At 50.9% G+C, this 56,218-nt stretch carries 59 protein-coding genes (2 of these 59 running past the window's edge); 40 read left to right on the top strand and 19 right to left on the bottom strand.

Going from position 1 to position 56,218, the window contains the following annotated elements:
• From HMPREF1487_RS25500 to HMPREF1487_RS27590, 5 genes are all read left to right on the top strand, one after another.
• A protein-coding gene (locus HMPREF1487_RS25500; RefSeq protein WP_023389354.1) for a TnsA endonuclease N-terminal domain-containing protein crosses the window boundary here: on the top strand, positions 1-460 show its 3' portion. Its footprint begins 386 nt before the window's first position; the window shows 460 of its 846 coding nt (coding positions 387-846); its start codon lies beyond the left edge, outside the window; the stop codon is at positions 458-460.
• Positions 457-2,622: a Mu transposase C-terminal domain-containing protein gene (locus HMPREF1487_RS25495; protein WP_010799685.1), complete on the top strand. Its 2,166-nt coding sequence runs from the start codon at positions 457-459 to the stop codon at positions 2,620-2,622. The genes HMPREF1487_RS25500 and HMPREF1487_RS25495 overlap by 4 nt, the downstream gene beginning before the upstream one ends.
• Positions 2,619-4,082, top strand: coding sequence for an ATP-binding protein (locus HMPREF1487_RS25490; protein ID WP_010799684.1), 1,464 nt, complete (start codon positions 2,619-2,621; stop codon positions 4,080-4,082). The genes HMPREF1487_RS25495 and HMPREF1487_RS25490 overlap by 4 nt, the downstream gene beginning before the upstream one ends.
• Before the next feature lie 15 nt (positions 4,083-4,097).
• Positions 4,098-5,774 (top strand): TnsD family Tn7-like transposition protein, encoded by a 1,677-nt coding sequence (locus tag HMPREF1487_RS25485; protein WP_010799683.1) that lies wholly within the window; start codon positions 4,098-4,100, stop codon positions 5,772-5,774.
• A 105-nt stretch (positions 5,775-5,879) separates the two neighbouring features.
• Positions 5,880-6,011 carry a YHYH domain-containing protein gene (locus tag HMPREF1487_RS27590; RefSeq protein WP_010799682.1) on the top strand — a complete coding sequence of 44 codons (132 nt, stop codon included), beginning with the start codon at positions 5,880-5,882 and terminating at the stop codon, positions 6,009-6,011.
• 72 nt (positions 6,012-6,083) lie between these two features.
• Here the strand turns inward: HMPREF1487_RS27590 and HMPREF1487_RS25480 are convergent, their stop codons facing one another.
• From HMPREF1487_RS25480 to HMPREF1487_RS25470, 3 genes are read right to left on the bottom strand one after another with little or no spacing between them, the layout of a single operon-like run.
• On the bottom strand, positions 6,084-6,815 hold the full coding sequence (locus HMPREF1487_RS25480) for a TraX family protein (protein WP_010799681.1): 732 nt from the start codon (positions 6,813-6,815) through the stop codon (positions 6,084-6,086).
• Positions 6,812-7,252, bottom strand: a complete 441-nt coding sequence (locus HMPREF1487_RS25475; RefSeq protein WP_019437030.1) for a YqaA family protein — start codon at positions 7,250-7,252, stop codon at positions 6,812-6,814. The genes HMPREF1487_RS25480 and HMPREF1487_RS25475 overlap by 4 nt, the downstream gene beginning before the upstream one ends.
• A 4-nt stretch (positions 7,253-7,256) precedes the next feature.
• Positions 7,257-7,574 (bottom strand): metal-sensing transcriptional repressor, encoded by a 318-nt coding sequence (locus HMPREF1487_RS25470; protein ID WP_010799679.1) that lies wholly within the window; start codon positions 7,572-7,574, stop codon positions 7,257-7,259.
• 106 nt (positions 7,575-7,680) lie between these two features.
• On the opposite strand from HMPREF1487_RS25470, the gene HMPREF1487_RS25465 reads away from it, so the two are divergent.
• From HMPREF1487_RS25465 to HMPREF1487_RS25450, 4 genes are all read left to right on the top strand, one after another.
• Positions 7,681-8,040 carry a hypothetical protein gene (locus HMPREF1487_RS25465; RefSeq protein WP_037031355.1) on the top strand — a complete coding sequence of 120 codons (360 nt, stop codon included), beginning with the start codon at positions 7,681-7,683 and terminating at the stop codon, positions 8,038-8,040.
• 46 nt (positions 8,041-8,086) lie between these two features.
• On the top strand, positions 8,087-8,824 hold the full coding sequence (locus HMPREF1487_RS25460; RefSeq protein WP_010799678.1) for a HupE/UreJ family protein: 738 nt from the start codon (positions 8,087-8,089) through the stop codon (positions 8,822-8,824).
• A gap of 10 nt (positions 8,825-8,834) precedes the next feature.
• Positions 8,835-9,512 carry a hypothetical protein gene (locus HMPREF1487_RS25455; protein ID WP_010799677.1) on the top strand — a complete coding sequence of 226 codons (678 nt, stop codon included), beginning with the start codon at positions 8,835-8,837 and terminating at the stop codon, positions 9,510-9,512.
• Between the two features lie 292 nt (positions 9,513-9,804).
• Positions 9,805-11,247, top strand: a complete 1,443-nt coding sequence (locus HMPREF1487_RS25450) for a sensor histidine kinase (RefSeq protein WP_010799675.1) — start codon at positions 9,805-9,807, stop codon at positions 11,245-11,247.
• Positions 11,248-11,249: 2 nt separating this feature from the next.
• Here HMPREF1487_RS25450 and HMPREF1487_RS25445 read toward each other — a convergent pair whose 3' ends face one another.
• Both HMPREF1487_RS25445 and HMPREF1487_RS25440 read right to left on the bottom strand, forming a co-directional pair.
• Entirely contained in the window at positions 11,250-12,221 is a 972-nt protein-coding gene (locus tag HMPREF1487_RS25445) for a zinc ABC transporter substrate-binding protein (RefSeq protein ID WP_010799674.1), read from the bottom strand.
• Positions 12,222-12,264: 43 nt separating this feature from the next.
• The gene (locus HMPREF1487_RS25440; RefSeq protein WP_010799673.1) at positions 12,265-13,569 is read right to left on the bottom strand and encodes an MFS transporter; all 1,305 of its coding nucleotides are present in this window, start codon (positions 13,567-13,569) and stop codon (positions 12,265-12,267) included.
• Positions 13,570-13,759: 190 nt separating this feature from the next.
• Here HMPREF1487_RS25440 and HMPREF1487_RS25435 point away from each other — a divergent pair, with 190 nt between their 5' ends.
• From HMPREF1487_RS25435 to HMPREF1487_RS25400, 8 genes are all read left to right on the top strand, one after another.
• Complete coding sequence (locus HMPREF1487_RS25435) at positions 13,760-14,701, top strand: chromate resistance protein ChrB domain-containing protein (protein ID WP_010799672.1); 942 nt, start codon at positions 13,760-13,762, stop codon at positions 14,699-14,701.
• The gene (gene chrA, locus HMPREF1487_RS25430) at positions 14,694-16,064 is read left to right on the top strand and encodes a chromate efflux transporter (protein WP_010799671.1); all 1,371 of its coding nucleotides are present in this window, start codon (positions 14,694-14,696) and stop codon (positions 16,062-16,064) included. The genes HMPREF1487_RS25435 and chrA overlap by 8 nt, the downstream gene beginning before the upstream one ends.
• Before the next feature lie 68 nt (positions 16,065-16,132).
• On the top strand, positions 16,133-16,585 hold the full coding sequence (locus tag HMPREF1487_RS25425) for a chromate resistance protein ChrB domain-containing protein (protein ID WP_010799670.1): 453 nt from the start codon (positions 16,133-16,135) through the stop codon (positions 16,583-16,585).
• 193 nt (positions 16,586-16,778) lie between these two features.
• Positions 16,779-17,114, top strand: a complete 336-nt coding sequence (locus HMPREF1487_RS25420; RefSeq protein WP_010799669.1) for a GrlR family regulatory protein — start codon at positions 16,779-16,781, stop codon at positions 17,112-17,114.
• A 115-nt stretch (positions 17,115-17,229) separates the two neighbouring features.
• Positions 17,230-17,361, top strand: a complete 132-nt coding sequence (locus tag HMPREF1487_RS28625) for a hypothetical protein (RefSeq protein ID WP_371106409.1) — start codon at positions 17,230-17,232, stop codon at positions 17,359-17,361.
• 312 nt (positions 17,362-17,673) lie between these two features.
• Positions 17,674-18,489: a helix-turn-helix domain-containing protein gene (locus HMPREF1487_RS25415; RefSeq protein WP_010799668.1), complete on the top strand. Its 816-nt coding sequence runs from the start codon at positions 17,674-17,676 to the stop codon at positions 18,487-18,489.
• 306 nt (positions 18,490-18,795) lie between these two features.
• Positions 18,796-20,487: a TnsD family Tn7-like transposition protein gene (locus HMPREF1487_RS27105; RefSeq protein ID WP_084213941.1), complete on the top strand. Its 1,692-nt coding sequence runs from the start codon at positions 18,796-18,798 to the stop codon at positions 20,485-20,487.
• An 89-nt stretch (positions 20,488-20,576) separates the two neighbouring features.
• Positions 20,577-20,978 (top strand): antitoxin Xre-like helix-turn-helix domain-containing protein, encoded by a 402-nt coding sequence (locus tag HMPREF1487_RS25400; RefSeq protein ID WP_010799666.1) that lies wholly within the window; start codon positions 20,577-20,579, stop codon positions 20,976-20,978.
• A gap of 30 nt (positions 20,979-21,008) precedes the next feature.
• On the opposite strand, the gene HMPREF1487_RS25395 is transcribed toward HMPREF1487_RS25400, so the two are convergent.
• Both HMPREF1487_RS25395 and HMPREF1487_RS25390 read right to left on the bottom strand, forming a co-directional pair.
• Entirely contained in the window at positions 21,009-21,437 is a 429-nt protein-coding gene (locus HMPREF1487_RS25395) for a hypothetical protein (protein WP_010799665.1), read from the bottom strand.
• On the bottom strand, positions 21,434-23,287 hold the full coding sequence (locus HMPREF1487_RS25390) for a DEAD/DEAH box helicase (RefSeq protein WP_010799664.1): 1,854 nt from the start codon (positions 23,285-23,287) through the stop codon (positions 21,434-21,436). Before HMPREF1487_RS25390 ends, HMPREF1487_RS25395 begins: the two co-directional genes overlap by 4 nt.
• Before the next feature lie 587 nt (positions 23,288-23,874).
• Between HMPREF1487_RS25390 and HMPREF1487_RS25385 the strand changes: the two genes are divergently transcribed.
• The 4 genes from HMPREF1487_RS25385 (at position 23,875) to HMPREF1487_RS25370 (ending at position 25,937) form a co-directional block, all read left to right on the top strand.
• Positions 23,875-24,072, top strand: coding sequence for a hypothetical protein (locus HMPREF1487_RS25385; protein WP_010799663.1), 198 nt, complete (start codon positions 23,875-23,877; stop codon positions 24,070-24,072).
• Positions 24,073-24,156: 84 nt separating this feature from the next.
• Entirely contained in the window at positions 24,157-24,585 is a 429-nt protein-coding gene (locus tag HMPREF1487_RS25380; RefSeq protein ID WP_010799662.1) for a hypothetical protein, read from the top strand.
• 499 nt (positions 24,586-25,084) lie between these two features.
• The gene (locus HMPREF1487_RS25375) at positions 25,085-25,486 is read left to right on the top strand and encodes a hypothetical protein (protein WP_010799660.1); all 402 of its coding nucleotides are present in this window, start codon (positions 25,085-25,087) and stop codon (positions 25,484-25,486) included.
• Between the two features lie 244 nt (positions 25,487-25,730).
• Positions 25,731-25,937, top strand: a complete 207-nt coding sequence (locus tag HMPREF1487_RS25370) for a hypothetical protein (RefSeq protein WP_010799658.1) — start codon at positions 25,731-25,733, stop codon at positions 25,935-25,937.
• A 413-nt stretch (positions 25,938-26,350) separates the two neighbouring features.
• Here the strand turns inward: HMPREF1487_RS25370 and HMPREF1487_RS27585 are convergent, their stop codons facing one another.
• Positions 26,351-26,668, bottom strand: coding sequence for a hypothetical protein (locus tag HMPREF1487_RS27585; protein WP_146766015.1), 318 nt, complete (start codon positions 26,666-26,668; stop codon positions 26,351-26,353).
• Positions 26,669-26,690: 22 nt separating this feature from the next.
• On the opposite strand from HMPREF1487_RS27585, the gene HMPREF1487_RS25355 reads away from it, so the two are divergent.
• The 9 genes from HMPREF1487_RS25355 (at position 26,691) to HMPREF1487_RS27575 (ending at position 32,581) form a co-directional block, all read left to right on the top strand.
• On the top strand, positions 26,691-27,419 hold the full coding sequence (locus HMPREF1487_RS25355) for a hypothetical protein (RefSeq protein ID WP_010799655.1): 729 nt from the start codon (positions 26,691-26,693) through the stop codon (positions 27,417-27,419).
• A 26-nt stretch (positions 27,420-27,445) separates the two neighbouring features.
• Positions 27,446-27,616 (top strand): hypothetical protein, encoded by a 171-nt coding sequence (locus HMPREF1487_RS27580; protein WP_010799654.1) that lies wholly within the window; start codon positions 27,446-27,448, stop codon positions 27,614-27,616.
• 356 nt (positions 27,617-27,972) lie between these two features.
• Positions 27,973-28,149 carry a hypothetical protein gene (locus HMPREF1487_RS25345; protein ID WP_010799652.1) on the top strand — a complete coding sequence of 59 codons (177 nt, stop codon included), beginning with the start codon at positions 27,973-27,975 and terminating at the stop codon, positions 28,147-28,149.
• Positions 28,150-28,280: 131 nt separating this feature from the next.
• Positions 28,281-29,096, top strand: coding sequence for a restriction endonuclease (locus HMPREF1487_RS25340; protein WP_010799651.1), 816 nt, complete (start codon positions 28,281-28,283; stop codon positions 29,094-29,096).
• A 46-nt stretch (positions 29,097-29,142) separates the two neighbouring features.
• Positions 29,143-29,694 (top strand): hypothetical protein, encoded by a 552-nt coding sequence (locus HMPREF1487_RS26545; protein ID WP_010799650.1) that lies wholly within the window; start codon positions 29,143-29,145, stop codon positions 29,692-29,694.
• A gap of 1 nt (position 29,695) precedes the next feature.
• Positions 29,696-29,875, top strand: a complete 180-nt coding sequence (locus tag HMPREF1487_RS25330; protein ID WP_010799649.1) for a hypothetical protein — start codon at positions 29,696-29,698, stop codon at positions 29,873-29,875.
• Positions 29,876-30,141: 266 nt separating this feature from the next.
• Complete coding sequence (locus HMPREF1487_RS25325) at positions 30,142-31,245, top strand: serine protease (RefSeq protein WP_010799648.1); 1,104 nt, start codon at positions 30,142-30,144, stop codon at positions 31,243-31,245.
• Between the two features lie 649 nt (positions 31,246-31,894).
• Positions 31,895-32,401, top strand: coding sequence for a hypothetical protein (locus HMPREF1487_RS25320; RefSeq protein ID WP_146766014.1), 507 nt, complete (start codon positions 31,895-31,897; stop codon positions 32,399-32,401).
• An 18-nt stretch (positions 32,402-32,419) separates the two neighbouring features.
• On the top strand, positions 32,420-32,581 hold the full coding sequence (locus HMPREF1487_RS27575; protein WP_010799645.1) for a hypothetical protein: 162 nt from the start codon (positions 32,420-32,422) through the stop codon (positions 32,579-32,581).
• A 176-nt stretch (positions 32,582-32,757) separates the two neighbouring features.
• On the opposite strand, the gene HMPREF1487_RS25315 is transcribed toward HMPREF1487_RS27575, so the two are convergent.
• The 3 genes from HMPREF1487_RS25315 to HMPREF1487_RS26540 all read right to left on the bottom strand — a co-directional run bounded on the left by HMPREF1487_RS25315 (position 32,758) and on the right by HMPREF1487_RS26540 (position 35,815).
• The gene (locus tag HMPREF1487_RS25315; protein ID WP_010799644.1) at positions 32,758-33,543 is read right to left on the bottom strand and encodes a ParB/RepB/Spo0J family partition protein; all 786 of its coding nucleotides are present in this window, start codon (positions 33,541-33,543) and stop codon (positions 32,758-32,760) included.
• 141 nt (positions 33,544-33,684) lie between these two features.
• Positions 33,685-34,656: a tyrosine-type recombinase/integrase gene (locus tag HMPREF1487_RS25310; protein ID WP_010799643.1), complete on the bottom strand. Its 972-nt coding sequence runs from the start codon at positions 34,654-34,656 to the stop codon at positions 33,685-33,687.
• A 541-nt stretch (positions 34,657-35,197) separates the two neighbouring features.
• The gene (locus tag HMPREF1487_RS26540) at positions 35,198-35,815 is read right to left on the bottom strand and encodes a hypothetical protein (RefSeq protein ID WP_051370296.1); all 618 of its coding nucleotides are present in this window, start codon (positions 35,813-35,815) and stop codon (positions 35,198-35,200) included.
• Between the two features lie 23 nt (positions 35,816-35,838).
• Between HMPREF1487_RS26540 and HMPREF1487_RS25300 the strand changes: the two genes are divergently transcribed.
• Both HMPREF1487_RS25300 and HMPREF1487_RS25295 read left to right on the top strand, forming a co-directional pair.
• On the top strand, positions 35,839-36,054 hold the full coding sequence (locus HMPREF1487_RS25300; protein ID WP_010799641.1) for a DUF7740 domain-containing protein: 216 nt from the start codon (positions 35,839-35,841) through the stop codon (positions 36,052-36,054).
• A 212-nt stretch (positions 36,055-36,266) separates the two neighbouring features.
• Entirely contained in the window at positions 36,267-37,148 is an 882-nt protein-coding gene (locus HMPREF1487_RS25295; RefSeq protein ID WP_010799640.1) for a M24 family metallopeptidase, read from the top strand.
• Between the two features lie 229 nt (positions 37,149-37,377).
• Here HMPREF1487_RS25295 and HMPREF1487_RS25290 read toward each other — a convergent pair whose 3' ends face one another.
• Positions 37,378-37,857 (bottom strand): hypothetical protein, encoded by a 480-nt coding sequence (locus tag HMPREF1487_RS25290; RefSeq protein WP_010799639.1) that lies wholly within the window; start codon positions 37,855-37,857, stop codon positions 37,378-37,380.
• Positions 37,858-38,087: 230 nt separating this feature from the next.
• Here HMPREF1487_RS25290 and HMPREF1487_RS26535 point away from each other — a divergent pair, with 230 nt between their 5' ends.
• Positions 38,088-39,443, top strand: a complete 1,356-nt coding sequence (locus tag HMPREF1487_RS26535; protein ID WP_010799638.1) for a toprim domain-containing protein — start codon at positions 38,088-38,090, stop codon at positions 39,441-39,443.
• Between the two features lie 119 nt (positions 39,444-39,562).
• Here the strand turns inward: HMPREF1487_RS26535 and HMPREF1487_RS25280 are convergent, their stop codons facing one another.
• Complete coding sequence (locus HMPREF1487_RS25280; RefSeq protein WP_010799637.1) at positions 39,563-40,225, bottom strand: hypothetical protein; 663 nt, start codon at positions 40,223-40,225, stop codon at positions 39,563-39,565.
• An 80-nt stretch (positions 40,226-40,305) separates the two neighbouring features.
• Here HMPREF1487_RS25280 and HMPREF1487_RS25275 point away from each other — a divergent pair, with 80 nt between their 5' ends.
• From HMPREF1487_RS25275 to HMPREF1487_RS25245, 7 genes are all read left to right on the top strand, one after another.
• Entirely contained in the window at positions 40,306-40,905 is a 600-nt protein-coding gene (locus HMPREF1487_RS25275; RefSeq protein WP_010799636.1) for a hypothetical protein, read from the top strand.
• A gap of 11 nt (positions 40,906-40,916) precedes the next feature.
• Positions 40,917-41,969 (top strand): hypothetical protein, encoded by a 1,053-nt coding sequence (locus HMPREF1487_RS25270; RefSeq protein WP_010799635.1) that lies wholly within the window; start codon positions 40,917-40,919, stop codon positions 41,967-41,969.
• On the top strand, positions 41,950-42,459 hold the full coding sequence (locus HMPREF1487_RS25265; RefSeq protein ID WP_010799634.1) for a lytic transglycosylase domain-containing protein: 510 nt from the start codon (positions 41,950-41,952) through the stop codon (positions 42,457-42,459). The genes HMPREF1487_RS25270 and HMPREF1487_RS25265 overlap by 20 nt, the downstream gene beginning before the upstream one ends.
• Complete coding sequence (locus HMPREF1487_RS25260; protein WP_010799633.1) at positions 42,456-43,874, top strand: secretion/conjugation apparatus DotM-related subunit; 1,419 nt, start codon at positions 42,456-42,458, stop codon at positions 43,872-43,874. The genes HMPREF1487_RS25265 and HMPREF1487_RS25260 overlap by 4 nt, the downstream gene beginning before the upstream one ends.
• Positions 43,871-46,498, top strand: a complete 2,628-nt coding sequence (locus HMPREF1487_RS26530) for a type IV secretory system conjugative DNA transfer family protein (RefSeq protein WP_010799632.1) — start codon at positions 43,871-43,873, stop codon at positions 46,496-46,498. The genes HMPREF1487_RS25260 and HMPREF1487_RS26530 overlap by 4 nt, the downstream gene beginning before the upstream one ends.
• Before the next feature lie 327 nt (positions 46,499-46,825).
• Positions 46,826-47,905 (top strand): metallophosphoesterase family protein, encoded by a 1,080-nt coding sequence (locus HMPREF1487_RS25250; protein ID WP_010799631.1) that lies wholly within the window; start codon positions 46,826-46,828, stop codon positions 47,903-47,905.
• A gap of 20 nt (positions 47,906-47,925) precedes the next feature.
• Entirely contained in the window at positions 47,926-50,172 is a 2,247-nt protein-coding gene (locus HMPREF1487_RS25245; RefSeq protein ID WP_010799630.1) for a hypothetical protein, read from the top strand.
• Positions 50,173-50,451: 279 nt separating this feature from the next.
• Here HMPREF1487_RS25245 and HMPREF1487_RS25240 read toward each other — a convergent pair whose 3' ends face one another.
• The 6 genes from HMPREF1487_RS25240 to HMPREF1487_RS25215 all read right to left on the bottom strand — a co-directional run.
• Entirely contained in the window at positions 50,452-51,714 is a 1,263-nt protein-coding gene (locus tag HMPREF1487_RS25240; RefSeq protein WP_010799629.1) for a HipA domain-containing protein, read from the bottom strand.
• Positions 51,711-51,944: a helix-turn-helix domain-containing protein gene (locus tag HMPREF1487_RS25235; protein ID WP_010799628.1), complete on the bottom strand. Its 234-nt coding sequence runs from the start codon at positions 51,942-51,944 to the stop codon at positions 51,711-51,713. Before HMPREF1487_RS25235 ends, HMPREF1487_RS25240 begins: the two co-directional genes overlap by 4 nt.
• Before the next feature lie 226 nt (positions 51,945-52,170).
• Positions 52,171-52,488 (bottom strand): hypothetical protein, encoded by a 318-nt coding sequence (locus HMPREF1487_RS25230; protein WP_010799627.1) that lies wholly within the window; start codon positions 52,486-52,488, stop codon positions 52,171-52,173.
• Between the two features lie 58 nt (positions 52,489-52,546).
• On the bottom strand, positions 52,547-52,903 hold the full coding sequence (locus tag HMPREF1487_RS25225; RefSeq protein WP_010799626.1) for a histone-like nucleoid-structuring protein, MvaT/MvaU family: 357 nt from the start codon (positions 52,901-52,903) through the stop codon (positions 52,547-52,549).
• A gap of 9 nt (positions 52,904-52,912) precedes the next feature.
• Positions 52,913-55,051, bottom strand: a complete 2,139-nt coding sequence (locus HMPREF1487_RS25220; RefSeq protein ID WP_010799625.1) for an ATP-dependent helicase — start codon at positions 55,049-55,051, stop codon at positions 52,913-52,915.
• 383 nt (positions 55,052-55,434) lie between these two features.
• Positions 55,435-56,218, bottom strand: partial view of an N-6 DNA methylase gene (locus HMPREF1487_RS25215; protein WP_010799624.1) — the 3' end only. 6,074 nt of this gene lie beyond the right edge of the window; only the last 784 of its 6,858 coding nucleotides appear in the window; its start codon lies off the right edge, out of view — the gene reads right to left on this strand; its stop codon occupies positions 55,435-55,437.

Here is a 56,218-nt window from a genome sequence, read left to right as displayed (position 1 = left end):
GTCCGTAGCTAGGACAATTAAGTATCAGCAAGACCTCAATTCGCTTCGGACACTGGAAAAGTTAGAGATCGAGAGACGATTCTGGATGAGCCAGGGAGTGGACTGGGCCATTGTAACTGAGGAGATGTTTACGCCAGACCTAATTAAAAATCTTGGACTTCTCAGGCGGTATGCGAAACTTCCTCGTGTGCTGACTAGCTCTGTACTTCATGCTGAATTTCTTGAACTTCTAGAATCTAGCAAAGCTTACCCTTGGGCCACGTCTGAATGTCTAAGAAGAATTGCTACACGGTTAGGAATAGCGTACGGAGATGCTAGGGATATTTTCTTCAATCTGATCTGGCGCAAGGTAATTCTGATTGATTTAAGTAATGCCCCCTTGCATCTCAAGTCGCCCCTGCCTGATTTCAAGGTTATTTGCTCTTCCGAGCTGAACGCATTAGGGGAGAGAACGTTATGAGTATTTCCATCAATGACGTATTTGAACCCGTCACAGAAAATTCGGTGCTTACTACCTTAGCCAGGGTCCTTCATCTAGATGAAGAGCACGACGCAGCTATCGTGATAGACCTGGTCGAGCCACCAAGAAAGCCCTACCCATTGGGGCTAGATGAACTCAGGCTCTCGCTGGAGACCGGCGACACCAAGTCCGTCGTTACGGGCGTTCCCGAATTTCTGCTGGTCCTGGAATGTGATCTCGATGAAAGCACCAAGCGCGATAGAGATGAAAAGTGGGCGGTGATTGCGCCGCTTCTGGACCGAGCCTATCCAGGACAGATTTTTGTTCGTGGTGAAATGGGTCGCCTCGTTGGAGTCCGAGCAGCTGAGCTAGGCATGCATCGAAAGACTATTTATCGGCTCTTGTATAGGTACTGGTTTTATGGTCAGGTGAAAAATGCACTCCTTAAAAACTATTCAGCGGTGGGTGTTGCCAACAGAAATTATACGCAGGATAGAAGACCCGGTCCTAAACCAAAATTTCAAGGAGAGCTGGTCTCGCCTTCCAAGTTACTAAGTGTCGTTGATAAACGGTGTATTCGGGTAGGTTACGCACTTTATGTTAACGATAAGGCGCCCTCGATCCGTATCGCTTATGAAAAGATGCTCAAGAGATTTTACTCCGTAAAAGATTTTTCTAAAAACGCAGAAAATCGTATTCGCTTACTCCCAGATTCGGAAATACCGAATTACAATCAGTTCGATTACTGGGGCAAAATATTCTTTGACGAAATCGAGACTGATCGCGGACGTAAGGGTTTGACGAAGTGGCTCAAGGATTGTCGTCCGCTGTCCGGCACCGTTCGCGATTGGCTCCGGGGCCCTTGTCACCAATTCGAGATTGACGCAACGATTGCAGACATTTACTTGGTCAACAGTTATTCCCGGCGGATGCTGATTGGCAGGCCTGTGGTCTACATCGTGGTGGACAGCTACTCGGGGATGATTGTTGGCCTGTATGTTGGTCTAGAAGGGCCGAGCTGGAATGGTGCGCGGCAGGCATTATTTAACGCATTCACCTCCAAGGTGGATTTTTGCGCGCAGAACGGCATCGCTATCACTTCCGAGGATTGGGACTGTCATCACTTGCCACAGAACATTTACGCCGATCGAGGTGAGATGTTGTCTTTGGCAGCGGAAGGACTGGCAACTGGTTTGGGCATCGAGATGGGCACAGCGCCTCCGTACCGTCCGGATTGGAAGCCCATGGTCGAAAGCCGGTTCGGGATCCTCAATGATTTAACCGGTATCAGGTGGTTACCGGGCGGTGTGGCCGCGCGGGATAAGGAGCGGGGCGAGCGAGATTATCGACTCGACGCCACTTTAAACCTGAAGGAGTTCACCCAGATCGTCATCGAGTGCGTCTTGCACTACAACCGTTATCATCGACAGCCTGAACGGCTTACCCAAGCGATGATGCACGATGGCGTCGAGCCTACTCCGATGAGCATATGGTCCTGGGCCTCGGAGAATGACCTGATCCAGCCCAACAATCGGCCTGACGATTTAATCTATCTCCACCTGTTGCCTCGTGAACGAGCCACGGTGCAGAAGGGCGGCGTGATGTTCCGCGGGATGCACTATGTATGTGAGTTTGCGATCCAGGAAAACTGGTTTGCGAAAGCTCGCCGCAATGGCGTGTGGTCGATCGATTGCCGGTTCGACCCGAACTCTGCCGCTCATATTTGGATTCAAGGTGAGAACAAGCAGTTTTTGCGCTGCGATCTTCGACATTCGGATGCGAAGTACGCCGGTTATCGCTCGGACGAGATCTATGATCTGCTGGAAGCGTATCGGCAAACACCACCCGCTCATAAACGCGCGGAGCTGGAAAGTCGTGTGGGCTTGGTCGACACCGTGGAGCAGATCATCAGCACCGCTAGGGCCGAGCGTAAGCTTGAGCCTCCTGCGAGTAGCAAGTCTGAAGCGGTGGCCAACATCCGCGAGAATCGTTCTGAGGAACGCCAGCGGGAGCGTGAAAACGCCACTGTCCCAGAGGGTGTCCGGGCAGAACCCGAACCCGCAGTGGAAGCCCCCACCATTGCACACGACTCGTATGCGGGCCCCCGCAGCGCGCAGGTCATCGATCTGCTCAGAAGACTTCGTCCGGGACAGAGCAAATGAAAGGCGCACGAATTTTCGCGAGCTACTCCAAGCAAGCCATATCTGAATATGCGGGAAACCCGTTGATCGAGGCCTTGCCGCCAATCCTTGGGGAAACGACGGCCATCGAGTTGATATCGAATTTCCCCCAGCCAGTAACACCTGAAGAGCTAGAGCTTGACGGAGCGACACGGATCCACTGCATTGAACGACTGAGGACAGTCGTGCAGCCGTTCCTGCTGCATTTGGAGCTGGAGTCCATGTTCTCCCTATTGGTCCGCCGCGGATACGTTGGACGCAATCCAACCTCACCCGACACGGTCAGGCACCTGCATTCGTTGTCGGGGGCTCAGCGCTATCATGACTCTTTCAAATCGACGGCTGACTCCTTCAGCGTTGTAGGCCTGAGTGGGATTGGGAAGTCCACAGCGCTCCACGCCATTCTGAGCCTCTACCCGCAGACGATTCGACACGAGCGCTATGAGGGCAACCAATTTGTCCACACCCAGATCACCTGGCTCAAATTGGATTGCCCGCGCGATGGATCGCTGGCTGGATTCTGCCAGCAGTTTTTCCACGCCGTCGGTCAAGCGCTCGGCGACCAGGATTATCACAAGCGGCACCGGCACCGGAATATCAACGATGCGCTGCAGCAGATGGAGCAGGTAGCCAGTACCTTCTTCATTGGAGCCTTACTTATTGATGAGCTGCAAAACCTCCACCTGGCGAAAACGGGAGGTAAGGAAAGCATGCTGAACTTCTTCCTCCACCTGGTGAACAACATTGGCATCCCCGTCGTGTTCATAGGCACGAATTCGATGATCAGCTTGTTCTCGGACGTCATGCGTGTTGCCCGACGCAGTGGCAGTACAGTCGAGTTCAAGCGGTTCGAAAAGGATGATGAGGAGTGGCGGTTCCTGGTTGAAAACCTCTGGAGTTATCAGTGGTGTAAGCAGACGACTGAACTGACCCCCGAGATCTTTGACGCGTTGTACGAGCACACCCAAGGCGTAACAGACTTCCTAGTGAAGCTACTCGTGCTCTGCCAGCGCTACGCCATTCAAAGTGGCTCCGAATGCCTTACTGCGGAGGCGATCGGCAAGGTGAGCAATGCCAAGATGCAAATTCTCAAGCCAGCGCTTTCAGCTCTGCGCAGCCGGGATCCTGCTCGTATGCGGCAGTTCGATGACCTGCTTCCCATTGAGGAGCAGTTAATCGACATGATGTCGTTTGATGGGCTTCCACGAGCAGACCGGCTTGCGCTGCTCCGTGGTGTGAGATCGCATACGAAGCCAGTGGTCCCACCTTCAGCAGTGGCTCCAAGTATACACATAGCTCCCGCTGCACCTGCAGTTGTCGCAGTGGAGTCATCGCAAGCAAAGGCCCTGAGTGAGCAGCCTGACACCATAGCAACGCTCAAGTCAGCGGGTTGGATAACCACGGATCTCTTTGAGTTTTCGCCGGCTTACCGCAAACCATGATTCGAAGGTGGCGAAATGGATCTGAAATTCCATTTCTTCCCAACGGCTTTTCCCGACGAGACACTTCACAGTGTCCTCTCTCGCTATGCCCGGCTTTGCGGTGGAAGTAGCGGCAAAGCAGCGTTCTTTGGCGAGAGAGCCGCTGCCTCGTTCACTCAAAACGTAGCGTTTCCACGTCGACTGGGTGATTTGGTCGAGGCACTTCCCTCTGGCGCTCGTTTCTCGGTGTCTCAAATCATCGCGCGTCATACCCTGCTACCTTATTACGCCCCTTTTCTCACCAGCATTCAGTTACAGCAAGCCTATGCCTCGATGGCCAGGGATGGCAAAGAGTTGATGTTGAAATTGGGTATCAATGCCAGTCGGATTGAGTGGGCTTCGAGAGCCCGGTTCTGTTCAGAATGCCTTGAAGAAGACATCCGCCGAGTTGGTGCAGCATACTGGCACCGAGCACACCAGCTTCCTGGGGTGTTGGTATGTCCCAATCATGGCACTCTTCTCAAGGTTGTGGACCCTAGTTGGAGCAGCCGCAACTCACGTCAGCTCAATCTTCCTGACGATGACGGCGTGCAAGCCCATGCGATCCTGCTCGATGCTGCCGAGGAGACCCTACCAGGGCTGCGGCAGATCGCATTGAGTTCACAGCGGCTGCTGGGCCTGCAGCCTTGTTCTCTTCAAGCTGATGCAGTGCGCGCCAACCTCCTGCAAGGCGCTGCATACCTGGAACTGACGACTGGTGCTGCGCATCGGTTAGACTTGCGCCGCTTGGGTACGCACATGGTCAGCTTTTTCAAAGCGCTCCCGGCCGCCTGGGAGTACTCGATTCTTCGCGAGTGCCCAGCAGTTTTTCCGGCGACCTGGGTCACCAAGCTGCTTCGTCGGCCAAGAGGCACCCACCATCCACTCAAGTACGTCGTTCTGGCCTGCGCTTTGGAGGTAGACCTGACGCGAATCCCCTGTATCGAGAAGCCATCAAAGCCTGCTCGTGTTGCCAGGTCTTCCCAGACAATGCGATCTCAGCCCGTAGTCGAGGGATTGGATGGCTTGCCGGCTGAGATTTGGAAGCTGGCTCTTGCGGGGAGCGAAGCACGGCAGATCGCCGATGCAGTTGGTGTATCTCAGGTTTATGTGTACCGGGTCATTCGCGCAGTAAACCTTGGCCCTAACACATGGAGAGAAGCGAGATTGCTGAGGCAACGCTGGCAGCGCCGGACATCCTTTGAGGATGAGTATCGGCATCTGCAAGCTCACCAATGCCGGGATTACGCGTGGCTGTATCGATGTGACCGGGCCTGGCTTTCGGATTGCATAGCTAAAAACGGAAATCTCCATGCAGGCCAGCCGGACAGCACTGACAGATTCAACGCAATTGACGCGGAACTCGCCGAGCAGGTCTGGTGTTGTGCACAACGGCTTCGTGCTTTACCAGGAAGGCCTGTCTGGATCTCGCGGACAAGAGTTGGGCGAGATTTGCATGTCCAAGCTCGCTTCGAGAAACAGCTCTCAAAGCTGCCCCTTTGCAGGATAGCGTTGGACCAAGCTTGTGAGTCCGTCGGGCAATTCCGCGCTCGGCGGCTGTTATGGGCCGAGGCGAAGCTGTTGGATGAGCAGAGAAACGTTACTCGATCGGCGCTGTACCGTACTGCTTGCATCAGGCCAGAGATGATTCGTGAGGCCGATTTAAAGCGGTAATCCCTTTCATCGGCTTCCCCGCCATTGCGATTGTTATCAGGATGCTGTTGGTCATATGCTTGCTAAGGCAATTTGCCACTACAACACTGAGCATGGAGTAGCCTGATGAAAATCCTTTCCCTCGTGATCGCCGCAGTCCTGTCGCTTTCCTCGGTTGCTGCCTTCGCACACAGCGGCGGTACCGACTCCAAGGGTTGCCACACCAATCACAAAACGGGCGAGCGCCACTGCCACTGAGGCAGTCCGCAGGTCCTTCAGTGCTGGTGTTCTTGACCCTGAGGATGCCAGCCATAAAGGTAAAGCCAGCAGCTAAAGCAAATTGCGAATACCCAGGAGCGCCACCAGGTGGCCGGGGTAGAACCAATAGCTCCACTGTTTGACAGGCACGACCTTGAACGGCAAGGGGGCCCAGAACAGGGCCAAACCGAGCAGAGGCGCCAGGGCGGCAGTCGACAGTGCGAGGATGGCGAACGGCTCTAGTTGCGCCGCCTGCTCGAAGAGGCCAGTTCTAGAGTTGGCAGCAGCGCAGAGTGCGACGGGCAGTAACGCGAACAGTTCGGGGCGTTTGATCGCGAGCACCAGAGCCGCTGGCACGAACACTCCATAAAAGCCGAACATCAATGGCTCGCTCAGCAGATAGGCAACCAGAATCGCCCCGCCAGCTAGTACCAGGCTTTCGATCGTCCGGTGCTGCACTCCCCAAGCGACCAGCAGACCCAGTGCCAACGTGACCAGGACGTTGAATGTTCCTGAGGTGCTGACCAGTCGGTATGGCACTTCCGATAGCGCCGCAAACAACACTAACAAGGCGAGATACCGGCCATTACTCCGGGTGAACAACTCACCAGGCTGATTCCGCGAAACGTTGATGGCCACTGCCAAACAGAACAAGGGGAAGGACAGTCGGCCTAGGACAAACAGGTCGCTGGTAGCCGGCCAGGCCAATCGCATGTGATCGAGCACCATCGTGATCAAGGCGATCCACTTGATCAGGTCCTGGCCCGTGTGCCGCTCTGTGGGACGGATGGGATATGACGTCACGGCATGCTCCCGAGCACCAACAGAGTCAGCAGCAAGTAACGCCCACCCTTGGCCAAGGTAACCAACAGCGTGAACCGCCAAAGTGGTTCGCGCATGACCCCCGCCACCAACGTAATCGGATCGCCGATAATGGGTACCCAGCTCAATAGCAGTGACCAGTATCCGTAGCGCTGGTAGAAGTCTTGTGCCTTCTCCAGTTTGGACTCACTAACCGGGAACCAGCGCTTGTGCTTGAAGTGCTCGACGCCTCGACCCAAAAACCAGTTAACCACGGAACCCAGCACATTGCCGGCGGTAGCCACCGCGACAAGCGCCATGGGCAGGTAGAGCTCAGACACGAGCATCGCGGCCAGCGCGGCTTCTGACTGCATGGGTAGCAGCGTGGCGGCCGCAAAAGCTGCCAGAAACAGGCCGAGGTAGCTGGTGAGCTCGAACACGGCCTTAGAGGTACTTGGTAATTTGCTTGAATTCGTCGATTGCAGATCGATCACCCTTGCTCAGGGCCGTAACCGAGTCCTCCAGACAGTGGTCGATATGGTCCTGGATGAGCGTTCGCTTGGCTTGGCAGACCGCCTTTTCAACCGCATGCAGCTGCTGCGCAATGTCTACGCATTCACGCCCATCCTCGATCATGGCAATGATGCTGCGCAAATGACCGTCAGCACGCTTCAGGCGCTTAATAATCGCCTCATGGCTCTGATGAGTGTGGGCGTGGCCGTGTTCGGCATCGTGCGCGTGATCATGGGAGTGATCGGACATATCTTGAGTCTCTGTCGGCGATACATTACGCTGGCGATGCTATCCCCCCCTGGGGGTTAGGTCAAACGTGCAGCTTTGCTATTGGAACAGCCTCATAGGCACCTGGATGTCTCGTCGTTTCCTGTCATCGACCATGATCGTCGCTCTGGCTGTGGCCTTTATGCTGGCCTGGACAGGGCACGCCTATTCGTTGGCGGTACCGACCCAAGTCGCTGCCCCAGAGGCAGTGGCCATGAAGCATGGGCATGACCACGGTGAAGCCTCGTGGAGCTGCTCGCACTGCACTGACCATTACCATGCCCCGCTCACACCCGACCATCAACACGAAACGCCTCAGCTCTCTTCTGCTGCGCAACTGATGCCGATCTTTGGTCCGTCCACGCCGTTGGCCTGGTCAGGCGACTCAGTGCCACACCCGCCAATCTTCCGAATCGAACGCCCACCTCGTCCTGCTTTTGCTTCCTGACCCTGGCCGCTTTGCGGCTCTCGATCACTGCAAAAAGGATTGATCCATGCGTTTACACTCGATACCGGGTGGGAGCTCGCTCGCGGTGCGTGCACGCCATCCCATCTTTCTCCTGTTCCTGTTCGTCGTGTCCTTGCTCATTGGCATGCCTGAAGCATTGGCACATGCCGTAGCGGAAGGCGATAAGGGGTTCATCCAGGAAAGCTCGGGGGTCATGCTGATCCCGTTCATCTACATGGGCGCCAAGCACATGATGACAGGCTACGACCACCTGCTGTTTCTGTTCGGCGTCATCTTCTTCCTCTACCGTCTCAAGGACGTGGGCCTCTACGTCACGCTGTTCGCCGTTGGACATTCGGTCACGCTGCTGTTCGGCGTGCTTACTGAGATCAGCATCAGCTCCTACATCATCGACGCGATCATCGGTTTCTCGGTGGTCTACAAGGCGATGGATAACCTGGGGGCCTTCAAGCGCTGGTTCGGTTACCAGCCGAACACCAAAGCCGCGACGCTCGCCTTCGGCCTGCTGCATGGCTTTGGCCTGGCAACAAAGATCCAGGAGTATGAAATCTCGGCCGACGGCCTGATCCCCAACCTCATAGCTTTCAATGTCGGCGTTGAGATCGGACAGTTGCTCGCGCTGAGCGCCATCCTGATCGTGATGGGCTTCTGGAGAAGAACCGGTGGATTCTGGCGCCATGCCTATACCGCCAACGTTGCCATGATGAGTGCCGGCTTCCTGCTGATGGGTTATCAGCTGACCGGTCTGTTTGTTACTGCCTGAGGAGCTTCATATGTTCAATTCCCCACTTCCTTCGGCAAGTGAACTGCCGAGCAGCCGTCAACTCGTCCGCTCCACGGCAATTGCCTTCGCAGTGGCCATGGGTTTGCTGGTTACCGTTGTCATGCCTTCTGAATACGCGGTCGATCCCACTGGCCTCGGACGGGCGATGGGCCTGACGCAAATGGGCGAAATCAAAATCTCTTTGGCCCAGGAAGCGCTGGCGGACGAGGCGGCAGCCAAGAACTCTGCCCCTGTTGTCTCCGTCTCGGCACCTGCCCCGGCAGCCGTCCCTGCACCGCCACCAGCCAGCGTGCCGGCACCAGTGCAACAAGTAGCGATCGCGAAACCAGAAAAGCCAGCGGCCCCGGCTGCGAAATCGGATCAGGTCAGTCTGACCCTTAAGCCGGGTGAAGGCCGAGAGATCAAACTCGAAATGCGCAAAGGAAGCGTTGTGACATATGAGTGGAGCGCCTCAGGGCCGGTCAACCATGACACCCACGGCGAGACCTATGACGCTGCCCAAGGTGACTTCCACAGTTACAGCAAGGGGCGCCAGGTGAAAGGTGACAAGGGCGAGCTGACCGCGCTTTTCGATGGCACGCATGGCTGGTTCTGGCGTAACCGCACTTCGGGCAATGTCACCATCGTACTGAACACTGCCGGCGACTATCTGGCCGTTAAGAAGTGAAAACCATGGTGCTCGCCAGAAGCGGGCACCACTCAAATTCAAATGGAAAACCGACTATGACGACCAAACTCTTGCGCACCGTTTTTCTCGTAAGTCTGCTCAGCCTGCTTGGCGCCTGCAGCGAAGAGCCTGCCGCTAATAATGAAAGTGCTGGGCACGGGCATTCCCACGACTGAAGGAAGTGAGCCAAGGACGGCTCTACCTCGCTTGATATGAGACCTTAGGCCGCCAATCAGGCTTTCCATGGTCTATAAAGCGATATGCACCAGTTGACCATAAAGGGGTCGAGGGCATGCGTTTCAGGGAGTGGCTGGGGATTAAGGGAGACACCGACGGCATCGTGCAATACGACCTGCTGCGCTGGTTTTCACTGGTCAGTGTCCTGATCATCACCTTCGTCGCGTTGGGACTCGGATTCGTTGCATCGCGATTCGTGGTGAATGAAAGCATCCAGCGGGATGCGGCACTCACAGCTCAGTTCATCCAATCCCTGGCTTCGACCGAAGCTGGCACCCACCATCTGCCACAGCATCAAACGGGCGAGATGCTCGATCCTCGTGCGGATCTGGTGTACTCCAACGTAACCCGATCGAGGCGTCAGGTAGCACGTCGGGAGTTTCTTGAGCACATTGAGAACATCGCCCGGCAGCCGGATACCTTGCTGGTGACCATCTACGCCCCTGATAACGTGGTGATCTGGTCAAGTAATCCAGCCCTGATGGGTACCAAGGTGGACCAGGACGATCAGCTCAACGAATCATTCGCTACGAAAAGTCGCGTGTTCGCGACCTACCATGACGTAGTACCAGAACGCGAAGAGCAGAAGTTCCCACGCCCGCCCAAGGGCTTTTTCATCGAAAACTATATTCCGATGCTCAACGCGTCGGGCAATGCAGTGGCGATGATCGAGATCTACAAAGAACCTTCAGATCTGGTTGCCAGAACCCAGCGAGGCTACATCCTGATGTGGCTCGCCACCTCCGTCGGGGGAGCACTGATTTATTTGGCCTTGTATCGGATTGTGCGCCGCGCCTCTGCGATTCTGGCGGCTCAGCAAAAGCAGATTATGCAAAACGAGGCCTTTGTTGCCATGGGCGAGATGTCCGCTGCGGTGGCTCATAGCTTACGTAACCCGCTGGCAAGTATTCGCTCCAGCGCTGAGCTGGTTCAGGAGCTTGCGCCTCCCCATGTCCATCGCAACGTCAGCGACATCATCTTCCAAGTGGATCGAATGGCCTCGTGGGTGCGCGATCTCCTTGCCACCTCTAGCCCCGCAGCAGCCGCAGCCGAGCCTGTCGATCCCATCGCCGCTATTCATGAAACGTTAGCCGCCTACCAGCCCCAAATCAGAGCTTGCCAGGTCGACGTCGAGTTGGCCCTTCCAGAGACAGCCCAACCGGTAGTGAGCCAACGGGTCCTTCTTCTTCAGGTGCTGAACAGTCTGGTTTCCAACGCGCTGGAGGCGATGCCAAAGGGCGGAAAGCTCAGCATTGAGTTAGCCCGAGCGGAATCTGGTCGGAAGCTAGTACTCATCGTCACTGACACTGGTAATGGCATGTCTGATACCCAGCGCAAGCGGCTATTCCAACCCTTCACCACAACGAAACAAGGTGGCCTGGGAGTAGGACTCGTTATGGTGAAGCGAATCATGGAACGCTTTGGCGGCACCGTGGGCATTCACAGCAAGCAGGACGAAGGCACCCGCGTTGAGCTAACGCTGCAGCTGGCCAGCTAGGATTACATTCTTGGCGTGTCCAGGCTCTCCAGACATTTCGCCAGCTCATCCCCTACGCGTGAAATCAGCTGTCCGTAGCCCCCAGCGTTGGCAGCGACGCCGTAACCCAACGCATCGAGTTCAGCAAAGCGCACCGGAAGTCCCGCCGCCAGCGTGTCACTCAACTTAGGTCGAACGGGAGGCTCGCTGAAGAGGCAGCTTGGCCCCGCAGCCTCAAGCTTGGCCCGCATCTCTGCGACATGTCGCGCGCCTGGTCTCACCTCGCCACCGATCGCCAGGACGCCTGTGTGGTTGAGGCCGTACGCTTCCTCGAAGTAGTCGAAGGTCTGGTGGAAGACGAAGAAAGGTTTGGCCGCAAGCGGCTGCAGGCGGGCCTTGAGCTCCTGATCCTGTTTGCCCAATCGGGCACCAAACGCCTCGACGTTCGCTTGGTAGCGAGCGGCGTTCTGAGGGTCAGCTGCAGACAGATCCGCTGCCATCTGCTTGGCGATCACCAGCGCGTTACTCGGGCGAAGCCAAAGGTGGGCGTCAATAGAACCGGGGCGATGTTGATCATCATGATCGTCGCCCGCAGGGGCCTTACTCAGTGTTTCGTCGTGACCATGTTCAGCATGCTCATGTTCTTCACCGAAGTGACGTAAGTGCAGACCTGGCAGGTTCTGAATGGCCACTGTCTTTCCGCTACGGGTGTTGAGACTTTTGGCGAGATAGGTTTCGAGATCCGGGCCAATCCAGTACACGATATCTGCAGCTTGAATGTCTCGAACTGTCGAAGGCTTGAGCGTGAAGCTATGCGCTGACGAACCAGCGGGCACAAGGACCTCAGCCTCACCTACACCGTCCTGAACCTCAGCGGCGATGAGCTGGAGTGGCTTGATGCTGGTAACAACTTTAACTTCGGCAGAGGCGGTAGCGCTGGTTATGGCCAGAATGCAAGAAGCGCTGATCATCGATACGGTGTGATGGGTTTTCATGAGTGTTCCACTTGGACAATGCTGAGGTGCGACGAACGGTGTGCTAGATGCGAGGCCATTTTCGATGTTCGTCATCGATCACAAACGGGTGAGCATGGGATTTACCATCCGCCACATGGGGGTGGTCTTGGGAAAGATCGTCGTGATGATGCGCCACAACCTCGCGATCATACTCAGGGCGCCAAATCCATTTGCTCAGTATCCAGGCGCCCCCTGCCAGAAGGCCTAGACCAACGAACGCAGCGGTGAGGTTGACGCTGGCTCCCAGCCATCCGGCAAGTGGATAGGTGATCAGCCAACAGGCATGGGACAACGCGAACTGAGCAGCGAACAGCGCAGGGCGATCTTGGGGAGAGGAAGACCGTCGCAGAATCCGCCCTGATGGTGTCTGAGCCAGGGAGTAGCCAGCGCCCAGCACCACCCACAAGACAATCAGGGCCGAGTAGCTGGTGACAAAGGCCCCGACCAGCAGGCCAACCACTAGGATCGCTCCGCCAGCCAGCATAGCCTTGCGATCGTCCAAGTGTTCCAGAAGTCGCGGAAGTACAAGCGCTACCACCATTGAGCCGCCACCAAAGGCCATCAATGCCATGGCCATCGCCCTCTGATCCAGCTCAAGCTTCGCTTGAACGAGCACGACCGTATTCACAATCACCATCGCGCTGGCTGCAGCAATCGCGAGATTCAAGGCCAGAAGACCGCGCAGGCGCGGGGTATGCAGGAAGATCCGCAGGCCCTTGGTCGTGCGCTCGTAAATGCTCCGCTTGGGCCCGCGAACGGCCACCGGCAATACCGTTGAACCCACCATGGCCGCTGACACGAGAAAGCCCACGACGGTGCCACCGAACAGACTGTGGAAGCTGACCACGGTCAACAGGGCTGCCGCGAGCATCGGGCTGATAACGCTCTCCAAGTCATAAGCCAAGCGCGAAAGTGATAGCGCCCGGGTGTACTCACGCTCGTCAGGAAGGATGTCAGGAATGGTGGCCTGGAACGTTGGCGTAAACGCGGCAGATGCAGACTGCAGCACGAAAATTAGCACGTAAACCTGCCAGATCTCGGTGACAAACGGGAGCAACAGCGCCACGGCTGCCCTGACCAGATCGAGGGTGACCAGCATGGCTTTTCTGGGCAGGTGTTCAGCAAACGCACCGGCAATCGGCGCCACGCCAATGTAGGCCACCATCTTGATTGCGAGCGCAGTACCCAGGACGGCGCCGGCCTGCGCACCGGCTAGGTCATAGGCCAGAAGGCCAAGCGCCACGGTCGCCAGGCCGGTGCCGATCAAGGCAATCACCTGAGCAAGAAACAGGTGCCTGTAAGTGCGGTTTTTCAAGACAGATAGCATGGCACCTCTGTGCACGGCTGAAGGCGATCTCTGTCGCCTGGACTTCATCAGATCCATAACAGCGTATCCCCCCCAGGGGGATGTGGTCAACGCGATTCCATACGGCTCGACGGGCTCGATGAACACCCATTGCATTTTGCCGAAACTGGTTTAATGTAGAAAACGATACATTTTATGTTGAGTTTTCTACATGATTAATTGGTCGCTACTGATTTTGGGGCTGCCGACAGCAAACGCCACCGAACGAATGCGCGCCTGGAGAACCCTGAAGGCCTCTGGCGCTGCCGTGCTACGCGATGGTGTGTACTTGCTGCCGGAACAAAGCGCGGGCCGCGAAACGTTCGAAGCCGTGGAGCGAGATGTGCTGGCCATCAACGGCACGGCATTTCTGCTGTCGCTGCCAGAACGCGAGGAGCGCTTCAGCGGGCTATTCGACAGAAGCGATGAATACGCCAAGCTGATGGAAGAAATTGCAGGCTGCCGAACTGACCTATCCCCGGATAATGCGCTGCTGACAGCCCGGCAGGTGCGCAAGCTCAGGAAGGCCTTCGGCCAGTTGGCGGCGATCGATTTCTTCCCAGGTGTGCTCAAGACCCAAGCCGACGCGGCCCTGCAGGAGCTTGAGACTGCGATTAGCCGCGCACTGTCTTCCGATGAGCCGAGTGCGCACGAAGAAGTCATCAACCAGCTGGAGCGTAGCGAATACCAAGGTCGCCGATGGGCAACGCGAAAACGCCCATGGGTAGACCGGTTGGCCTGTGCCTGGCTGATCCGTCGCTTCATTGATGCCGATGCCCAATTCATTTGGTTGGACAGTCCCAGCGACTGCCCAAGCGATGCGCTCGGCTTTGATTTTGATGGGGCCCGATTCAGCCACGTTGGCCAGCGGGTTTCCTTCGAAAACCTCATCGAGAGCTTTGCCGTTCAGCAGCCAGGCCTGGCACGCCTGGCAGGCGTCATCCACTACCTGGATGTGGGAGGCGTACAACCTTCCGAAGCACCCGGTATCGAGCGTGTCCTCGCCGGCTTGAGAGAGAGCATTGGCGATGACGATCAACTGACAATGGTCGCAGGAGGCATCTTCGATGGCCTGCTGACTGCTTTCGCAAGCGAGGAAGCCCAAAATGGTTGATACCACCTCCGCAGTAAGTGAACAGCCTCCATCGCAAGCGACTCAGCAGCCGATCGGTCTCTATGAAGCCTTCCTGTTCTGGCTCAAGTTAGGCTTCATCAGCTTTGGCGGGCCTGCCGGACAGATCTCGATCATGCACCAGGAGCTGGTCGAGCGTAGGCGGTGGATCAGCGAGAAACGGTTTCTACACGCGCTGAACTACTGCATGTTGCTACCCGGCCCGGAGGCTCAGCAGCTCGCCACATATATCGGTTGGCTCATGCACCGCAGCTGGGGCGGGGTAATTGCCGGCGCATTGTTCGTGCTGCCTTCACTGTTCATCCTGATCGGTTTGTCCTGGGTCTATGTCGCCTTTGGCGAGGTACCGGTAGTCGCGGGGATCTTTTATGGCATCAAACCAGCGGTCACGGCCATTGTCGTCCACGCAGCCCACCGGATTGGCTCGCGAGCCCTGAAGAATGGCTGGCTGTGGGCTATGGCCGGCGCCTCGTTCGTGGCAATCTTCGCCCTCAACGTGCCGTTCCCGTTAATCGTGCTGGTGGCCGCCATTATTGGCTATTTGGGTGGCCGCTTCGCCCCAAGCAAATTTGTGATCGGTGGCGGTCATGGTGCGGCGAAAAACAGTTATGGCCCTGCCCTGATAGACGATGACACTCCAACCACTGAACATGCACGTTTCAGATGGGGTCACCTAGTACGCCTGCTGCTGATCGGCGCTGGGCTCTGGGTCCTGCCTATGGGGCTGCTGACGCTGTCGTTTGGTTGGGACAGCACCCTGACGCAGATGGGCTGGTTCTTCACCAAGGCCGCCCTGATGACCTTCGGCGGTGCCTACGCTGTGCTGCCCTATGTTTATCAAGGAGCGGTTGGGCATTACGGCTGGCTGACCCCAACCCAGATGATCGATGGCCTCGCCTTGGGAGAAACGACGCCAGGGCCACTGATAATGGTGGTTGCCTTCGTCGGATTCATCGGTGGATACGTGCATCCGATGTTCGGGGCGGAGCACCCGTTCCTTGCCGGTGCAGTCGCGGCGAGCCTCGTCACCTGGTTCACCTTCCTGCCCTCCTTCATCTTCATCCTGGCCGGTGGCCCGGTGGTGGAGTCGACTCACAACGAGATGAAATTCACCGCACCGCTGACAGGCATCACTGCGGCTGTGGTGGGGGTGATCCTGAACCTCGCCATGTTCTTCGGCTACCACGTGCTTTGGCCGAAGGGTTTCAGCGGGGCGTTTGACTGGCCTTCAGCGATGATAGCGATTGCTGCAGCAATTGCCCTATTCCGCTTCAAGCGGGGTGTCATTCAAGTTCTATTCGCTTGTGCCCTAGCCGGTCTGGCAGTCCATATGTTGCGTGTTTGAAACCAACTGCCGGCCGACATCATCGGCCGGTGTTTCATGACCCATCGCCTGCCGGCGGGAGGTGTCCGATGAAATGGGTAACGCGTGAACGTCCAAAGATCGATCGGATCGCCTGTCCTTGGCTGATCCAGCGCTTCATCGATCCAGCCCCGATTTTCCGCTACGTCCCCAGCAGCGAGGTCTTGCGCGTGGCAAGAGACGAAGGGGCCACCCCCTATGACATTCCAGGGGTAGAGCTGAGTCATGTAGGGCCGCTGTGCAGCTTCGACGCCTTCCTCAAGAAGTACCAGCTCGAGGATCCCGCTCTGGCCAAGCTAGCCGAAATCGTCCGTGGCGCGGACACATCCAGGCTGGATCTGACGCTCCAATCGGCGGGGCTCTACGCCATTTCGTTGGGTCTGTCTCGCTGCTATTCGGATGACCATGAAATGCTGAAGCAGGGCCTGGTGATGTACGACGCCCTCTTCGCATGGTGCCGTGACGGCCAGGGTGAAGCGCACAACTGGCCACCGCAGATGTGAGCACTCGGCGTGTTGGACAATGGAAATGCTATCTGACGACGTACTGGCATTTCTGACTTGGGTGGAACCATGGCGGGTAATTGGCGCTACTCAATTGTCGGCATTGATTTATCAAGAAGTCACAATTGTTTTCCCGCAGTTTTGAAGTGCATGGACTACGCTTCAATTTCCAAATCAGCTGAGGTTATTCAGTATGGCTAGCGGGATTTTTCATGTGGAGTTTCGCGCGAGCACCGGTGATTACGGTGATGGGCTGGTGGTTGTGAAGGATGGCGCGGTGAACGGAGGCGATCCTCATTACCTCTATCAAGGGGAAGTCCCTAAAGCCTCCGGTGATTTCGAATCCAAATTCACCGTGCGTAAATACCGCGATGGTAATGTGAATGTCGTCGGAATCGATAATTATACGTTGTTGGCCAAAGGTCGGGTCAATTACGAAAACGGGACCATCGAGCTGCGCGGAGCTGTTGAGAATGCTCCGCAACTCACCATTGAGTTACGTGGTCGCAAGATTCAGCCAGCGGTATGATCAAGATGCGGTGCTACGGCACCGCATGTCTAGCGAATCCCTAAAGCAGCGAATACTCACCCTATCGACGAGCCTCGGATCAAAGCAGAGCGCAAGCCTCGCGCATTGAGTTTATGTGAACCCTCACAACGGGGAGGTCGTCGAAACCAAAGACGGCAAACACAAACGGCTCAAGTACTGGAAAGCTGAATGCGGCGCTCGCACCTTCGAGTCGTGGCTCAGCCGTGATTCAGGAGGAGGAGGCTGACCCGCAAATGGGCTCCAATCATCGCTTTTAGCCGCCTAGAAGCCGCTCTCAAATGAACTATAAAATTTCCGTGTAAGCCGCGGAATTCTTGGGCTGTGAAGGGAAATTGAGTTTGCCTCCATCTAGATAAAGCTTCGCTGGTTCTTCACTGTTAGGGCCTGATTAGTTATCGGAGCTTGCAAAGGTGAAAAGCCTCATTAGTTTTTTGGAGAAGGCTCTCTCTTCCAACCCAGTTAACCTTGCGTTGTGTTGCGTAATGCTTAGCCTTTCGCTGGCGTTCTTCGTCGTCTGGCTTGCATGGGGGAAGGTGTGATGGTGGCTAAGAGTGAATGGGCCAAGATGCCAATCCGGTGGATTCACGAAGAAGGCCTCGTAGCCTTCCGTAGTCGCTCGACGAAGGCGATCAGTAACGCTTTTCTGCCTGCATGGCCGCCGGAAGCAGACCACCCGCAGCTGCGTAACGAGAGCCTGGCGGCACTCAGGCTCTACCTGGTGTTGTGCTGCCGCGCGGACTTCTCCACCGGAATGGCCAAGGTCACCTACACAGAGCTGTGTAAGCTTGGTGTGATGTCTAGGGCGGTGGTAGCGCGGTCTCTTAACCGGCTAGAAATAGCAGGTTTGATCAAGCGCGAAACGGGCGCCCTTAAGAGCGGCTCGCTGATTCGTATTGAGAACTGGAACGATGCCTACGGATGGGGAAAAATTCCGAAGTTGTGGCTCTACGACGGTAATCACGGACGCATGTTGCTGCTAAGCGAGTTCAACTTCACTCAGCTCTCGTTCCACGCCATCAAGATCTTCATCGCCATACTGGCGTACAGGGACCGCCGAGGTATCGCAACCATCAGCTACGATCGCCTGTCGGCTTGCACTGGTGTACCAAGGCACCATATCGCCGATGCGGTCACGCGACTCTATGACATGCGGCTGATTTCGTTCCGTCCGGGAGAATTCCATAGCGAACATGAGTTCGATCGCACCAACCGATATCTGGTACGCGGCTTTGGTACACGTTGGTCGGCATTGGAGGAAGAAAAACCAGCCCCCCGAAGTGGTTCCGCACGCCAGCGGCCATCGCCAGTCGACGTGGCCAGTACCCTCGCATTCGTCAAACCAGCTGGAAATTGAGCGTGATGCATCCGGGCCCTATTTGTACGTTTCTACAGGCGTACTTTTGCGAAAAGGTGTGAGGGTATCTTGGGGTGGTGGATTCACGTGTACCCCCCGTAGTTACTGATGTATACGTGACTTGTATTGGGTAGATACTGACCTGGATATAGCTTGCAAATGTGTCAAAGTTTTAGGGCTAATTGACGTCGTGCTTTGTGTAAATTTTCAAAAGTCCTGACCCCGATACAGGATTTCGTGTGTTACAAGTATGCCGATCACTGGATGTGCGTCCTTTCCGAGCCCTACCTTGTAAGTCGGTAACTGATGTCTGATCTAATATTTTTCCCTATGTCGATGCCGGACGAGATGCTGCACTCTCGTATCACGCGCTACCACTTCCTTTCAGGTAACAGAACCGTAGGGGAGACCTTTCGCGATCTGTTTGGCTCGAATCCCTTCAACGTCGGTATGCTCCCGAAGAAGATTGAGGTGCTTGCTGCCAGGCTTCCAGGTGTCACAGCAAGCAATCTTGACGAGCTGATCTGTGCCAACACTACCTTTCCCGCTTACAGACCATTTCTGGGGATCAGTGAAGGGGCGGAAGGGCTTTCGACAGGTTACAGCTTCACTGGAGTAGCCCGAATTCCCCGCAGGGAGGGGACGGTCCACTGCAAGGCAAAACTCTGTCCAACCTGCGTTCAGCAGGACCTTCTCGAATTGGGTTATGCGTACTGGCATCGCTCGCATCACTTGCCTGGTGTGTCCGTCTGTTGGCGTCACGGTGACCTGTTGATGCAAGCATGCCCGAGATGCTCTCACCCATTCTTCAGAAAGAATCGGATGCTACCGAGCCTTTCTGAGCCGTGTGTATGCGGTTGGAGCACGCTCACTCCTGCGCCGGTGAGTCAGGGTACTCAGCTTGAAAAGAAATTTGCCAAATTCGCACACGAATTGCTACAGCGCAATTTACCGCCGATGAGTAGTGATGCTTTGTGTTCCAGCTATTTACGACAATGCAAAAAACGGGGCTTCATACACGGAAGGTTTGCTGGAACAGCAAAACTGTTCGACAGCATTCGTGATACATATGGCGATCAAGCATTGTCGCAGATGTGCAGCGCCTACGCCGCGGGAAAGCATGAGCAATGGATAAGGTTTACTTCCCACAATGGACAGATGGATATGCCCCTTGCGCGGCATATGATTATCGCGCTGCACTTGTTCGGCAGTGTTGATGCGTTTGAAAGTGCCTTGAAGAAAGAAAGCGTACTTCAGAGTATTGCAGGTGCTAGGCTGCGCGGGCTGCAGAGTAAACCACTGGTGGGCAAAGAGGCCCAGTTCCGTCAGAAAATTGAAACTCTCCTGGCGGTTCGTGCGGCCGTTAGCTTGGAGTATCTCTGGCTGAATGCCTATAAAGCGACACGGTGGCTTTACGAGAATGACAAATCTTGGCTGATGGCGAAGCTCAGCAAGCCAAAGCCCGCGCCTGTTGAGGTTGAAAGCGCCACGGACCCTCGTGACAAAGAGTTTGCTGCCATCTTGATTAAGGGGGCTGAGGAGATGTATCGGATTTCGAGAGGGCAGAAGCGAGTCAACATTACCAATTTACAGAATCTCCTACCGATCAATCTGCCGAGGCATTGCGCGACCCGTAAGCACAAATTTCCCCTAGCTATAGAGCAGGTTGATCTCCTCTTAGAATCGGTCTGGCACTTCCGATTGAGGAGATTGATATGTGCTGTTGACGATATGGTTAGACTTAACCTTCCGATTAACACTGGCAGCCTCCACGTGGTTTCTAGCGTAGCAAACCCGGTATTTCATGTCTTAGTGAGCTTCTTCGAATGGGATTTGGAGGGCTTCGCAAAAAATGGCGTAGATCCGGAAGCCCTACTCAGATCAACCGGCGTACCACGAGATTGGCAGGGACCTCCCGGCTTCAACGTTGTTCTCGGTGGAAACGCTTACTACCGCAGTAGACCAGCAAGCGGATTTTTGGAAAATGCGAATGATTAGGAGTGATCGACTGCGGTACAAGGTCAGCAGCAGCTTTGATCGCCCGCTTGCTCAGCGGTAAGCTCAATAAAAGCGTAGGAGTCGAAATCATGATCAACGGACAGCGCCTCAGCGGCGAGCAGTGTTCGGTCGGTTTGAAGGTCGCGCTTCGGATCATCGACGCCTGGCGAGCAACACCGGCACAGGCCTGCAGCATCCTACGGATCTCTCTATCGACGTATCGCCGCGCTGCACGGGGTCTGGAATGTGGGCAAAGACTCGATTTGGATCAGCAGCAGCGGATTGGCCTGGTGATAGGTATCCACGGATTCTTGAGAGCTGTATTCAGCAACCAGGATAACGTGAAGGGCTTTCCAGGGTTCAAGAATGCCAATCCATTCTTTGAGGGGCGCACGCCTCTGGAGATCATGGCCCAAGGAGACCTAATCTCTTTGTACGAGACGTACCGGCGTATTGAGCAGATTCACTGCGGCGAAATCATCGCTGCTTGACGATCAGCCGCAGTGAGGAGAAGGCGAGGGTTAGGCTACCAACTGCAGGCGAGGAGCGATTGCAAGGTAGTCTTGCGGCATGGTCGATAGGATCGCGGCGACGCTCTCCTGTGGCAGCCGGTTAGAGAGCAGCGCTTCAAGTTTTGCCAACCGTTCTTGAACGGCGCGGGTGCGATCCCACTGAATGGCAAAACGCTTGGCCGCCACCTTCTGCTCCACAAGCACCAGATGACGGTTGAGGTCGTAGGTGTAGCGCATGGTGACCTTGCTGGACGATCCGTCTTCATCTGCCTCTTGGAAGATCAGCTCGAACACCAGGCCCTGAGAGGTTTTGCGAGCCGAGGACTCGACGTAGTCCTCCTCGAATAGATTGTCGATGAGCTCGCTGGGCTGAACGCCACGGGTTACGTGGAGAGTCGAGAGCTCATCAACCAGCATTTTGATGGATTCAAGACTCATTTCAGTATTCTCCTCAGATCGTCGATGATCACTTCCACGTCCTCAATTGACTTGGTCAGCAAGCCATTGTCACGGTCAGCAACCCTACCGAATTTCTTCGCCAGCTTGGTGTTAATAAAGCTCACCAGTATACCGTCATTAGGTGTATTGGCTTTCACCATCGGCAGGTGGTTTTTAAAAATCGGATAAAGGGTAGAAGCTTTTTCTGGGATCTGCATGTCGCTAAGCAAGGTCGCGACCTCGTCTTGAGCCTTCTTCGTCAGGAGCTCGCGCAGTTGCTTGCGGGCGATCTCTGGCCGCTTTTCTACAAGGTTGGGGTCTATGATCTGAGCCGCTTTTTTCGTCTCGGCGTTGAGAAACACGTTCTTGAGCTGCGCTAAAACATCCGCGTCATAGCCCTCGAGACCAGTAAGCGCTTGGACCTTTTGGGTCGCGATGGATTCGACCTCAGCCCTTTTCTCGGAAAAAATCTTGTTGAAGTCCAGGTCTGCAAGGTAGGAGTCCTGATCACTCACGAACGCTTCGGATGTGGAAACACCACCCAGCTCCTGCTCTTTGCGGGTGTAGTCCTCATCCGTAATGGTGTAGTCGCGGGTTCGCTGATGCTTTGCCCGATCAACCTCAGTCTGGAAGGCCGTCCACATCACGTCCAGACCGGTTTCCTTGTGATAGATCACCACGGCGTTGTTATCGATCTCAAAGGCCGTGATTTCCTCTTCCGGAATCGCTCGCAGGACCCTGCCGACGATCTGCGCAAAGGCGTTTTCGCTTCGGTAGGGCCGGAAAAGCGCAAGGACAGTGAGGTACCGATGGTCGTAGCCTTCCATCAACATGTTCACGGAGATGACGACATCGCATTGATGGTTGTCGATTACCCGAAACGCTGCAGCGACATCGGCCTGATCCATGTAGCTGTGCACAACAGCCACTCTCAGGTTTTTGGACTGATACCAGGTGCGCAGGTCTTCGGCATGGGTGATGCTGCAGCCAACAGCAAGAATCTTATGCGGCACCTTTGGAGAGGTTTTCCGAAGCTCATCTAGCTTCTGAATGCTCAGGTCGATAACGTCCATCGAGCATTCCGGAGACAAGGCGACGCTACGCTCTACCCATTCCAGGTCCTTGTATTCCAGGACTTGTTCCTTGGAGAGCCGGGTACCTGGCTGCTCAGCGATCGTGAAGTAGAGCTCGTGAGCGCTGACGGTCTCTTTCCTCAGCCACTTCACGTATTGATCACGCATCACCTCAGAAAGCGGGGTCTTGTGAATCAGCTTTCCTGGCACTTCCTGGTTGTCGCCGCGGAATGGGGTGCCCGTCACGAAAATCTTCTTGGCCTTGGAGAAATGGGCCAAGGTCTTTTGCCAACTGCCCGCCGGCGCATGGTGCCCTTCGTCGATGATGATCAGGTCGAAGAAGTCAGGGGGCACCCGCTTTACTAGCGATTGCCCGCGCTCGTTGTACACCTGCTGGATGTTCGAGTAGACGAAGTGAGCCTGTTCCAGGCTGGCCTGATGTGTTTCCGACGTGAATTCACATGTGACTGGCAGATCCCCAGCACTGAAAATCACATCGAAATTGATCCAGAAGTTGTCCTCCAGCAGATCCTGGGTCTTGCGGATGCTCTGCTTCGTAACCAAGCCCGGTGTGATGATCAACACGCGACCCTTTGCCAGGCCAAACGGCACGATGGAGATCAGTCCACTTTTACCTGTGCCGGTTGGCAGAACGATCAGGGCATCCTCATTGGAGTTTTCGAAATGCTCCAGCGCTTTGATGTAGGCCTCGATTTGCGGGCTGCGCAGCTTTTTATTGCCGAGGATGTTAGCTGCCGTTTCGGTGAAGTAATTCATAGACAGTCGAGGTTCCTATCGGCGGCGCGCGCCAAGGTGCCCGCGCGCTGGGCTATTGCTCGGCGACGGGGAGGAAAGAGTTGGAATTGTTCGAGGTGCAGCAGACGGGGGCATTGAAATATCCATATTTCGGGCCAGGCATCATCAGGCGTTCGTGATGACTTAGCGTGAGTGCTGTGGCTGATTGTAGCCCAGTGATATCACGCTTTGGGACCTGATTTTCCTGTGAATGCGGTTCACAGCACCGTACCAATGAACATTTGGACCTTTCATGGATAGGATGAAATGCGTGCCATGACGATATGCTGAACATGCCGGCACGCAGTGTGACCTGCATCTGGCTCAGCGAAGGGGCCTCCTAGCACGCTTTACCTTTCCGACGTACAGCCCGCCCAGGTCATGTGGAGATGGGGCGGACGACCTTGAGGATTAATGGGCTGACCGCTGATAGGCTGGTCACTGGTTGTGTCAAACTTTAATCCGAAAAGCGAGTGGGCTTTTCCGCCAGTGTGCTTGGCTGTGTCAAACTATGTTTCGTTTGCGGGCGGTGCCCCCTGCGCTGAACCCAGCGGATTCTGCGGGGCTCTGTGTCAAACTATGTTCCGAGCACCCAGCTGGCCAAAGGCAAAACCGAAGCTGACGCCTTAGTCGATACCCTAAGTAAGATGGTCGGTGCCGATAACGGTCTGCTTGGTCTGCATGCGCAAGACCTCCAAGTCATGGCTCTGAACATTCAGAGCAAGTTGCGTCTGATCCAGACCGTCTCGACTGTGACCGAGGAATAGATCGCTGCACACCACCGGCCCTTTATTGGGCCATTTGCAACCAGGGCGCGGTTTTCGCGTCCGCGAAGATCAAAAGGAAGCCAGATGGCACACAACGTCTTCACAGTCCAGTTTGCGGACGGCAAACAACTTTTTGGTATCAGCGAAGATATCGGCGGCTGGGTTTGTCGCCAGTTGTTCGAAACCGCCGAGGAAGCTCGGAATGTTCCCCGCTACGGCGAAGGCGTGACTTTTTCGGAACCGGCGACCGCCAAAGCAACTCAAGAGGCGGTTGTCATCGCTGAATGGGCTAATGCCCCGGACTGGCCATTCAAGACCAGGGCGTCACGTCAAGCGATGTGGCTCACCGGGCCTTGCGACTCTGACGAGATCGAGGCGGAACGACCAGTGGATTTCGGGATTTACGGGGCAGATTCACTCAAGGAAATTGCCCAGGCAATCCCGGTAGATGCAGACAGCATAAACCTAGAATGTCCCCTGTGCGGCGCCGTAGCCACTCACCGCGCAGCGTAATGGCCGCTAATCAACACGCAGGGCATGTTTATTCACTCCCCTGTCGTGACATACGGCGTGACGTGTCACGCATGCAGCCGGGATTTCGTGTTCAGACCACTGGCTGAATAGTTCGAGGACAACGCTCATGAAGGTCGCTGAATTCCGCGCGCTAACCGCAGACATGCTCAGATTGGTGAATGACTGGCAAGCCTGTGTCGACGGGCAAGAGCAAAGCCTGTGGCGTGAGCGAGCTCACCGCTTTCTTGCTGGGTTCATGAGTGCAAGCTGTGACCGTGCCACCCCACGGGACCATGAAGCTCGGCTTTCTGCCTACCAGCAATACATAGCTATTGTAGTGAGTACAACGGCTACGATGCCTCTCCAGCGGACCTCAACGTCGCGAGCAGGCCGTTATAACAAATCCCCGGCGAGGGCTGTACGTCTTGCGCGTGCTTCGCGTAGTTGTATGCGCCGGGGGTATTTCTAGATGTTCAAGAAGAACAGGAGAGCATAGCGGATGAAAACAGAAAAGGATTTAGTTGCAGCTTTACAAGAAATACATGAGGAACGCTCTGTCGGGATGGGAAGCACCACTATCCCTGCATGGTGTCAGTTTCTTGCGCTAACCAGCTTCACTTTCCAATCGAAAGTTATCCGCTATGGGGTAGTGGCTGGGATTATTCTATTTATAGCTGCTGTCTTGTTCGCGGCTCATTTTGGCCCAGATGCAAGCCGAGAGGCTGTTGCTTGTATAGGGATTATTGGATTGTTTCTTTTGTTCCTACCGTTCATCAAAGCTGGCGAGATGAAATTTAGGCTAGGGATGCTGGGCGTGCTTCCAGAGTTCATGGCAGTGCTATTCGCTGAGCGACCTTTTCCCAGATGGATTGCCTCGAAGTTCGGCAAAGCTTTCTCATGAAGAGTCGCTTACACCCCATTTAACCAACCTCAGTGAGGTAGAACGATGCAGGCTGTAGATGAAATCGTAACTAACTGCTTTCAAGGCTGGGACCAAAAACACATCAGCGAGCCTGTGCTGGAAGTTTTATGCATGACCGAACTTCAGAGGGATGACTCGCAGATTCTTTGCTGAATCTCGGTCACTCTGCCATCCAAGCGTTTGAAGCAGGGGAGGTTTTCGCGCCCCACATAGGAGATACCCGATGAGTCAAGCTGTTGAACAAGCAACGGCGGCGCTGGCTGCGGCGAGAGCTGCGTATCTGAGCGAATTGGAGCGCGACGCAGAGCGTGGGGAAGGAAGCGGCGCTCAGGAGCGTCGTCGCGAGGAGCATCAGCAGTCGTTACGCGACGCAGTTGCTGAGTGTGAACGCGATCTAGAAATAGCTAAGCGTCAGAGCTCTGGCAAATAGGAAAAGATCGCTGCACACAGACCCAACCGCACTTACAGAGTTATAGAAAAAATCGCACCAGGTACACGCCAAGCCCAGCCATCGAGCTGGGCAGTGCCAGCAAAAGGGCGCTGATTTTCGCGCTCAAGACAACTAGGGGAATGACTGCTGTGAACGAGCTGGAGCGCACTACACACCGTTCGAATCTGATCATGCTGATATGCGGTTTGGTTTGCTTGATTAGCTCAGCAACATCTGCTGTAGCCATCTGGGCTCATCCATATTCAGGCCCTGATCTACGCAGTGAGTTTTGTCTTTTTTTGGTGCCGGGTTTTGGGCTTGGCGTGGCATTCACAATATGGGCAGCTTGTGAGTTGAGGGCCGCAAAGAAGAGAGCGTCCGTTGCCCAGCTGGTGACGCGCTCAATCAACTATTCAAAGAGTTAGGAAAGTGCACATGGCGATGATTTCGAAGCGGTTGAGCAAGGGCGAAAAAGTATGCCTTGCAATGGTCGCTGTTGGGCTGGCCGCAATGTTGTGCGGAGTCTTGTACATGATGGCCATCGTCATGTTTGCCTCTAGTGATACGGCTATGTCGGTTTGGTCTCTCGTGGCTTTGACAGCAGGATTTGTTTTATCTGCCGTGGGCATGAAGCTGGAACGACGCGTGAACGCGCGCCGTATAGCCGTTGAAGCCATCACCAAGGCCCGAGGCAGCAGCCGGGCATGAAACTGACTGGCTTCGGCAAACATAACTGAATCCACGGAAAACTGTATGTCTTACGAACCTACATCACCAACGAATCCTCAACGGTTGACGGTCAAGCAGCATTTTCACATGAAGGCCATCTTGAAGAGATTCGATGGCCCGCAAGGCATCAAGGTTACGAACAAGGCTGACGGCGCTGTTTCCTACCACGAAGCAGATGACGAAATTTTTCTCAGCCGACGCGCTTGGTCGCAAGAAGCTGAGGCAGATATCAGCCACCCCATCGAAGAACAGTTTGATAGGGAGGTTAAGCGCATCGAGAGTCGAGGGACGGTAGTCAAGCACGATGCTGTTTCTCAGTACCACCTTCTCTGGACTCTGCGCTATCACTTCGCTAAAAACCCGGTCCCAGAGCAAGCAATTTTTCCACCTGGCATAGGCAGTGAGCTACCTGTCGATTTTGAGGAATTGCTTGAGGCCCACCGGAAAGTTCCGATACGCAAAGACGGAAACATCGCCGGTCGGTTCATCACTTCAGTGCATCTTCGTCAGGATTTATCGGACCCTGGTAACCAAAAAAACTACGAGGGCATTATCTGGAATTTGATGCGGTCGGACAGTACAGCTCTCATTTCCGCAGACTGCTATGGCGACTGCCTGTTGATGGTTATAAGCCCTCGATTTGCATTGATAGGCTCTAGGAAGCCCCGAGAATTAAATGTCCTCAGTTCGGCAGAAGCAGAGCAGCTGAACGGTGAATCGGTCCGGCGAGCCCAGGAATTCACGTTCGGCTGACACAGCCTTTGATGTAGGAAAACGACATGGAAAAACAAATTGCAAAGGGGAAAACCGAATTCTTCGACAAGCTCAGAAAGCATCTAGCTGAGCGACAGGCCGGATTGTGCTGGAAGGACGCCTGGGCGCTTCGACTGAGCGATCTGGGTGGAAAGAACCGCCTCCCTCGTGGCTTCAATGCCAAGAGCCTTCGTTAGCGTGCTGTTGGCCGTGAGGTTCTTCGCGAGATCAAGCAAGCCACGACCGAAATTTACCAAAGTTAAGGGAAAGCACGGCGCCATGACCACAATGTCAAAGGAAGAAGCTGCTTGGGTTAAGCGGTTACAAAGAGTTCTTGATGAGTGTCCTTCGGACAGAATCGGGGCTTTCACCGTTGGGGACCACACCGTCACGTTGTACGACCGGAGCCGAGACGCGGATATCGACGCAGTTGGGGATGTGGACTTCTGCAAAGCGGTCGATCTGCTAGATGCGGAAATGGGCCAATTGAAGTTCCCATTTCAGATGCATTCGACCGCAGGCTGAGCCAGTCGCAAAACGTTGAGGAAAACTCATGAAAACGAGAATCTGGACGGTTGGACGCTTCCCCGCAGGCGTCTGGAGCGGTGACGGCAGCCGGAACGACCCGGACTACTCGGAGTGCGAGGTTTACCTGATCCCCGCTGAGAACCTGGACAAGGCCAAGAAGAAAGCTCAGGCCTTCCGTGCATGCCTTGAAGAAGGGCAGTGAACTCCCAACCCAAGCCTCTCCCTACCAAGCGAACTGATCAAGGAAATGTCGCTGCACTCACCAGCCCGCTTAGTCGCGGGCTTTGGCATTACCAAGGCGCGGTTTCCGCGTCCGCAAAAAGGGAGTCCGCAATGCTCGACGTAAAGAACAGCACCGAATACGAGAAGGTTGCCCAGCAGGTCTACCAAGCGATTCTAGCCACCGATGAGGTTGAGACGATAGAGGTACTGCATAACGTCCAAATCACCGGGCGTTCAGGCGTAGCTCACCAGATCGACGTATACTGGCGCTACTTCAAAGACGGTGTAGAGCATCAGGTACTGGTGGAGTGCAAATACTACAAATCCACTATCGACCTCATCCACGCACGCAACCTGCTTGGCTTGCTCACCGATATTCCCAACAGCCAAGGCGTCTTGCTCACCACTATGGGGTTTCAAAGCGGCGTAGTGAACCTATGCAATTTCTACGGGATAAGCCTCAAGCGGCTTCGTGATCCCAAGGGGTCTGATTGGGATGGCTACATACAGAAGGTCGAGATCGAAGGCATTCTTAACCGGACCGAGTATGTCGATCTTGCTTTCAAGATTGATAGTAAAGATGAAGAGTCAATCGCGACGTTGGCAGGTGATTACGGCGTCTCTGTGAACATCTTGGAGGCGCTTTTCCAAGACGGCACAGCTTCACCTGTGCCAGCAGTCACATGGCTGGATCGAAATGTACCTTTCGACGAAAACCAAATTGGCGCGCCACTTATCACTACCCTTACACCGCCAAGCACCTTCATCGTCCTACCATCAGGGCAACGCGTCAAAATTCACAGCCTCGACGTTCAGTATATGCATTCGAGCAGGACGCTCAATTTCAGCTTTGATGCGATGGGTTTGGTCAAAGGCGTACTGGAAGACTTCAACACTAAAACTATCGATTATACCCTTCACCACTGACTAAACAGCGCAACCTGCGGCCACGCCCAAGAGTCACGGAAAAACGATGCCTGCTATCCCTCGCTTCCTGCCACACAACATCACCGTCCCAGGCTACGATGCCTATCAGGTCAGGATCGTGCGAGGTGACTACGAATATTCTGCCACATTCGCCTGGTCGCGATTCATCAGCAAAGAAAAGGCGCTGCGTGCGGCAGTAAACTGGCGAGACCAGATGCTTGCGAAACTGCCCAATGCTGGGAATGGACGTGGCAGCTTCCGCACTTTCCCAATGGCGCACAAACGTAGCGTCGGGCGCGTCGGAATCACCCGCTATCTGAAAAAGGACCGTCGCCGTCTCGGCTGTCCAGTTTATTTGGTGTATGGGGTTAATTGGACGGATTCCCAAGGCAGAAGTCGGGTAAAGCAGTTCCAAGTAGGCCGCATGGGCACTTTCGAGTGGCATCAGGAGTTGCATGCCTCGCTTACCGCTGAGGCCTTTCGAACCGAATGGGAGTTTTGCCGTAGTACCGGACAGGTCTTTGAGCCTGATCCTTACCACCGCTGGAAAGAGGTGGAGCTGTATCCATTCTTGCCAGCGACTGATCAAGGAAATTGAGATGCGCTCGTTCTTCGCAAAAGCCAAAACAGCAATTTATGTTTCGGAGCCGGATATTCAGGCAGCGTTAGACCACCTGCGTGCTCTACCGTACTCGAAAGCCGAATCAACGCCTCGGGCATGGGATCGTAAAGTGTTGTTGGTAGAGCTACAGGAGCAGGTCAATAAGGGCGCGTTTTAGAAGGTGCACGACATGCATGCAATCGGTCCCGGTGTTTGGGCATCGGTAAAGCCGCTGGGAGCAGATTTATTGCGCATGCCCGAAAAGCCAGAAGGACTCCAAGTCTGGCTGCTCATACACAACGTTGGTACAGACCCAACCGCACCCACAGAGTTATAAAAAAATCGCATGACCGAATTTCAGAGGGATGCTAGACCTAGAAACGCCTGGGAGCGGCAGTAGAGGAACGTTCATTTTAGCTTCCGCTAAAATTCAGAGAAATTTTGATGACACTTACAAAATCTGTGCTGAGTGATCCCTACGAGTACGAGCCGCCAGAGGTATGGGTTCGCCGGTTTAAATCGACTAACGAGGCGCTTAAAGAGGCGGCTGCTAGTGGACGCTTATCACCACGTGGGAACAAACTCCTCAAAGCTGGGACTGACTCCGACCGTGGGGAAATCGCCTTCATAGAAGGCCGGGCTAAAAAACAGGATAGCCCCCACATAGCTTTTAGAGACTTCACCCGAGCCTTCATGGCATATTATCTGCCAGCAATCTTTGAGATTGAGAACCTCCTTCGGACACGGTCAGCAGCAGAACTCGGTATGTCCCCTGAGCAGTTTGTTGAATGTGATGAGCAATGGACCAATATTGCGGAAAAGCTCCGCTGGCAAGAGCTTGAGATAGGGTTGCTCACCGGTACCAGACCAATCATGTGGCAGTCTGTAGCAGGAGCCCCTAGCGCTTCAAACGTGCGCTGGGGCGGCGGCTCATTATTCATGATGCAACGTGGCAATCAGCAATTTGCCGTCACTGCCCGACACGTCGCTACAAATGTAGGCGCCAACACTGAACACTTCCGTCTTTTGCTACCTGATACTCGCCAAATTCTCCCTGTTTTGCCTCCGATTGCGCTGGAAGCGCAAGACCCTGATTACGGTGAACACCAAGGAGATGTTCTGATCTGGCAGATCAACGTTGAAGACGTCAACGAAACCGCAGAGTGGTGGGCGTGGCGCCTGGAGGGTCAAGTCAAACCGGCTTCGGACCTCACTCCTGGCCAGAAGCTCTACTGTGTTGGCTTTCCAGAGTTCGAGGAAAATTTCGACGCTGAAAACTTCGACCTAGTTGAAAATCCATTCATTATGAGCGGCGTCTTAAACGAGTCTCAGTTTGTGGACGGCTTGTTCACCATGAACATAGACGAACACCTACCGGAAGTAGATTTGAATGGCATGAGCGGGGGGCCGGTGTTTGCCCGCTTTGATGAGCGATTTCATTATGTTGGGCTAGCGATCCGAGGTGTAGGGAAACGTCTGAATTTCATTTCTTCTGAGCACGTTCTGAAGCTCCTCAACCGTGTAGAAAATGGAATAGTCGCCTTCTAGGAAAATCTAATATACAAAGCTCTCTACACATGCCTAACGGCTTTGATTATTTCCACTGCGACCAATGCAGCTAACTTTAAAGGCAGAGCTATGCAAAGCAGCCATAGCCGTTGAAATAGGCCGAGAGGTCAAAACAATGAAAGCAGGCAAGCCTTTAGGTGGCGACGCGACTATCTCTTATGACCGTGCTGATGATAAGAAATCGTTTAGATATAGATGCCGTATTGAAGGCGATTCGATTGTATGGGCTACGTATTTTGATGACGAAGGCAGGTGGGAACGTTGGCTTAATAGCTCGCAAAGACTACCTATGAGGCAGAGGGTAACCGGTTGACGATTAATAATGATCAGGCTGTTCAGCAATCCTTTCTTGTATCAGACTCCTAAGTAGGGAAGATTGATCGAGCAGAACGTAGCTTCCGAACAGAATTATGGTTATTCGGCCCTTGAGTAGCTATTGAGTTTGTCCACGCTACTCTGTCGGCTGTATTCTTACTTCCTCACAGCAAACCTAGTAAGGATACTGATGATTTTCCAAGACGGGATACTTTGCCTAAGCCCAAGCAGTTCAATCACCAAAGCATCATTCAAGTTTTGGCTTGAGACAGAGCTAAACACCTTTCACTCCTGTAACCGGTCAGAGAACCATGTGATTGCATTCGTCTTTGTATCAGAGGCGTTTGTTGAGCAATTTCAACCTGAACGGCTAGACAAGGCCCTGAAAAAAATCGGTTCAAAGACAAATAAATGGTTGTCTGAGATAGACATTGTCGCAGGAGATCATTACCAAAACGAAGAAGCCATCCAACTGTTCATAGATGAACTCATAGAAGAGGGCAAAAAGTTTGCTCTTAGCGAGCAAGAGATATTTATTGGTTATGCTAACGAGAGGGCTAAAGGAGAAAGCCCATTCGATGAAGCGCATGATCCAGTCTGCGTAGTCCGCCAAGTTACAAAACACATGATTGAGGCCATGAGTCAGGATCAAGCTGAACTTGGCTACCAGGAGGGTGATTGGAGCGTTTCAGGTGGCACGCATGAAAACATGATCATTAGTAAGCCTTTCAAGACTATGGAAGAGGCAATGGACGCGGCCAAGGAGCGCTTTGGGGCAATTAGATTTACCACCATGCCACAGTTTGATGAGTTTAGCTGAGTATCAGGGAAAGCCGCCATGAAGGACAAAGAACCAATCGCCGAAGCGGCCTCAGCAGCGGGTAAAGCTCAACTGCCACTGACCAAGGCGTTTGAAATCCTCCAAATCCTGGGATGGTCTCGATTCGACAAGTATGAATCGGACATGCAGGATTTGGGCATTGACCCAACGTACAACTGATCACGGAAAGCAACCGGTAATGCCTTAAGGACTAGAAGCTATTGCTTTAAACTATTCCAAAGGAATCTGATGTTGCGAGTCGCACTCGGGATCGTCTTTTTCGGCGGGTATATAGCAGCTCAACTCTTTACGCAAAGCTTGCAATGCTTCGACCTCTTCCAGAGACATAGTGAGGGTTACACTCCTGCCATCTTCAGCACCTTCAAATTATCTAAGGGGAGGGTGGCCAGACGGGTACGCATAGCTTCAACAAGCTTCTTCCCAATACGGGGAGAAGAGGTAGAGCTAGAGGATACATTCTTCTTGGTGATTTTTTGCTTACCCGACTCTTTAAGTCCTTTTCTCACCATTTCAATAGCCGCTTCTCCATGCATGGCATAGAGCTCAGCTGCGTAGCTAGATGAAACAGCTCCATCTTGTATTAATCGCTTTAGGTCCAGAGGAAGTTCGAGCAGAGACCGTAGCTGGCGAACATGCTCAGCGGTACGACCTATGTTTTGCGCTATCTCAGCATCAGACCATCCCCATGCAGCGAGTCGACCATAGATAACAGCCCGTTCCAGCTGGGATAGCTTCATCCCGTCATTACTGGTTACGATCAAAGCTGCTTGGGCAGCCTCATCACCTTTTATCTCAAGGACTTGGATTTTTTTAATGTCTGCTCCTTCTGACTTAGCCAGGAGGATAGCGCGCCGACGACAGTGACCATCTCGGACAAGAACATCTGCGTTACGTACTTTCACAACTATTGGCGGCACGTAGCGTCCTGCTTTATACGCATCAGCCAGGCTGCGAATATGCGCTGCCACCTCAGGCCGTTCAAAGTAATTTTCAGTGAACGCACCTCGGCTATTGAAGCCTTCTTCTTCAATCAACAGCTCAGGAGCGATAGAGAATAGATCGCTCTTAGATACATCATCCGAAAATGTATTTAGGGCTTTAAGTGAATTGATTTGCTTCATTACCCAGTCCTTAAAAGGTGACTCAAAGAAGAGTGCGTCCATGATTCAGGCGAAACAATTGACAGCCTGCCAGGTGGTCGCTGTGGTCGACTCATTATCAGCGACCACGGAGCTTAAGTCAATTTATCAATCTGGTATTTATTAACTCTTTGCCTTAAAAATATCTTTAATGAGAGAGTCACTGCGCTTGTCATAAATCCTTGTTGTCGTAAGGCTTGCGTGGCCTAGCACACGCTGAGCGACAAGCTCACCATGCTCTGCAAGTATCTCTGTACCAAGGGTTCGTCTCGCATCGTGCGGCCTTACCAGAAAGGGGAGTCCCGCCATAATTGACCGCTGCTCAAGAAGATAAAAGACACCACGGCCAGTCAAAGCTTTACCGGATAGCTTTCCATTTTTACCGATACCACAAAAAAAACTACCTCGAAAAAGCCCATTTCTCCGCCTAACTTGTCGCCATTGAGCAAGGTAGGGCAATGACCATGCGGCAAGATATTTCATCACGCTATCGCCACCTTTTACCCGAACGGCCATTTCACCTTCTTCAAGGTTAATATCTTCATCTAGGACGCTAGCTGCTTCGGCGCGCCGCACGCCAGTACCGAAAAACATTGCTATCAACGCTGCATCGCGAATACCCTGAATTCGCTCATCTTGCATGCAGTTTTCTATCAAGGCCTCGCGGTATTGGAGCTCAACTGATCGGCCCCGACCAACCTTATTAATGCCTCTTGGCATCTTAACTTCTCGAATGAGCGCATAGGTGTTGGCACCCATTAGGCCATTCATGTAACACGCCCGAGCCACGCCTCTCACCGCAAAAAGGTATAAACGAATAGTTCTCACTGATAGATTTCCACGCCAATGATCTATCAAGTGGTGGAGGCTTTCTGGTGTGAGTGCATGCCATGGGACCTCTGCGAGATCTCCGGATACTGACAGGAAGCCCAAATCCTCAGCACAGCGACTAAGCGCATATTTAATGGTCACGCGACTGTTCGGGTTAAACCCTGAGTAAAAGCTGCGTAACGCTTTTGCCACTTCTGCCTGGGTAGGCGGCGTGACTGTCCGAGAGACACTCGATCCAGCCAGAGCTGGCGCAAGCTCATGCATACCATTCTCCTTTTATAAGCCCAAGCACTGATCAATCCTGGAGCTGATAAGGGCATGTCATAAAGCGCCGCTACGTAAAATGTTCAGTACTGGAGCCAAGAAAGCACAGTAGATTTCACGTAGAAGCGCGAGTTACAAAGAATTGCTAGCTTTCGCACATAGATTGTATTTCTTTGCTGTGTTAACCAATTTATTAGAATATTTATCGGTCTTAGCAGTAACCATGATCCCTCGACAGAAAATTCAGCCCAGATCTAACCAACAGCCAGCTAAAGCATACCCCAAAAACATTACTTCCCTAAAGAACCATTTAGGGAAGTAATCTACTTGAAGGTCGCAAGCCTTGGTTGACAGTGCAGGCGGATTCGAGAGTGACTGATCACATACCTGACTCTCAGTGTCTTGGGATATTACTGTGCTGGACCATAAGGTCGACTGTCACGAGTCGATTCATTTATGCAGCGCTTACACGATTCAGGTGCATTGAATGCAGTTGAATCGTGTACTTATCTATCAATAGCCTATTATAGATTAGACGCTCTCAATCGTTGGGCGCCAACTGATCGAACTTGCGTTTTACGGCGCTGTACGCAGGAATAGATAGCGCATGCCTGAACCGTCTAATCGACGCCTGCGAGACACCATATTTCAAAGCAAGTGCTAGATCGGTAATGGTTCCAAGCTCTGCTCTAAGCTCATCTGTAAGTAACTTAGTACTTTTGAACGCTGGAATATTTCTCCGTTTACGCTCCCTGTAGATAACCTCATCACTAGCTTGGTATTTCTTGGCCAGAATCGAGTCAGGACAGGTACCTAGCTCAATAATACATTGCTCAGCAAGATTGGGATGATTGCGTTTTCCTTTCCTGCCTTTTGGCTTAATACCGAGCTTAGTTCTTTTTTCCCATACCGAACGCCTGGCCAAGTTAAGCATGTTTGCAACCTCAACGTCAGGGTATTGGCCTAGTAGAGCGAGGTTTTCCGGAGTCCATTCAAAGTCTTTGCTACAATATCTAGCGGCTTTTATTCCAAGTGACTCACGCTTGCGAGCTACAGTAACATGAGATATACCCAAGTCTCTTGCAATATCAGCATCAGCTGACTGACCGAGCCTTGATAGTAAATCGTCCGTCCAATTTACCTTTTTTGATATAGCCATCTTAAATTACAGGAGTTTAGTCAATGAGATTCTACGATGCGATTCTAACACTTGCACTTGCGGCTGAAATCCATGGCACCGATAAAGCAGTATCTCAGACAGCCAAGCGCGTAGCTAAAGCCTTGCCTGGCCGATACAGGCAGCATATGTATGACGTGATTAATAGCCCATCGCCGTTACGTCATATCAAGCTTTTTCTAAAAACAATGCCCGAGGATATTCTCCAGCATTATGCATAGGCGCTTCTCAGATTGATAAATGCTAACAAAATTTCAGTATTGAGGGAGTGCAGCAGACCAAGGATCCGAAACTTCAAGGAGTATTAAGCTTGTACTGACCTACATTTGCTAGTCCTAGTTAGATTATTTTAACGGCTCTAGGTAGTCTAACAGGTTAATTTACAAAAACACTTAACGAAGCCACTAAATCAAGCCGCAAGACAGTGGAACTCATGGAACATATAATCAAATCAGTTATCTTTGGGCTAATATCATGGAGCTGCTCTCTGCTGGCAAACGCAGATTCCTCGTTACTCGACCGGTACGCTACTAGTAACGCTGCACTGGCCAACCATATTGCCAACTTGCCTGACGACATCATCCTGGATGAAGAAAGACGTATGGGGCCGAAAGCTACTCTGATCCTACGTTCGCTCATACCAATTATTAGTCAAAAACCTAGTGGAGTAGCCATCCAAGCCTATCTGCTACAGCAGTTCAAGGCTCATGACTGGCAGCCAGTACTTGTGGGTTATCAAGGCTATCCGGCTGCTGTTCCCATATCAATCAAGGATGGAGTCCTCAACGGACTCCCTAAAGCCACTTCTATACCAGAATCCACATTAGTTAAAGTTGAATTGGTAGCTGCTTCAAAGCAGGCCTACGTAGCTCAAGCTTGGACTTTTCCAACAGAGAAGGCTACTAAAGAGCAATTAGCGTTACTTGCAGTAGCTCGAAAAGCACTGAGCAATGGAATCAAACAAATTCGTCACAACGCATATTTCGACGACATTGGAAATGCTATAGGGGTGGTACTCGATGCAAACAATGTTCAACCAATTATCGAATTCTGTGGCTACTCAATGGGTAAGGCTCGTATACAGCCGCCAGAAATCATCACGTATCATAACAATTATCCCACTGGCAAACGTATGCAAACAGGCCAAGTCCTTAATATCTATGTGGTAGCTAAACTCGGAAAGCGCGGCATACGTATAAGTACAGAGAACTTCTTTGAGGCTTTCACCAAAGACGGAAGTGACAGCGTCGTGCTTTCTTCAATGGTAGAGGTTAAAGATGACGGATACAAAATGTTAACCAACTACGTAGACTAGCCGCCATCAATAAATATTTACAACACTTGCCACTCTTAAAGCTAGAAACGAAAGCTAAACAGAGAATGACAGGATCTTAAGACGCAGTGTAATTTGTTACTAGCTTTTCAAACTATCAGCAGAAACGCTGGGTTAATAATTTCCGATTATAGCCTTAATCGGAAACCTAATCAGCTTTGATAGTAATAGTGTCCGAGACCGCTTAATCAATAAGCCTACCTCATAAGATTCACATTGTTTTTTCGCTGGCAAAGTTTTTATAGTTATTCTGAGGCTCAAAAGAACTTACCTTATCTGCTGGAGCAATCTGCCCCACAGCAGGCACATATGCCCATATTTCAAGCTCCCCTCTTTCCCTTGCGGCTATAAGTAATGTACCTCCACTTATTACTTCGCATCCCCACCCAACAACCAGTGGTCTAACAACTGGTGCACTGTTTAAGCCAAGTATTAGATTCTCGCTTCCTGATCGATAGAAATCATCGTAGCCCTCGTCTACTAATGAGCTGACCTGAACATATTTGAGCTTGGCATGAGAGTGACGGAAATATTCCGTAAGCACTGTTTCTGGGATAGATCTATGGGAGTAAGACCTTATGAATCTCGCTATCTCAAACTCATTATTGAGAAATGACGGCCAGTTCATATCATAGCCCAATGCGTTAGCTCCGATCTGCTGTCTTGATCTCTCTGGTGGCGCCAGCGTCATGAAGCCTCCTTCTGGATTAGCGATAAGTACCAACACCATTTTTATCGTATATTATCATTGTACCAAACATAAATTACCCTTTATCTATGTCACCCCTACCTCTTGTCGCTTACGAGAGCCTAGATTTCTCTTGATCGCAAGCCAGTTGGGTGTGGTGACCCATAAACAAGCTACCCCTGTAACTCAGGGGAATGACTTAAATTTATCTTACGGCCATAAGGAAGCTGCTAATGACTGATCATGATGATCATGATGATCAAATTGAGCTGCAAAACAAAGCGTTAGCGGTTTCGCGCATCTACTTCCAGAACCATCTTACTAGCCAGCCCGCAGTAACCTACCTGGGTAAAAGGAGTCTCGGAATGCGCGAGACTCGTGCTTTTGAGCTCGGGTATGCGCCGGACTTGGCCCGAGGCCTTGTCGATCATTACTCTTCGCATCGAGTAAGGCTCGCTGCTAAAGACGCAGGCTTACTAAGCACTGTACGTGACACCGCCAGGCTAATCGACTTTTTCCGAGGCCGCCTCATGTTCCCCATCAGGACCGATGATGGCTCCCTGGTAGGATATGGGGGACGAATTGTTGGCGATCAACATGAAGGAATCCCTAAATACATCAATACTCGTGAAACAATGCTTTTTGACAAAGGTAAAATTCTTTATGGTCTTTACCAGCAGAAAACTCAGATTCATGAGCGCCAAGAAGCGATCCTCGTGGAGGGATACCTTGATGTAATACGCCTTTATGCTAACGGGTTCGACTACGCAGTCGCTCCAATGGGCACCGCAATAACTGATTTTCAGATTGATCTTCTAATACAGAATGGCGTAAAGAAACTCTGGGTATGCCTCGACGGAGACGGAGCTGGTCGTAAAGCAGCCCAGCGCAATATTGAATCGATCATGCAACGCTATAGGCCTGAACTTCAGATCATGATCGTCAATCTACCGGACGGAGAGGATCCAGACTCTCTCATCCGAAGCTCAGGCTCTGATTCATTCCAAAGATGTTTGGATAATGCTGTGCACCTACCAGACTTCATCCACCAGGTCTGCATTGAAGGGTTACCTTCTGAGCCTTTCTTAGAGGATAAGGCTCTCTACCTTAGTAGGATGACACAGTACATCGAGCGCTCAGGTGGTTTTCTTCAATATAAGCTCACCGATATTGCGAGCCTTTACACTGGACTTCCGTCAGAAAGCATAGAGGCTGGAAAGAAGCAAAGGATTGCAAATGCAGAGATTTCTAACTGGGCTCCACTTGTGATGATGGCCTCACGCTGGATGATCCATTCGGAGAGCTCAAACCGAATTGCTGCAAAGCTGGCCAATATTTCGGGAACATCACATGGGATACCTGAGCTCGTAGACTTGGCAGCACAGCTAAGGAGCGGCCAAAAGCCAGATGGAGAGCTATATTTATATGCAGTGGCTCACGGCCCGCTTTATGACGAAGAGTTTGATGCTCTTCAATCCAATTGGTCCATGTGGATCAAACGAGTTCAGCTTGACGAAAGCATCCACGCATTGAGTAAGATGCCTCTTAATGAAGAGGCGAAACAGAACATAAGGATGCTTCTACGCTAGGTAATATTGCTCTGAACACTGTTCAATAGTCCTTAGCGGGTATGTTGACTACTCATGGCTCCCAGAGTTTGCACATAAGCTCAGCTCCTTGTGTTTGCCATCTTTACCCTGGGCATGCCCTAAGCCACGACCTTACTTACGAAAGTCTTTTCGAACTGTTCGAGGAGTGAGGTCATAGCGCTAATACCCTCCTCAGGCGAGAAGCCTGAGCCTTTATTAACCTCAATGTCTATTGAGAAAAAACGGAACTGGCATCGCTGACTTTCTGGCACGAGCAAAGGACCGTTTGCTGGATCACCACGATTTAATCGGAATTCAAATGCATCCGCTTTTTTAGACACTCCGTCTTGTATAAAGCCTTTAGCGTTACCGGCAAAAGACAGATCCGGTATGTTCGTATAAACATAAACAAGACCTTTTTTAGTATCCACGCATCCCCTTCTCCAGATATCAATCAGGCCTGGCAAGCAGACAATGCAAGGAATAGCTTCATTGGATAAAGGTAGATCAAGCGCTCCAGCTAGCTCGTCATAAGGGATGAGACCAGCTGGCTTGCCCTCTATACGGCATTCAAAAGCAGCAAGCTTTTGGTTCCAACGCATTCGCACCTGCCGTTCAACACCACTCCTCTCCTTTCCTACAAGGTCAATAGTAATAGTGGCCACAGCCGTCTGAAGTCCGTCCAGTATGGCTTGGATAGCTTGATCTTCGAGTTGAATCTGAACCCACCCTCCTACCTGGTTTAGGCCATGTTCTTGGGGCGAGAGGCTTGCCCGATACATAGAGGTCTCCTATCAATACATCTTCTATCGTATTATATTATTATATCGAGCATAAACCTATACTTCTGAGTAATGCTTAAATGTACACCTACAGTCCTGATTCATTCGAAAAGCTCTCAGAGCTACTCGTTGAACGAGCAAGATCATTGGGGGCATCTGGCTTTTCAATCCATAACGAGGTTATTTCCCTAGAGACCTCGATGGACTCATGCGGGCCGGTCACCTGGGCGTTAGTGCTTCATGCTGATGCTATGACCCGTTTAGCGGGAATCGCACCGCCTAATGCTACAAATATCCTGCCCGTCACCTGCGTAGTTAATCCAGCTGCGCCATTTGGCAACGAGGCTATTTCACAGCCTGGCGCACTCGCCATGTCAGTTGCTTTGAACTGGCTTGACTCCGCATTGGAGCACGCGATCTGTCTTGGCATGCATGCCTACAACTACTCGCCAGCTGAATGGTTGAATCTTCCTGAGGCACAACGAGTAGTCCCTTTGGAGCCATACATTACAGATCTTCAAGAAAACTGGATTACAGAATCCACAGATAATGTTGCACCAAACCAGCTTGTCGATGCTTGGCCGCAGCTTTATGACCATGACCGATTAGAAGCAATTATGTCGAACCGGGGAACCCTCGGAACAAGTAGCCGCGCCCTCAATTTCCCCTCGCTTCGTTAAAGGCGGTTGTGATGTCTATGCTTTTAGATGAATACATGCGTGGGTCTGGATCAGAAGGCTATTTAAGCGATGATGATCTTGAGCGTCAGCTGCAAGCAGGCCAAAGCTTACCCTCTCCCCCTCTTCCTAGCTCTAGGCCCGCTCGAGCTGATTCTGAGCAGGATGCAGCTAGCCTTCTGACAAATGCATTTGCTCAGATAGCAATTCAAGAAGACAAAGAACAGACTGTCGACACGGCTGTGAAAGCTGCGAGCCATGGAGTCAAAGTTCTTGCCCCCCTCCTTACTGCCATAACGAACTGGGTAGACCCTCAAGCTCAAAGCGAGCAGCTTGAACAAGTCATGGCAAAGACTCTCCAGAGGGTCAGCAAAGATGCATTGTACGTCGTCAGTGCCTTTGGATTGGCCTCTGAGGACTCGCCCCCTTGGCTGACGTCTCAAATAAGCGGCCAAATCATGGAAGTGCTTATCCGAGCAATCGAGCGCAATAACGGGTTGGTACTGGAAGATCAAAACAGAGCTTATCTGGCACCTCTTGTGAATCTTGCGAAGCAGGCCGAGGGTATCGCGACCAGTTTTTACAGCAACACCCATGACTCTACATGGCAGATTGTTAACGCCTTGACTTTAGCTAGCGCTGAGGTGATGACGGAATATCAAGCATTTTCATACTTCCATAGTGATCCCCAAGGCATTGCCCAAATGATCACTGATCATCTAAATGAAAGAGTTGTGCTTGGAACACTCGAAGCCATGGAAAAGCGCTTTGGCCTAAGCGAAAGCGAGCGAGCCTACTTAGGTAACTCTTTGATCAGACAGGCGGGACGAATGCTTGCTGAGGCTTGGTCAAGAAATATCAGCACCACGCTAGAAGCAGTAAAGGAGATGCCGAGGGATCTACGAAGAGAGACTGTAGTAAACGGTTATCCGTTAGACCAAGTATTTAGTGATTTCGAAAACATGTATCAAGGGATTGAAGTTTCAGCGATTAGTGCCATCCGTTCGCTTTCTCCTCATCGTGAGAAACAGTCTATGAGGGCAGGTTATGCTAATCGGATGGGCTAAGCCTTTTGTATTGGCTCTCGTTACGGTAGTCGCCTCAAGCTTCGCAGCGCAAACGATGGCTGCTCCTTTAGTCCCCTTAACAGCTCAATGTGTTGAGACGGCAGCGAAAAGGAATGGCATTCATCCTGACATTCTTTGGGCAATATTAATGGTTGAGGGTGGATCGGTTGGCCGAAATAGTAAGGCCAATACTAATGGTACCTACGACATTGGACCTTTCCAGATCAACTCAACGCACAGACAAACCATTGCTCAGCATGGAATACCAGAATCGGTCTTGAGAAATAATGGCTGTGTAAACGCTGAAGTAGCTGCCTGGCATCTGAGCCAGACCTTGACTGATGAGGTTATGAGTTCGGTTACTGACGATGAGTCGTACCTGCGCGCCATAGCGAGATATCACTCAGCGACACCACAGTACAACATCATTTACGCAAAGAAATTACGCATTGCTTTTGAGCGAATTTATGCTTCTCAGGAGGCTAAATGAACGATCAAAGAGGCAGTGGCATGGCAGAGGTCGCTTTCTTTGGCATTTTGCTGATCCTTTTCTTAGGCGGTACCTGGTACATCCTCTCGCCTTACATCATGTGGCTCACCTTGTATGTGAGTTATTGGGCATTTGCTATTTATGAACACCTTTCCTGGTTGATGAGCCAAACCGAGTTAAACACAGTTATTGCTGCTCGTAAGGCAATACCGTCTATGAGTCCGGCTCATCATGGAATTTCAACACTGCTTAAGCTCATGGAGATACATGGGTATGTGTGGCGCTGGATTGCTATACCCTCCATGCTATGGCTAGGCTTCGTGGTTAATAAAGGTGTAGTACGGTTCAAATATAAGCGAGAGATTAAAAACGTCTACGATTTAATCGAGATACAACGGAAGCATTTTCCGGCCTCGGCAATCATCTACAAGAAAGACCTATTAGCTGAGCATCCGTATATAGGGCCTTGGGCTACATATGCTCTACCTTTAGACTTTGCACTAGACAATCAAATGCTTTGGACCTCCAAGGAACCTATCTCGGCAGATACTCCTGTTGATGAAAAAAAGATGGTTGTTATACCGTCTTTTAGCCCTGATCAAAAGAAAGTGAACTTTCCGACTAAGCGAACCCTGTTGCCGCACCACAGGTATGTTGCATTCAACATACCACAAGCCTTTAAAACATTTTCATCGCAATTAGGACCATTGTGGAGTGGCTTCGAAAAACTACCCCCTTTAGAGAAAGCTCTTTATGCAATTCTTTGTATATACGCCGCTGGTGACGAAGCAAAAGGATGGGAAGTTGTAAAGCAGATAGCTTTCAGTTTTAACGAAGGAGAGCGTGATAAGAAAGGTAGACTTCTTACACCTCATTTCGCTGATACTACAGGTATTGATGAAATTCTAGAGCAATATGGAAGCAACCCTGAAGTCACGAAGATAGAAAAGTTACATGCACATAAAATTAATGTAATGACAGGAGTTCTGCGCTTGGGTAGAGATAAAGGTAGGTTGTTTCATTGCAACTTGCTTTGGCTTAAACCTGTCAACAGAACTCTTTGGTACGCTCTTTCTGGTCAGGGAGGAACTGCATGGTTTTGGGAGCAGGCAGGTGCGTGGTCACATGCTCAAGTAGAAATAATGATTGGTAAGAAGATATTAAGGCCAATGGTTGCTGGTGCTATAGATCAAATGCGTGATGTGCTCTCACGTGAACATTGGATAGATCCTGGTGAGTATTCCGAAGCTGCGCAACAAAGACTCGTACAAGAGGCTAATGAGGTCATAGAGATTGCTCGACAGCAAGCGGCAGCTGCCGCCAAGACTAAAGCTGGCGCCCCCTTCGGAATGAGCTCCTATACCGCCCCGCCCATCAACACAAACCGCCACCGAAAAGAGGATGACGAGCCATGAGTAGCGTTATCCGTAAGCAAGACGAAATCAAACAAAACAAGGTTATTATTGACCCAAGGTCCTTTTGGGCAAAAATCTGGGACGGACTGGCTCTTCCGTGGCTACCATTCGCGTGGGGCTTCACCGCTTCGATGATAGTACTTTGGTGGCCTGGATTCATATTGGTTGGGTTCATTATCCAACTCATCCTTTGTTTTGCAGTTTTGTCTAAGCCAGACGTTTTACCTATACATCTGCCTATAGAAGCAAATAAGGTTGATAAAAATGATCCCAAACCAGCTGGTTCGGGGTTTTATAACGCAAGAGGCAGTTTTTATATAGGCTACGTAAGAGAGCTCAGGACAGAGATTTGGGTAAATTTTAAAGCATTAACACAACATTTTTTCATATTTGGAACTACTGGCGCCGGAAAGACAGAGAGTATTGTCTCCTATATTGCAAACTTTCTTAGTGTTGGTTCAGGTGTTGCTTTTCAGGATGCCAAAGCTGCTCCTAAAGCAATGATCCAGCTTGCCACGTTATGTCGTATATTCGGTAGAGACGACGACTTCCGAGTTACTAACTATATAACAGGGCTTAGTTCGGAAAGACGTGACCCCGCTGAGCGGGTCTCAAACGATGCTGCGATTTTTGCTCGTGGCTCGGCAGAATCAAACACTCAGCTACTAGTTTCTCTAATGCCACCAAGCGAGGGGGATAATAAGATATTTGCTGAGCGTGCTATTGCGCTGGTATCAGCAGAAATGCCCGCATTGACTGACCTACGCGATTTAGGAAAGTTACAGATTGATCCTGGGATCATTCGCCGTTACATGGGCTTCAAACAATTTATGGAGCTCTACCGTAACAATAATATCTCTAAGAAGAGCCGGGACGCGCTGCTTGGTTATCTTGAGTCCTTACCCGGCTATGACGACACAAAAGAGATAAGTCAGCAGCCAGAGGAGGTAACACGCCAATTTGGTTTTGCCCAAGCTTATTTTACACGTGCGCTATCATCTCTTTCTGATACCTACGGCCACATTTATCTCGTTGGCCAAGGGGAAATCGATTATCAGGATGTCGTCCTTAATGGGCGAGTTTTGCTCACGCTATTGCCGTCTATGGAAAAATCAGGCGATGAATTAGCAAACCTCGGCAAGATAGTACTCACAGCAACCAAAAACGCCATGGTTGTAGGCTTGGGTACCGTCTTTGAGGGCAGCGCTGATGACATTGTGCATAATCTCCCTACCAACTCCGAAATTCCCTTCGGCATCATGAATGATGAAAGTGCCTATATGCTCGTTGAGGGCCAGGAAATGGCCAATGCCCAAGGACGTGGACTTGGCTTTGCTGTATTTACTGGCACACAGGATGCCCCAGGCATGCTGGAGAAAATTTCGCGAACCACTAAACAGATCATCTCGAACAGTGCTTTTAAGCAGTTTATGTATCTCGATGACAAAGAGACAACAGATTTAGCGGTAGAGCTTAGTGGCAAAGCAGATGTGCTTGTACGAAATCGCTATGAAGTTGGCGGAGATCTAAGCAACATCTATTCAAGTAAAGACATAAGCCTTGAGCGTAGGGATCGCTTGGATTCTACTGCTATTAAATCGCAGGGCCTTGGCCAAGCCTTCATCTCATATCAAGGAAAAATACATCCGACTCAAGTTTTCAACCATGGAATACAGGAAAAGCACTCTGATCCACGTATGTGCTATCTGAGCCATTGGTACTCGGTTCGTATGGCTAAACTCCGTCTACCTGACGAGGCAATGGTCAAGCGATTGATTGCCCATGACCCTCGCCCTGAATGGTCTGATCTCTTACTCATGGTGAACGATGATTCACGGGCCATGCTTAAGGAGATGACCACTTACTTCAGCTCAATGCAAACGATCAACAGGATAACGGATCGCTTCAAGATATTTGAATACGAGAAGCCAACCGGCATCCTTAAGACTATCTGTGAGAACCCTCCAAAAGCTTATACAGAGACAGCTCAGCTTTATGCATTGTTGCTGAAATCTCATGAAACAGAGCAGACGCAGCTGCGCAACCTCGGCGACCAGGCGGGGCTGGATGCAGCCTTGAATGATCCCGATATCTTCAATGCTCCTCCCGTTGTATTCCCTGATGATGCTGGTGATGGCGCAGGATCTGGCGACACAACTATGCCTAAAGTGGCGCAGGTCGATGATCCGCTAGCGAGTTTCCTTAGCGGACTCGATGCAGAAGATGATGCAATACCTGGAACGCAAGCTTTCCCTGACGAGTACGATCACTGGGCTCAGATAGGGCAGGATCAGACCACTGAAGCGAGTGAGCCTTACCCTGTAGAGGAAAATGAACTGCCGAAGTCTGCGCTTGCATCTGCGGTTGAGCGTAACCTAATCAACATGCCCTGGATGGCCAGTACAGTCGATTACACGCAAACTCATCGTGCCCTAGTGGAAACGGAGAGATTTTTTAATGACGACGCTGCGGAAGCTGATAAACGGGTTACTGAGTCTCTTTCCTTACTTGGCGATAGCTTCGAGTATCCAATTACACAGATGCCAAAAGAGAAATTTGAGCAAACAAAGATCTTAGACATGCTGGAAAGCTTCAAACTATCGAACCTCGGCAGCGACCGTTGATTCACACCCCCTGCATTCTCTGATCGAGCGAATGCTGTATCTAAATGATACTCATTCGCTCGATTGAGACTATTGTTTCGATGCTGACTAAAAAAGTAGCACTAACAGATACTGGCTAAACGATAAAAGGCTTGCTGAGATTAACGTATCTTTTGTAGGCTGTGCTCTGGAAAAAATTTGAAGGTTGACTACTCTTAATTCTCATATTTCATCGTTACCGAGTTTGTTATTCAGAAGTAATGATAGCTGCCGTTAAGACAATCTCAACCAACTGGTTATCTTGATCGGCTCGAACACATCAAAGATCATTTAACTAGGTAGAAAGCAGTGACTAGCGGAACATTTAGCTGGCTACATATTAGCGATTTTCACGTTGGGATGAACGGAGCAAGCGAACTTTGGATTCAGGTCAAGGAGCAATTCCACAACGATATAAAAAAGTATTATGAAAAGAATGGAAAGCTAGACCTGGTTATTTTTTCAGGCGATCTAACACAGAAAGCTGATCCTAAAGAATTTGAAGCTGTAATTGAAGAAATTCATGAACTTTGGGAACTATTTAAATCACTCGGTGAGCCACCTAAGCTATTTGTTATACCTGGAAACCATGACTTAACTCGCCCAGGCGCTGACTCAGCACTGCTTCCAGCTCTTGATAACTGGCGCAAACGCGAAACGAATATAAAATCTTTACTAGAAAAAGATGAACATCCTTTTAGGAAAGAAATAAAAGCAGCATTTCAAAATTACACCTCTTTTATTGAAAAGCTCAGTGATAATGACATTCCATTACTAATTGATCATCATGGCGTCATTCCTGGTGATTGTTCAGGTGTTTTAGAAACTAATGGCCTTAAGATAGGCCTAGTAGGTCTTAATACTGCCTGGTCTCAATTGGAGTCGACCAAAACGAAAGGAGAGTTGGAGTTTTCGCATTCACAACTTCATAAAGCTGTAAATCAGTCAATAAGCAAGTGGACTCAAGCCAATGATATCAATATCTTAGTGACACACCACCCAGTAAACTGGCTTACTAAAGCTGCTATTGAGGAGTTTAACGATGAGGTTAATCCGCTAGATCGTTTTGATGCACATTTGTTTGGTCATATGCATGAGCATGATGCTCGGATCCAAGAGTATAGTCAAAGCTCACGGAAAAGAGACATTCAAGTTGCCTCGCTTTTTGGCTTAGAGAAAGTAGGGATCGACAAGACTGATAGGGCCCACGGGTTTTATTTCGCCAAAGTAATTGGTGACTCCAATCAACTGTTGATGTGGCCAAGAATAGCAAATAAGATTAATGCTGGAGGATGGCGTATATTTGCAGACAACTCTGCTCTCCCAGAGGGCGGTGACTGTATTACCCATACGTTCCATATTAAGAGTTATTCAAAAAAAAAACCCTAGTTAATGAATCAGCAGGTGATTTGGGTAATCTTCTTGCTTTTCATAGTACGAAACATTTCCATATACTTGCAAATTTGCGTCACTCGATTCCTCTCTTTCAAGAATATATGCCCATTAGCTCGGGCAAGCATAAGATCGATAACGCAGTCTCTTGCCTTCTGGAGACTCGAATTTGTTGGGTCGTTGCTTCTTGGGGAATGGCTGGCGAGGATTTCTTATCGTGTGTTGAGAAAGAGCTTGGGGATGGTAAGCGGACCTGGTACCGCTTACCTACATCTGGCTATTCAAGCCAAAAAGATTTTGAGCAGCTATTAGATCGGGAGTTTGGATGCTCAATAGTCGATCTATGTAATCTACTCTCAAGCAAGGATGATGTTGTCTTATTATTAGATGATGCTCCATGTAAAAACATGCAGTCTGGTAAGAGTGGGGTTAATGAAATAACAAACCTTGCTCAAACAATCCTTGATTATTGCATACACTTACGTGTAGTTATAAGAACTACCGGTTTAGCTGAGGATTGCGAACTCAAACCCATCGTTCTTGAACAGATGGACGAAGCTGATTTTAATCAATATTTGATAGTTCATCCACAAGGGAGCCGTGTCACTGAGTCAGGTATGCGCCCCGAGGAATTATTTAACCTTTCCAAGGGAGAGCCGGAAACTATAAAGAAATATCTTGGACTCCTAAAATTTGTACGTCCCGAAAATTTGGACTTCGAAGAATCATCAGCTGCTGAGTATAAAGGCCCTGAAACAAGCGTAGCTCCCGCTTCTCTGGTTTCGTTGATTCAGGAATTGAAACAATCCAACTCTAATCGACTATATTTATTGCTTGAATGTTTGTCTGTATTTTCAAACGGGGAAGATATTTCAAATATACGTAACTTTAGGCAAGATCAACCGTTCTTCCCCAAAATGGCAGAAGCACTATCTGATCTTGGGCTTATTGACGTGGCCCGCTTCTCGTTTTTTAAAAGTGAGAATCAAGTAGCTCCTAAGGTGTCGGTTGTCAAAAGGCTAATTCAAGACTATATAAAAGATAACTTAACGAGAGAGGAATTAACTAGCTTAAACAACAACGCTCTCGCCTTATACTTTGGCAGGGATTGGATGCTTGGACGCTTCAAGTTAAACGCCGAATTCAATCTCGACAGAGCGAATCAAACGTCTTTCGCATTTCAGAACGCAGCAACTCTTATACGCCGTTTGGTAAATGATTCATTAGCATCTGGCGATAATCGCGCCATTCAGAACAGCTTATCGCTATTAAATTTTTATATTTCTAAGCTGAACAATGCATCACAGTTCAGGTACATCTGTGACACATGCCATCAGCTAATAAAAAAGCTGATTGAATATGGTTACTCCCCAGCGGTGCAAGATATTGTTTTCTTGTACTCTAAAAGCTTACGCATGCTTGGAGATTCTGAGCGGGCATCATCAATTAACTTGGATTTGTTAGGCTCCGCGCATCTTGAAAAGAAATTCAAGGCAAAAGTATTGCTCGACCTTGCGTTCTGCTATGAAGCATTGAATGAGAACAGCAATGCCTTGTCGGCAGCTAAGCAAATTCTTGGTATTAAAGACCGATCCGCATATCACTATCAAGCCAAGGCAATTATCGTAAGTCTCGGTAGCGCCCCTGACAAACTTCACCAACTCCGCTCAATTGAGAAAACCTGTAGGAATAAAGGCTACACAATTGCAGCAAATAATATTGCGCTGCAAATAGTTTCTGAATATGAAACTGAGTTTCGTCGCAAAGATCTATACAAAGAAATAGCATTATTGGCAAAGAATGGCAACGATGGCTATAACTTTATAAAGGCCACAGTGAACTACTCAAAATTAGTAATTTCTCAGCGAGAAAATTTATCCTCCAAGGAATTGCTCAACTTAATTATGTCTTACCATTATCTATGCTCGCAAAGGATGAAAACCCTTTTTAATAAAGCTCACGATTGCCTATGGGAAGAATTCGAACATAGAGGTGATCCATCAAGCTTAATAACATTATTCAAACAGAGCTCACTTTTATTCAGACTTCAATCAGACGATGCCCGTGAGAGAAAATATTTAACGCGCCTCGCTAATATACCTAGCCCACAATTGCAAGCGACTCTTTCAATGGCAACAGAGTCAGAGAAAACCTACTTGGTTAGCCGTTTTGTGCGTCTAGGTTATATGTCAATTAAACAAGGCAGCGAAGCCTCTCAACTTAAACTGCTTGGTACAGGTAAGACTTCACAGAACTATGTTTAGGCCGTGAGGTATTTCTCTATTGCCCTTTTCAAATGAGAAAGGGCAATAGTTTTTTTCAGTTACAGTCTATACGAGATGAATTAAATGCCGCTCACTCAACTTTTGATTCAATCCTTAGGTCATAATAAGAATCAATCAATATTTGGATATTCGAATTCTAAAGCAAGATATTATCAATTTTTGCTTCTAATTGATTGCGCCTTAATTATTAATTTCCTTTATCTTCTTTAGCTTTTACTCTGCAACCACCTCAATACGGCAGCATACTCTTGTACTTTACTAAGCGACTAATCTAGCCCCCATATCACGGATCACGCCATGCACAATTCGACGGAGCAATCGATGCTCTCCAGCTAAAGACTCTTTCTGAGTGTAAACAAGTAAATCACTCGCAGCTGCTATCGTTAAGCTTACAATCTCATCTATAAGTTTTCCTGCAATCCTAGTTGTTAAACCCACACAAGTACCCATATACAATACTCGCTCCCTTGTTACGTCGCCGAACGTATTCATATTTTCGACCTTCCATGTCATATCAGCATTGAGCCAAGGGGTTGGATCGTCTTCGCTCCTTGAATATATGGCAGTACACAATAGATCATAGTGTGGCGCCAGCTCATAGCCATTTGGCGTTACATAGAAAGACAAATTCTTCAGGTGCGAATCATTGTTACCAACCAAAATGTTGAAAACGAGCCATTTGAATAGCTGTATGCGCGCATCCCCTTTACGACGACAAAACTCAATAACGCGGTTGAGAGTTTCCATCGTAGCTAGTTCGTATTTGTAATGGCGATCTAAGGTTAGGAGTTGGCAGGCGTCCAACACATGGAGGCGCTGTATCTGGTCGCCTTCAGTTGTCCGGTCGAAACGCTCTATCAGGTATACGGGATCTGGCACACGACGCATATGTACAGCAGGAACGTTCAGTTTTGCTCGCCTGGCCAAGGTCATCACAAACCATTCATTAGCCACGCTATTATCGAAATGGTCTACGTTTTCATGGTTGGGCTTCAAGATATGAGTCGATGGCTGACTGCCTACGGGCTCATACAATGTCCCGTCCTTGACCACTACTGGAAGCTTATGCTGCGCCCCTGCAAGCGACATACGCTTAGGAGCACCTGTAGCTAGGGATACCCTCGGTAAATTTCGGATTCGCTCGCTGAGCGCCTCGTCAGGCAATGGCTGCATTCCGCCCTCGGGAATGACTTCTAAGCTATTCAACAGAGTGATAGCGCCTGCGGACTCTGCCCCATAATGACTAAGAAGGCTAAAAGCATCGGCCTTGTCAATTTTGGCGTCAGCAGCGAGTAGGTCCCGAGATTGCTCTTCGGGCAAAAGATTATCGAAGAACCACTGTACCGGCCTTACTGATGACCCATCCATGATCTTACCAGCAGAGCGCGACAGGTCAGGGCAGAGATCATAGGACGTGGGGCTCTCTATCCACTTATTCGTGTATTCAAGCGCCCAAATACCGTTTTGATCGGTCAAACTAGCGACATGGGTGTCATTGATAATTAGCCTTAGCCGCCTCATGACTTGGGCACATCCAAGTAAACATGAATGCCCAGCTCATCGAGCAGATGCAGAACCGTACCTAGAGACACTGAGGGATTTCCCTTCTCAATGCTTCTTAGCAGGACGTGGCTCTTCCCAATAATGTCGGCCATGTCCATTTGCCGTAGGTTTTGCTGCTCTCTTGCTGCTAGCGCAATTTTGCCGATGTCTTCTGCTGTGCGAACCCGCACGTAAGTTGAGTTAGTCATAGCCTGTCCGAATGTAAACTATAGCTTACATTACGTGTCTGAAGCTGGCTAAGTCAACGAAATATAAACTATTCTTTACATTGCTAGGGATTAAAGACAGTTCTCTAGCTTTTCTAAAGCAAAGTTTACAAAGCGATGTGACCTTACAACTAAGATCAGCGGTAACCACTAGAAATCATGGTGCGCTTTTAGAAGGTAACGGCTGTAGGGATCACTCAGCTAAAGGCTAGGAATTCTGTAACTCAACATGCCACCGGCTCGACTCTTTATCACCAGGGTAGCGCCAGCCAGAACCTGCAATCATTGTCAGCCCCTCTGATGGATCAGAATAAACACGGCAGGTTAGCTCAGCTATTTCTCCATCCGGCTGTGATATGGCGGTCCCCTTAAATAAGGTGCCATCTACACGCTTGACTCTCACCGTATAGCGATAACCATCGCTGTGATTCAAATCGAAAGCAATTTCAACGCCGTTGGACCCAATGATGGCGCCAGAGACCTCTTCGCCTACACCAAGATCATAGTATCTAGCGCTTATAGTCATAGTCTGTCCTCTCTAATCTATAAAGCGTTGCAATGTCCTAACCTAGCGGCAGTGACTGTCATGCTTCTGGTTGGACCCAAGAATCAACAACTTCTTTTCCATACTGCGAGATCCAAGCTTTGAGGATTGGGTGTCTCAGTGTTTTAGCTACGACCCGTTCGCTTGTTCGAGGGTTGATATAAACCTTTTCACGGGATCGCCGCTGCTTACGCTCGCTTCCATTCAAAATATTTGCAGGGTCAATAATCGAAATGATTTGCCCTAAGTCAGTCCCATATTCAGCTACTAGCCGTTTGAGCTTTTCAGCGAATTCAAGATCTCTTTTGAGGGCATCGTCTTGTTCAAGTGCGGTTATCTCTCTAGTAAGCGCTTCAAGGGCTCGTTTCTTTTCAAAGTAAGTCTGTAAAAGGCTCATTGGTGGTTACTACATCGTAATGGGTATATTGAGTTTCTCTACCTGGTAAGAGCAACCAAGCGTTAGCAAGTACTCATTATATACTTCCGGGTCGGCTGCCTTGATGGCTAGAGGTTTACTAAGCATTCCCGGAATGGTTTTTGATAAGTACAGGTTTGATTCATATAAAAACTGGCTAGCAGAACTGCCATCAGCTTTCAGGTCGTTAGGGTATCCGCGCTTACCCGCTCTGAGCCACTGGTGAAGCATCGCGTCTGGTGGCGAAAAAAGGTATAGGGCTTTTTTTGCCCTGGTCATCGCAACATAAAAGAGTCGACGCTCGTCTTCCAGATGCCTATCCGCCTTGTCACCTTCTAGCTTTCGCTTTGGCTTATGAGGGAAGGCGCCCTGGGCTAACCCAATCATGATTACACAAGGCCACTCTAAACCCTTAGACCGATGGACGCTGGTCATATGGACGGCGTTAGTAGACTCCTTTGCCTTTTCAGTGAATGTCTGTAGGTCAGCGATGTGCTTTAGGAACTCAGGTAATGTCCCGTTACGGCTTTGCACGTACGCTATGAAGGCCTCGACCAGCTCCCACTGATCGCTTGCGTCATCCTCGCTCTTGGCATGCTTGTAGATACTCCTTTTTATATCTAGCTCCTCTGCTAGATAACCAAGTAACTCTGATGGATTCAGACTTCGAGCTTTTGAGGACAAAGATCGACATTTACGCCAAAGCACACCCAGCCTGGATACCCGAGTGGCCAGTTCACCTGATGTTACTGCGAGCGTACTCGTGAACTTAGCAAAACCATCAATGCCTTCAGGCTGTTTTAAGACCTCAATTGCGAGCTGGCAAGAGCTATCCCAAGATAGCCCAAGCGGGGGACAATCCAGTACGGCTCTCATATCCTTGATAGAGCCAAAGTCAGGATCACCTGCATATGGCCGTTCCGCAAACTGCCCCGCCGCAAGCTTCAGCCAGCCGAGTAAGGAGACTACCCATTTATTGGCTAGCACCGAAGCCTCGTCTCCACCCTCTAAGCGAAACGGAATGCCCGCTTGGAGCAAAGCAAATTGGCTAGCGCCAGACTTGGAGTAGGTCCTGACTAGAACGGCGATATCTTTCAGTGTCCCCCCGCTTGCTAACCATGCGCCAACAGTCTCGACTAACTTTTTCCCGTTACCATGATCCCATTCAAGGTATAGCTCAGTAGATGGAGCTTTATCACCTGAAATACAAAGCTTGAGAGCCCGATCTGCATTACCCGTGATTACATGGTTAGCTGCAACGGACAGTGCATGTCCATAGCGCCATGTGCGCGTTAACTTGTATACCGTGGAGTCTGGGAAATCTCTTTGAAAGTCTCTGAGAATGTATGAGGGCTTGGCGCCACGCCATGTATAGATGGTCTGATCGTCATCCCCTACCACCATGACTCGGGCTTTCTGCCCCGCATTGAAACGCACAAGGGACTGCTGCGATTCACAAATATCTTGGTATTCATCAACAATGATATGAGCGTAGCGATCAGCCGCGACTCTTGCGGCGTCCGGGTCCTGTCGCATCAAAACCACTGGATCATAGATCAAGTCCGAGAAAAAGCGCTTCTTGGCCCTGGCGCGTGCCTGCTCGTATTGGGCAAACATAGGCACAAACCATTGGTACTTAGCATCAAACTCACCGTCAGCCCAGACCTCTGCTGGAGTCCTCAAATCGCTTTTTACACGGTCTATAAAGCTCAGAAATACATCAGCAACAATGCGAGGATATTTATGCCCATACTTCAAGCAGACGTTTTCAATCACTCCTGTGGCGAATCGCTGTGCAATGCTGGGGTTAGCAACAAAATCCCAAGGCTCCGCTTTGCCCTCACGAATAAGTCGGTTCAGTGTGAGCGTACCTAACGCGTGATACGTCATGGAGGCTGGGGCGTTACGCTTACCTAGACGATTAACCAACCGGGCTCCAAGCTCCAAAGCCGCTGCCTTGTTAAACATCACTGCAATGATGTGATTAGGCTCTACACGCTTGGCCTCGACAAGATAGGCGATACGCTCCGCCATGGTCGTCGACTTGCCTGATCCTGCAACTGCAAGGACTACAGCATGACGGTCTATGGGGTGATTAACGATTACTTGCTGCTCCGCCGATAGCGCCATCAGTTAATACTCCTTCTGATGTAAAGCATTTAGAGAAGACCTCTTATTTCCGAGGACATTGGGCTAGAAAGCCCGGTCGCCTGTGAGGCTTCATGTCAAAGTAGCGCTTCAGGGGAGCAGCACATGAACTCAACTCCTTTCCAGAGGGGTTACTTAAGCAAAGGATCATTTGGCAGGCGCTTCCTGCATTGCCCCCTAACACTTGTGAGGAGTCTGCATGAGTCTCAGCGGAATCCGGCTGTTGTTGATCACTGTCCTCAGCCATAGCTACTACTGATGGGACAACTACAAGGGTGGCGGCTAAAAGAAAGCTTTTCATGAAGTACATCATTTACTCTTCATAGATAATGCAGAGAAAGGCCCCTTGCAGGGCCTTTGTAGATTTAATGAGGTCCGAGAGCCCTGTTGCCAAATCGAGTAGAGGTAACTGCTTCTTGAGCTAGGCTCAATGCATCTACATCAGGGTCTGGCATTTCGAAATGAATATGCCCCTCGCCTTGCGACTCATCAGCCTGCGCTGCCGCATTGTCCGGATGCGCGGGTACTGCCTCAGGGGCATCTTGACCAAGTTGCTTGGTGCTCTCGCGGAACTGCTCGAGCATTCGCAGGAAGGGGTCTGGCCCTTCAGCTTGCTGATCAAAGTTTTGCTGAGAGAACCAATGATCAAGCTCACGCTTCCGACTCCATAGTTCCTGGTGCTCAGTTCTATGTGGCCACTCGGATGAAAGGTCGATATCCCCGAGCACTGCCAAGTTCTTTTTCGCAGCATCAATAGCCTGAGTTAGCTCAAGAATTCGCTCGTCCGCTCTGAACCAGTCACGTAACCGCTTACCAGTCATCTGCTCATTTTTTGAAGGCTGAACAATGTTGATAGGGAGGAGCTTTCCATCAAGCTTGCCTTTGATTTCAGCATATTTAGAGGGGTTTAAAGACACCACGAGCTCGATATCACCAACTCGCATATTGAGGGGCGCTTCAACCTCGTTGTTGCGCATCAACTTGGCTTCGATGAAGGGAAGTCTGCTCAGCACTGCCTGCCCAATCGGCGTTGCATAGAGCCAAGTTGCATCTCCATCTTGAAGATCTTTGACTGGGCCTGTAACGGTTACATGGCTAAAGCGGCACTTAGGAAGAGCTTCCTTCACTTGTTGTTCGACTTCTAATCGT

The sequence above is a fragment of the Pseudomonas sp. HPB0071 genome (assembly GCF_000478505.2).
Classification (GTDB): Bacteria; Pseudomonadota; Gammaproteobacteria; order Pseudomonadales; family Pseudomonadaceae; genus Chryseomonas; species Chryseomonas luteola.
Note: the sequence above shows the minus strand (reverse complement) of the source record. Positions and strands in the feature narration are given on the sequence as shown.

Excerpts from the sequence above, each read along its gene's own strand:
- HMPREF1487_RS25450 (WP_010799675.1), top strand. The coding sequence starts at position 9,805 with ATGCGTTTCAGGGAGTGGCTGGGGATTAAGGGAGACACCGACGGCATC.
- HMPREF1487_RS25435 (WP_010799672.1), top strand. The coding sequence starts at position 13,760 with ATGATTAATTGGTCGCTACTGATTTTGGGGCTGCCGACAGCAAACGCC.
- HMPREF1487_RS25355 (WP_010799655.1), top strand. The coding sequence starts at position 26,691 with ATGTCTTACGAACCTACATCACCAACGAATCCTCAACGGTTGACGGTC.
- HMPREF1487_RS25280 (WP_010799637.1), bottom strand. The coding sequence starts at position 40,225 with ATGTATCGGGCAAGCCTCTCGCCCCAAGAACATGGCCTAAACCAGGTA.
- HMPREF1487_RS25420 (WP_010799669.1), top strand. The coding sequence starts at position 16,779 with ATGGCTAGCGGGATTTTTCATGTGGAGTTTCGCGCGAGCACCGGTGAT.
- HMPREF1487_RS25440 (WP_010799673.1), bottom strand. The coding sequence starts at position 13,569 with ATGCTATCTGTCTTGAAAAACCGCACTTACAGGCACCTGTTTCTTGCT.
- HMPREF1487_RS25290 (WP_010799639.1), bottom strand. The coding sequence starts at position 37,857 with ATGACGCTGGCGCCACCAGAGAGATCAAGACAGCAGATCGGAGCTAAC.
- HMPREF1487_RS26535 (WP_010799638.1), top strand. The coding sequence starts at position 38,088 with ATGACTGATCATGATGATCATGATGATCAAATTGAGCTGCAAAACAAA.
- HMPREF1487_RS25225 (WP_010799626.1), bottom strand. The coding sequence starts at position 52,903 with ATGAGCCTTTTACAGACTTACTTTGAAAAGAAACGAGCCCTTGAAGCG.
- HMPREF1487_RS25470 (WP_010799679.1), bottom strand. The coding sequence starts at position 7,574 with ATGTCCGATCACTCCCATGATCACGCGCACGATGCCGAACACGGCCAC.
- HMPREF1487_RS25265 (WP_010799634.1), top strand. The coding sequence starts at position 41,950 with ATGCTAATCGGATGGGCTAAGCCTTTTGTATTGGCTCTCGTTACGGTA.
- HMPREF1487_RS25380 (WP_010799662.1), top strand. The coding sequence starts at position 24,157 with ATGGCACACAACGTCTTCACAGTCCAGTTTGCGGACGGCAAACAACTT.
- HMPREF1487_RS27105 (WP_084213941.1), top strand. The coding sequence starts at position 18,796 with ATGTCTGATCTAATATTTTTCCCTATGTCGATGCCGGACGAGATGCTG.
- HMPREF1487_RS27585 (WP_146766015.1), bottom strand. The coding sequence starts at position 26,668 with ATGTTTGCCGAAGCCAGTCAGTTTCATGCCCGGCTGCTGCCTCGGGCC.
- HMPREF1487_RS25425 (WP_010799670.1), top strand. The coding sequence starts at position 16,133 with ATGAAATGGGTAACGCGTGAACGTCCAAAGATCGATCGGATCGCCTGT.
- HMPREF1487_RS25240 (WP_010799629.1), bottom strand. The coding sequence starts at position 51,714 with ATGAGGCGGCTAAGGCTAATTATCAATGACACCCATGTCGCTAGTTTG.
- chrA (WP_010799671.1), top strand. The coding sequence starts at position 14,694 with ATGGTTGATACCACCTCCGCAGTAAGTGAACAGCCTCCATCGCAAGCG.
- HMPREF1487_RS25345 (WP_010799652.1), top strand. The coding sequence starts at position 27,973 with ATGAAAACGAGAATCTGGACGGTTGGACGCTTCCCCGCAGGCGTCTGG.
- HMPREF1487_RS25375 (WP_010799660.1), top strand. The coding sequence starts at position 25,085 with ATGAAAACAGAAAAGGATTTAGTTGCAGCTTTACAAGAAATACATGAG.
- HMPREF1487_RS25295 (WP_010799640.1), top strand. The coding sequence starts at position 36,267 with ATGGAACATATAATCAAATCAGTTATCTTTGGGCTAATATCATGGAGC.
- HMPREF1487_RS25395 (WP_010799665.1), bottom strand. The coding sequence starts at position 21,437 with ATGAGTCTTGAATCCATCAAAATGCTGGTTGATGAGCTCTCGACTCTC.
- HMPREF1487_RS25415 (WP_010799668.1), top strand. The coding sequence starts at position 17,674 with ATGGTGGCTAAGAGTGAATGGGCCAAGATGCCAATCCGGTGGATTCAC.
- HMPREF1487_RS25230 (WP_010799627.1), bottom strand. The coding sequence starts at position 52,488 with ATGACTATAAGCGCTAGATACTATGATCTTGGTGTAGGCGAAGAGGTC.
- HMPREF1487_RS26540 (WP_051370296.1), bottom strand. The coding sequence starts at position 35,815 with ATGGCTATATCAAAAAAGGTAAATTGGACGGACGATTTACTATCAAGG.
- HMPREF1487_RS25275 (WP_010799636.1), top strand. The coding sequence starts at position 40,306 with ATGTACACCTACAGTCCTGATTCATTCGAAAAGCTCTCAGAGCTACTC.
- HMPREF1487_RS25300 (WP_010799641.1), top strand. The coding sequence starts at position 35,839 with ATGAGATTCTACGATGCGATTCTAACACTTGCACTTGCGGCTGAAATC.
- HMPREF1487_RS25340 (WP_010799651.1), top strand. The coding sequence starts at position 28,281 with ATGCTCGACGTAAAGAACAGCACCGAATACGAGAAGGTTGCCCAGCAG.
- HMPREF1487_RS25465 (WP_037031355.1), top strand. The coding sequence starts at position 7,681 with ATGTCTCGTCGTTTCCTGTCATCGACCATGATCGTCGCTCTGGCTGTG.
- HMPREF1487_RS25390 (WP_010799664.1), bottom strand. The coding sequence starts at position 23,287 with ATGAATTACTTCACCGAAACGGCAGCTAACATCCTCGGCAATAAAAAG.
- HMPREF1487_RS25370 (WP_010799658.1), top strand. The coding sequence starts at position 25,731 with ATGAGTCAAGCTGTTGAACAAGCAACGGCGGCGCTGGCTGCGGCGAGA.
- HMPREF1487_RS25220 (WP_010799625.1), bottom strand. The coding sequence starts at position 55,051 with ATGGCGCTATCGGCGGAGCAGCAAGTAATCGTTAATCACCCCATAGAC.
- HMPREF1487_RS26545 (WP_010799650.1), top strand. The coding sequence starts at position 29,143 with ATGCCTGCTATCCCTCGCTTCCTGCCACACAACATCACCGTCCCAGGC.
- HMPREF1487_RS26530 (WP_010799632.1), top strand. The coding sequence starts at position 43,871 with ATGAGTAGCGTTATCCGTAAGCAAGACGAAATCAAACAAAACAAGGTT.
- HMPREF1487_RS25455 (WP_010799677.1), top strand. The coding sequence starts at position 8,835 with ATGTTCAATTCCCCACTTCCTTCGGCAAGTGAACTGCCGAGCAGCCGT.
- HMPREF1487_RS25260 (WP_010799633.1), top strand. The coding sequence starts at position 42,456 with ATGAACGATCAAAGAGGCAGTGGCATGGCAGAGGTCGCTTTCTTTGGC.
- HMPREF1487_RS25485 (WP_010799683.1), top strand. The coding sequence starts at position 4,098 with ATGGATCTGAAATTCCATTTCTTCCCAACGGCTTTTCCCGACGAGACA.
- HMPREF1487_RS25495 (WP_010799685.1), top strand. The coding sequence starts at position 457 with ATGAGTATTTCCATCAATGACGTATTTGAACCCGTCACAGAAAATTCG.
- HMPREF1487_RS25315 (WP_010799644.1), bottom strand. The coding sequence starts at position 33,543 with ATGAAGCAAATCAATTCACTTAAAGCCCTAAATACATTTTCGGATGAT.
- HMPREF1487_RS27580 (WP_010799654.1), top strand. The coding sequence starts at position 27,446 with ATGGAAAAACAAATTGCAAAGGGGAAAACCGAATTCTTCGACAAGCTC.
- HMPREF1487_RS25235 (WP_010799628.1), bottom strand. The coding sequence starts at position 51,944 with ATGACTAACTCAACTTACGTGCGGGTTCGCACAGCAGAAGACATCGGC.
- HMPREF1487_RS27590 (WP_010799682.1), top strand. The coding sequence starts at position 5,880 with ATGAAAATCCTTTCCCTCGTGATCGCCGCAGTCCTGTCGCTTTCCTCG.
- HMPREF1487_RS25310 (WP_010799643.1), bottom strand. The coding sequence starts at position 34,656 with ATGCATGAGCTTGCGCCAGCTCTGGCTGGATCGAGTGTCTCTCGGACA.
- HMPREF1487_RS25400 (WP_010799666.1), top strand. The coding sequence starts at position 20,577 with ATGATCAACGGACAGCGCCTCAGCGGCGAGCAGTGTTCGGTCGGTTTG.
- HMPREF1487_RS25490 (WP_010799684.1), top strand. The coding sequence starts at position 2,619 with ATGAAAGGCGCACGAATTTTCGCGAGCTACTCCAAGCAAGCCATATCT.
- HMPREF1487_RS25445 (WP_010799674.1), bottom strand. The coding sequence starts at position 12,221 with ATGAAAACCCATCACACCGTATCGATGATCAGCGCTTCTTGCATTCTG.
- HMPREF1487_RS25330 (WP_010799649.1), top strand. The coding sequence starts at position 29,696 with ATGCGCTCGTTCTTCGCAAAAGCCAAAACAGCAATTTATGTTTCGGAG.
- HMPREF1487_RS25325 (WP_010799648.1), top strand. The coding sequence starts at position 30,142 with ATGACACTTACAAAATCTGTGCTGAGTGATCCCTACGAGTACGAGCCG.
- HMPREF1487_RS27575 (WP_010799645.1), top strand. The coding sequence starts at position 32,420 with ATGAAGGACAAAGAACCAATCGCCGAAGCGGCCTCAGCAGCGGGTAAA.
- HMPREF1487_RS25270 (WP_010799635.1), top strand. The coding sequence starts at position 40,917 with ATGTCTATGCTTTTAGATGAATACATGCGTGGGTCTGGATCAGAAGGC.
- HMPREF1487_RS25460 (WP_010799678.1), top strand. The coding sequence starts at position 8,087 with ATGCGTTTACACTCGATACCGGGTGGGAGCTCGCTCGCGGTGCGTGCA.